Origin of the sequence: Winogradskyella immobilis (assembly GCF_021887715.1) — a bacterium.
Classification (GTDB): Bacteria; Bacteroidota; Bacteroidia; order Flavobacteriales; family Flavobacteriaceae; genus Winogradskyella; species Winogradskyella immobilis.
Window position 1 is genome coordinate 1 of sequence record NZ_JAIQXX010000015.1, and the last position, 57,671, is coordinate 57,671.

48 protein-coding genes (1 of these 48 running past the window's edge) are annotated in these 57,671 nt (G+C 32.5%); 25 read left to right on the plus strand and 23 right to left on the minus strand.

Going from position 1 to position 57,671, the window contains the following annotated elements; genetic code table 11:
* Positions 1 to 240 precede the first annotated feature (240 nt).
* The gene (locus K8Z87_RS10710) at positions 241 to 666 is read right to left on the minus strand and encodes an alpha/beta hydrolase (RefSeq protein WP_227477557.1); all 426 of its coding nucleotides are present in this window, start codon (positions 664 to 666) and stop codon (positions 241 to 243) included.
* A gap of 39 nt (positions 667 to 705) precedes the next feature.
* Entirely contained in the window at positions 706 to 1,314 is a 609-nt protein-coding gene (locus K8Z87_RS10715; RefSeq protein WP_227477558.1) for a hypothetical protein, read from the minus strand.
* Positions 1,315 to 1,749: 435 nt separating this feature from the next.
* Between K8Z87_RS10715 and K8Z87_RS10720 the strand changes: the two genes are divergently transcribed.
* Positions 1,750 to 2,748, plus strand: coding sequence for a sensor histidine kinase (locus K8Z87_RS10720; protein ID WP_227477559.1), 999 nt, complete (start codon positions 1,750 to 1,752; stop codon positions 2,746 to 2,748).
* A 7-nt stretch (positions 2,749 to 2,755) separates the two neighbouring features.
* Entirely contained in the window at positions 2,756 to 3,451 is a 696-nt protein-coding gene (locus K8Z87_RS10725; RefSeq protein WP_227477560.1) for a LytR/AlgR family response regulator transcription factor, read from the plus strand.
* Between the two features lie 18 nt (positions 3,452 to 3,469).
* Here K8Z87_RS10725 and K8Z87_RS10730 read toward each other — a convergent pair whose 3' ends face one another.
* From K8Z87_RS10730 to K8Z87_RS10740, 3 genes are all read right to left on the minus strand, one after another.
* Entirely contained in the window at positions 3,470 to 4,198 is a 729-nt protein-coding gene (locus K8Z87_RS10730; protein ID WP_227477561.1) for a hypothetical protein, read from the minus strand.
* Positions 4,199 to 4,334: 136 nt separating this feature from the next.
* Positions 4,335 to 4,811 (minus strand): DM13 domain-containing protein, encoded by a 477-nt coding sequence (locus tag K8Z87_RS10735; protein ID WP_227477562.1) that lies wholly within the window; start codon positions 4,809 to 4,811, stop codon positions 4,335 to 4,337.
* Between the two features lie 119 nt (positions 4,812 to 4,930).
* Positions 4,931 to 6,043 (minus strand): alanine racemase, encoded by a 1,113-nt coding sequence (locus K8Z87_RS10740; protein ID WP_227477563.1) that lies wholly within the window; start codon positions 6,041 to 6,043, stop codon positions 4,931 to 4,933.
* Between the two features lie 141 nt (positions 6,044 to 6,184).
* Between K8Z87_RS10740 and K8Z87_RS10745 the strand changes: the two genes are divergently transcribed.
* From K8Z87_RS10745 to K8Z87_RS10765, 5 genes are all read left to right on the plus strand, one after another.
* Positions 6,185 to 7,105 carry a M23 family metallopeptidase gene (locus K8Z87_RS10745; protein WP_227477564.1) on the plus strand — a complete coding sequence of 307 codons (921 nt, stop codon included), beginning with the start codon at positions 6,185 to 6,187 and terminating at the stop codon, positions 7,103 to 7,105.
* Between the two features lie 129 nt (positions 7,106 to 7,234).
* Positions 7,235 to 9,427: an acylase gene (locus K8Z87_RS10750; protein ID WP_227477565.1), complete on the plus strand. Its 2,193-nt coding sequence runs from the start codon at positions 7,235 to 7,237 to the stop codon at positions 9,425 to 9,427.
* A 103-nt stretch (positions 9,428 to 9,530) separates the two neighbouring features.
* Complete coding sequence (locus K8Z87_RS10755; protein WP_227477566.1) at positions 9,531 to 12,929, plus strand: amidohydrolase family protein; 3,399 nt, start codon at positions 9,531 to 9,533, stop codon at positions 12,927 to 12,929.
* A 12-nt stretch (positions 12,930 to 12,941) separates the two neighbouring features.
* Positions 12,942 to 13,844, plus strand: a complete 903-nt coding sequence (locus K8Z87_RS10760) for a LamG domain-containing protein (RefSeq protein WP_227477567.1) — start codon at positions 12,942 to 12,944, stop codon at positions 13,842 to 13,844.
* 2 nt (positions 13,845 to 13,846) lie between these two features.
* Entirely contained in the window at positions 13,847 to 14,425 is a 579-nt protein-coding gene (locus tag K8Z87_RS10765) for a hypothetical protein (RefSeq protein WP_227477568.1), read from the plus strand.
* A 78-nt stretch (positions 14,426 to 14,503) separates the two neighbouring features.
* Here K8Z87_RS10765 and K8Z87_RS10770 read toward each other — a convergent pair whose 3' ends face one another.
* The 3 genes from K8Z87_RS10770 to K8Z87_RS10780 form a co-directional block, all read right to left on the minus strand.
* The gene (locus K8Z87_RS10770) at positions 14,504 to 15,082 is read right to left on the minus strand and encodes a DUF4251 domain-containing protein (protein ID WP_227477569.1); all 579 of its coding nucleotides are present in this window, start codon (positions 15,080 to 15,082) and stop codon (positions 14,504 to 14,506) included.
* Between the two features lie 94 nt (positions 15,083 to 15,176).
* The gene (locus K8Z87_RS10775; RefSeq protein ID WP_227477570.1) at positions 15,177 to 16,568 is read right to left on the minus strand and encodes a DUF3179 domain-containing protein; all 1,392 of its coding nucleotides are present in this window, start codon (positions 16,566 to 16,568) and stop codon (positions 15,177 to 15,179) included.
* A 62-nt stretch (positions 16,569 to 16,630) separates the two neighbouring features.
* A complete protein-coding gene (locus K8Z87_RS10780) occupies positions 16,631 to 17,266 on the minus strand; it encodes a peroxiredoxin-like family protein (RefSeq protein WP_227477571.1) in 636 nt (211 codons plus the stop codon).
* A 122-nt stretch (positions 17,267 to 17,388) separates the two neighbouring features.
* On the opposite strand from K8Z87_RS10780, the gene K8Z87_RS10785 reads away from it, so the two are divergent.
* Genes K8Z87_RS10785 through K8Z87_RS10795 form a run of 3 tightly spaced genes read left to right on the plus strand, consistent with a single transcriptional unit; the run spans position 17,389 to position 20,171 of the window.
* Positions 17,389 to 18,204 (plus strand): DUF1853 family protein, encoded by an 816-nt coding sequence (locus tag K8Z87_RS10785; protein ID WP_227477572.1) that lies wholly within the window; start codon positions 17,389 to 17,391, stop codon positions 18,202 to 18,204.
* Positions 18,205 to 18,234: 30 nt separating this feature from the next.
* The gene (locus K8Z87_RS10790) at positions 18,235 to 19,599 is read left to right on the plus strand and encodes a glycoside hydrolase family 113 (RefSeq protein ID WP_227477573.1); all 1,365 of its coding nucleotides are present in this window, start codon (positions 18,235 to 18,237) and stop codon (positions 19,597 to 19,599) included.
* Positions 19,596 to 20,171 (plus strand): pseudouridine synthase, encoded by a 576-nt coding sequence (locus K8Z87_RS10795; RefSeq protein WP_227477574.1) that lies wholly within the window; start codon positions 19,596 to 19,598, stop codon positions 20,169 to 20,171. Before K8Z87_RS10790 ends, K8Z87_RS10795 begins: the two co-directional genes overlap by 4 nt.
* Here the strand turns inward: K8Z87_RS10795 and K8Z87_RS10800 are convergent.
* Both K8Z87_RS10800 and K8Z87_RS10805 read right to left on the minus strand, forming a co-directional pair.
* Entirely contained in the window at positions 20,146 to 20,862 is a 717-nt protein-coding gene (locus K8Z87_RS10800) for a hypothetical protein (protein ID WP_227477575.1), read from the minus strand. The two genes, K8Z87_RS10795 and K8Z87_RS10800, sit on opposite strands and share 26 nt — an antisense overlap.
* Positions 20,863 to 20,962: 100 nt before the next feature.
* Positions 20,963 to 22,477 carry a DEAD/DEAH box helicase gene (locus tag K8Z87_RS10805; protein WP_227477576.1) on the minus strand — a complete coding sequence of 505 codons (1,515 nt, stop codon included), beginning with the start codon at positions 22,475 to 22,477 and terminating at the stop codon, positions 20,963 to 20,965.
* A 157-nt stretch (positions 22,478 to 22,634) separates the two neighbouring features.
* Between K8Z87_RS10805 and K8Z87_RS10810 the strand changes: the two genes are divergently transcribed.
* The 4 genes from K8Z87_RS10810 to K8Z87_RS10825 all read left to right on the plus strand — a co-directional run bounded on the left by K8Z87_RS10810 (position 22,635) and on the right by K8Z87_RS10825 (position 26,666).
* Positions 22,635 to 23,204 (plus strand): ExbD/TolR family protein, encoded by a 570-nt coding sequence (locus K8Z87_RS10810; protein WP_227477577.1) that lies wholly within the window; start codon positions 22,635 to 22,637, stop codon positions 23,202 to 23,204.
* Positions 23,205 to 23,607: 403 nt separating this feature from the next.
* Positions 23,608 to 24,915, plus strand: a complete 1,308-nt coding sequence (locus K8Z87_RS10815; RefSeq protein WP_227477578.1) for a dipeptidase — start codon at positions 23,608 to 23,610, stop codon at positions 24,913 to 24,915.
* A gap of 202 nt (positions 24,916 to 25,117) precedes the next feature.
* Entirely contained in the window at positions 25,118 to 25,612 is a 495-nt protein-coding gene (locus K8Z87_RS10820; protein ID WP_227477579.1) for a hypothetical protein, read from the plus strand.
* Positions 25,613 to 25,649: 37 nt separating this feature from the next.
* Positions 25,650 to 26,666, plus strand: a complete 1,017-nt coding sequence (locus K8Z87_RS10825; protein ID WP_227477580.1) for a helix-turn-helix domain-containing protein — start codon at positions 25,650 to 25,652, stop codon at positions 26,664 to 26,666.
* 34 nt (positions 26,667 to 26,700) lie between these two features.
* On the opposite strand, the gene K8Z87_RS10830 is transcribed toward K8Z87_RS10825, so the two are convergent.
* Together K8Z87_RS10830 and K8Z87_RS10835 are read right to left on the minus strand one after the other, a co-directional pair.
* Positions 26,701 to 28,329, minus strand: a complete 1,629-nt coding sequence (locus K8Z87_RS10830) for a M28 family metallopeptidase (protein ID WP_227477581.1) — start codon at positions 28,327 to 28,329, stop codon at positions 26,701 to 26,703.
* A 4-nt stretch (positions 28,330 to 28,333) separates the two neighbouring features.
* A complete protein-coding gene (locus tag K8Z87_RS10835; RefSeq protein ID WP_227477582.1) occupies positions 28,334 to 31,558 on the minus strand; it encodes a WD40/YVTN/BNR-like repeat-containing protein in 3,225 nt (1,074 codons plus the stop codon).
* Between the two features lie 185 nt (positions 31,559 to 31,743).
* On the opposite strand from K8Z87_RS10835, the gene K8Z87_RS10840 reads away from it, so the two are divergent.
* Genes K8Z87_RS10840 through K8Z87_RS10850 form a run of 3 tightly spaced genes read left to right on the plus strand, consistent with a single transcriptional unit; the run spans position 31,744 to position 34,929 of the window.
* Positions 31,744 to 32,448: an aspartate/glutamate racemase family protein gene (locus K8Z87_RS10840; RefSeq protein ID WP_227477583.1), complete on the plus strand. Its 705-nt coding sequence runs from the start codon at positions 31,744 to 31,746 to the stop codon at positions 32,446 to 32,448.
* Between the two features lie 3 nt (positions 32,449 to 32,451).
* Positions 32,452 to 33,339: a BPSS1187 family protein gene (locus K8Z87_RS10845; RefSeq protein ID WP_227477584.1), complete on the plus strand. Its 888-nt coding sequence runs from the start codon at positions 32,452 to 32,454 to the stop codon at positions 33,337 to 33,339.
* A gap of 27 nt (positions 33,340 to 33,366) precedes the next feature.
* Complete coding sequence (locus K8Z87_RS10850; RefSeq protein ID WP_227477585.1) at positions 33,367 to 34,929, plus strand: sulfatase; 1,563 nt, start codon at positions 33,367 to 33,369, stop codon at positions 34,927 to 34,929.
* Here K8Z87_RS10850 and K8Z87_RS10855 read toward each other — a convergent pair.
* A complete protein-coding gene (locus K8Z87_RS10855; RefSeq protein WP_227477586.1) occupies positions 34,924 to 35,802 on the minus strand; it encodes a formylglycine-generating enzyme family protein in 879 nt (292 codons plus the stop codon). The genes K8Z87_RS10850 and K8Z87_RS10855 overlap by 6 nt on opposite strands.
* Before the next feature lie 12 nt (positions 35,803 to 35,814).
* On the minus strand, positions 35,815 to 37,815 hold the full coding sequence (locus tag K8Z87_RS10860; RefSeq protein ID WP_227477587.1) for an alpha-ketoacid dehydrogenase subunit alpha/beta: 2,001 nt from the start codon (positions 37,813 to 37,815) through the stop codon (positions 35,815 to 35,817).
* 149 nt (positions 37,816 to 37,964) lie between these two features.
* Between K8Z87_RS10860 and K8Z87_RS10865 the strand changes: the two genes are divergently transcribed.
* The 5 genes from K8Z87_RS10865 (at position 37,965) to K8Z87_RS10885 (ending at position 42,004) form a co-directional block, all read left to right on the plus strand.
* Positions 37,965 to 38,912, plus strand: coding sequence for an isopenicillin N synthase family dioxygenase (locus K8Z87_RS10865; RefSeq protein ID WP_227477588.1), 948 nt, complete (start codon positions 37,965 to 37,967; stop codon positions 38,910 to 38,912).
* Positions 38,913 to 38,995: 83 nt separating this feature from the next.
* The gene (locus K8Z87_RS10870) at positions 38,996 to 39,328 is read left to right on the plus strand and encodes a translation initiation factor (RefSeq protein ID WP_227477589.1); all 333 of its coding nucleotides are present in this window, start codon (positions 38,996 to 38,998) and stop codon (positions 39,326 to 39,328) included.
* 5 nt (positions 39,329 to 39,333) lie between these two features.
* Positions 39,334 to 40,272, plus strand: a complete 939-nt coding sequence (locus K8Z87_RS10875) for a DUF1835 domain-containing protein (protein WP_227477590.1) — start codon at positions 39,334 to 39,336, stop codon at positions 40,270 to 40,272.
* Entirely contained in the window at positions 40,262 to 41,131 is an 870-nt protein-coding gene (locus K8Z87_RS10880) for a nucleoside phosphorylase (protein ID WP_227477591.1), read from the plus strand. The genes K8Z87_RS10875 and K8Z87_RS10880 overlap by 11 nt, the downstream gene beginning before the upstream one ends.
* Positions 41,132 to 41,149: 18 nt before the next feature.
* A complete protein-coding gene (locus K8Z87_RS10885) occupies positions 41,150 to 42,004 on the plus strand; it encodes a substrate-binding domain-containing protein (protein WP_227477592.1) in 855 nt (284 codons plus the stop codon).
* Here K8Z87_RS10885 and K8Z87_RS10890 read toward each other — a convergent pair.
* The 6 genes from K8Z87_RS10890 to K8Z87_RS10915 all read right to left on the minus strand — a co-directional run bounded on the left by K8Z87_RS10890 (position 41,994) and on the right by K8Z87_RS10915 (position 48,645).
* Positions 41,994 to 42,668: a uracil-DNA glycosylase gene (locus tag K8Z87_RS10890; protein ID WP_227477612.1), complete on the minus strand. Its 675-nt coding sequence runs from the start codon at positions 42,666 to 42,668 to the stop codon at positions 41,994 to 41,996. The two genes, K8Z87_RS10885 and K8Z87_RS10890, sit on opposite strands and share 11 nt — an antisense overlap.
* A 6-nt stretch (positions 42,669 to 42,674) precedes the next feature.
* On the minus strand, positions 42,675 to 44,531 hold the full coding sequence (locus K8Z87_RS10895; RefSeq protein ID WP_227477593.1) for a S9 family peptidase: 1,857 nt from the start codon (positions 44,529 to 44,531) through the stop codon (positions 42,675 to 42,677).
* A 7-nt stretch (positions 44,532 to 44,538) separates the two neighbouring features.
* Positions 44,539 to 45,240 (minus strand): PA3715 family protein, encoded by a 702-nt coding sequence (locus tag K8Z87_RS10900; RefSeq protein ID WP_227477594.1) that lies wholly within the window; start codon positions 45,238 to 45,240, stop codon positions 44,539 to 44,541.
* The gene (locus K8Z87_RS10905; protein ID WP_227477595.1) at positions 45,237 to 46,676 is read right to left on the minus strand and encodes a sodium:solute symporter family protein; all 1,440 of its coding nucleotides are present in this window, start codon (positions 46,674 to 46,676) and stop codon (positions 45,237 to 45,239) included. Before K8Z87_RS10905 ends, K8Z87_RS10900 begins: the two co-directional genes overlap by 4 nt.
* Positions 46,677 to 46,770: 94 nt before the next feature.
* Positions 46,771 to 47,430, minus strand: coding sequence for a hypothetical protein (locus tag K8Z87_RS10910; protein WP_227477596.1), 660 nt, complete (start codon positions 47,428 to 47,430; stop codon positions 46,771 to 46,773).
* Positions 47,431 to 48,645 carry a dipeptidase gene (locus K8Z87_RS10915; protein ID WP_227477597.1) on the minus strand — a complete coding sequence of 405 codons (1,215 nt, stop codon included), beginning with the start codon at positions 48,643 to 48,645 and terminating at the stop codon, positions 47,431 to 47,433. It abuts the gene before it with no gap.
* A 226-nt stretch (positions 48,646 to 48,871) separates the two neighbouring features.
* Here K8Z87_RS10915 and K8Z87_RS10920 point away from each other — a divergent pair, with 226 nt between their 5' ends.
* Entirely contained in the window at positions 48,872 to 51,037 is a 2,166-nt protein-coding gene (locus K8Z87_RS10920) for an endonuclease MutS2 (RefSeq protein ID WP_227477598.1), read from the plus strand.
* Positions 51,038 to 51,330: 293 nt separating this feature from the next.
* Here K8Z87_RS10920 and K8Z87_RS10925 read toward each other — a convergent pair whose 3' ends face one another.
* A complete protein-coding gene (locus K8Z87_RS10925) occupies positions 51,331 to 52,950 on the minus strand; it encodes a hypothetical protein (RefSeq protein ID WP_227477599.1) in 1,620 nt (539 codons plus the stop codon).
* Between the two features lie 383 nt (positions 52,951 to 53,333).
* Here K8Z87_RS10925 and K8Z87_RS10930 point away from each other — a divergent pair, with 383 nt between their 5' ends.
* Both K8Z87_RS10930 and K8Z87_RS10935 read left to right on the plus strand, forming a co-directional pair.
* Positions 53,334 to 55,229, plus strand: a complete 1,896-nt coding sequence (locus K8Z87_RS10930) for a tetratricopeptide repeat protein (protein ID WP_227477600.1) — start codon at positions 53,334 to 53,336, stop codon at positions 55,227 to 55,229.
* Positions 55,230 to 55,253: 24 nt separating this feature from the next.
* Entirely contained in the window at positions 55,254 to 55,673 is a 420-nt protein-coding gene (locus K8Z87_RS10935; protein WP_227477601.1) for a thiol-disulfide oxidoreductase DCC family protein, read from the plus strand.
* Between the two features lie 331 nt (positions 55,674 to 56,004).
* Here the strand turns inward: K8Z87_RS10935 and K8Z87_RS10940 are convergent, their stop codons facing one another.
* Both K8Z87_RS10940 and K8Z87_RS10945 read right to left on the minus strand, forming a co-directional pair.
* The gene (locus K8Z87_RS10940; RefSeq protein ID WP_227477602.1) at positions 56,005 to 57,165 is read right to left on the minus strand and encodes a flavohemoglobin expression-modulating QEGLA motif protein; all 1,161 of its coding nucleotides are present in this window, start codon (positions 57,163 to 57,165) and stop codon (positions 56,005 to 56,007) included.
* Positions 57,165 to 57,671: the 3' portion of an N-formylglutamate amidohydrolase gene (locus tag K8Z87_RS10945; protein ID WP_227477603.1), read on the minus strand. The gene runs 324 nt beyond the window's last position; 507 of the gene's 831 nt are visible here — the last part of the coding sequence; the start codon falls outside the window, past its right edge — the gene reads right to left on this strand; its stop codon occupies positions 57,165 to 57,167. The genes K8Z87_RS10940 and K8Z87_RS10945 overlap by 1 nt, the downstream gene beginning before the upstream one ends.

Here is a 57,671-nt window from a genome sequence, read left to right on the forward strand (position 1 = left end):
CAAACTATTTTTTTGCCTTCTAAACGGCTGAAAAAAATCTTTTGAACGTCGAAATAATAATCAAAAAAGAGTCAACCTATTTCAGTATAATACAACTATAGAACTCACCAAGTTTTAATTATATATCTTTTGTCTTGAAACAAAAGAAACAAAAATTCAAGACTGCATATAATTTTGGAAACAATTACGGCTCATTACGCTACATTTTACGAATGAAATTCAAGTGATTGCTGGCTTGCCCTAATTGATATCTTGCCTGAGCTTCTGGGTTGGTAAAGGCTGTATGGAATAATCTCTAAACCTACTTGCATGTGCTCCTAATGTTGCTAAATCTCCTTTTAGATCTTTTTCCCAAGAAATGCCCACTAGGATTGCATCTTTCGCTAGAAAGTCGGCAGAACCAGATAAAATTTCAACATGCCATAAAGCATCCGTATAATAAATCACTGGATAATTGACATAAACATTTTCTGAATATCCTTCTGGCAGTTTAATATAAAGCTCATATTGCCTATCATTCTTTATATCCTTTATCGGAACTACCTGTATCTTGGATAATTCCAAATTAACGATTGTTTCTGTTTTGTTGTTTGCTCTATTTTCTTGAGCATAGACAACACTAAGCGATATAACACATATAAATATGAATAGCTTCGTTATTTTCATGATTTGTTTCTTTTTGATCTTGTATTTGTTTGATATAGATTATGGTTTCGGCCTAAGTTTTTCAATAAAACTAGTATCTACCCACATGGTATTGTTTTCGCCATTACTGAGCGTACTTCTAAAGAAGAAGTATTTTCCATCTGGTGTTACACTGCCATAAACATCTGAGAATTCTGTATTTATGGTATCACCTAAATTAATTGCATTGCCCCATGAACCATCTTTCTGACGAAAACTAATATAGATATCATTATCACCGCCTTCAGGTCTACTGTCAAATATAAGATAGGATTCATCTGGAGCTATGAATGGATGGAACTGCAATGTTGTTCCCATATCAAAATTCAATGTTTTTGGTTTTTCGTGTATGCCGTCTATTAATCGTGAATAACCAATATTTACTAGTGACTTATCATTAAATTGTGACACATCATCAAAATAGTAAGTTCCATCAAATGAAGCCGTAAGGCGCATAATGGGAATAGAGTCAAAAGGTGCTCCAATAGATCTTAGCTCTGACCAACCAGAAGGGGTTCGCTCTCTATATTCGTTTCCTTTATACAGAATGGTACCGTCAGGGGAAATCTCGCCTCTGGGCACCACAAATGTCTCGGTCCATAGATTATCTTTATATTGAATAGCAACCAAGGCTGAATCTTTTAACCCTTCATCAAATCTGCGGAAGTAGATTTCTTCTACGTCAGGCGAAAAGGCGGTTGCTGTAGAAACAACACGGGGATCAAAAACTTCAGGAATTGAACCCGGTGGTTTTTGTGCAAAAAAGGGACTCTCTAAGTCTGGAAAATCAAGAGCGCTTACTTCTTGTTTTTTAGTATTGCATGCATGTACCATTACTATAAGTAAGAGCATGAAAATGGAATTTAGTTTTTTCATAATTTTTAATTATCCATAACATGAATGTTGAATAAATGTATAGTATATTCAACGTGTAAATTCATTAATAGGATAAACACAAGAATTAAATGATAACATCATTTCATCATTGATTAAAGGCTTTTGTAAAGAAATTGTGCTGTTAGCATACATAGATGTTATATTTGATAGGTTTTAATACGTATGTTTATGATTAAAAAGTCGCTTCGAAATACTATAAGTATTAATATAGGCGCCTTTGTATTGGTGTATATTCTTGAACTATTGAGTGGATGGACGTTCAAACATCGATATGATACTGTTTTCTCTTATTACTTATGGGGACTTAGTTTTACTATTCCTATTATGGTTGTTATCTGGATAAATCATTTTATTTTAATTCCATATCTTCTTGATAAGAAAAGGTACTTTTTTTATGTATTTCTACTCATTGGGAGTTTGTTTTTTGGAGCGTATTTAAAAAACTATGCGAACGTCAATTGGCCTGATATTGCTAAAATGTTTTCTTATCTCATTTATAGCACAGGAACTGGAATGGCTGCTTTTTTTCTAAGACGAAATATGATTACTCAAAGAGAAAACGCTGAGAAAGAAAAATTACAAAAAGAGATGGAATTGAACTATTTAAAAGAACAAGTGAATCCGCATTTTTTATTTAATTCCTTAAACAGTATTTATTCCCTTTCTAGACAACAATCACAGGAAACCCCAGATCTTGTGATGCAGCTTTCAGAATTAATGAGATACCAATTAGAGAGTTCTAAAAAAGAGACAGTTTTATTAAAAGAAGAACTTGAGTTTATAGAAAATTACGTATTACTTGAAGAAAAAAGACTAAGCAAACGCTGTACTGTTGAATTTTTAATTGAAGGAGATTTTTCAGGATTAAGAATCTCACCAATGTTATTAATTCCATTTGTTGAAAATGCTATTAAGCACGGAGCACAAAGTACCAATGAGCAAAGTAGAATTGATATTTCTGCTACAATAAAAAAAGCAATACTCAATTTTGATGTAGTAAATTCTAAACCATCGATGGTTGTTGATACGATAAGAAAAGGATTAGGGCTTGAAAATGTAAAAAGACGTTTGAAGTTATTATACCCTAATTCTCATAAATTAGAAATTAATGATACAGAAAACGTATATTATGTAAATTTATCTGTTGATTTAAACGTACAACAATAAACAGTTAATGATTAAAATTGGTATCATAGACGATGAAATGCTGGCGCGTAAAGTGCTAGAAGAGTATTGTTCTAAAATTGATAACTTCGAATTAGTATTAAGCACTGGTAATCCGCTTGAGTTTGTAAACTTCATCCAACAAAACGAAGTAGATCTTATTTTTCTTGATATAGAAATGCCCGAACTTAATGGTATGGAAATTTTGCGTTCTATGATAAGACCGCCTAAAGTGATTTTAACTACAGCGTATTCTGAATATGCACTAGAAAGTTATGACTATGGTGTGGTAGATTATTTGGTAAAACCCATAAAAATTGAACGTTTTCTAAAAGCAATACATAAGGTTTCAGCTTCAAAAGTAATAGAGCCTAAAAAGAATATAGGAAATGAAGAACTTCAAATAAAGCATGATGGAATGCTTGTGAATATTTCATTTAAATCAATTTTGTACATTCAGAGTTTTGGTAATTATTTAAAAATCTTTACCGACTCAAGAATGTACTTGATCTCTGAAACACTTATTAATATTACTACATTATTACCGGATAATTTTCAACGTACACATAAATCATACATTGCCAATTTGAATAGAGTGACCAAAGCCACTAGAACAGATTTGTTAATTGATAATAATACCATTCCTGTGAGTTCTATGTATAAGGTTATTGTATTTGAAAAATTAGAAGGTTTATCAAAAATATAAAAGAGCTCTTATAAAAATCTACTTGATATCACAATCAAACCAAAGACTAAATGCGGTGAGTTGTGGTCTTTGATTTTGGTTGCCGCCTTGTCCACGGTTTGGTCGTCCTCCTTGACCTCCTCCTTGCCTAGCACCACTTCTACCTTGACCTCCACCTTGTCGTGCACCATTTCTATTTTGATTGTTTATTCCATTCCTATTTGTTGGCGCAGTATTAGATACAATACCAATAGATAGCTTGTTAAGTTTTTCTCCATTTGGCGCAATTTTACTTACAGGAATTTTAAGGGTGTACAATAGTTTATCATTAGTGCCATTAGAAGATTCTTTATAATTATAATCTAATGAAATATCTAAACTATTAGGGCTTAATTGAAATTCTACTTTGTCATTATAATAAGTAAACAACGCCTTATTTGGCATTAAGCTTAACATTTGATTAATAGGTAAGTCTTGATTTTGTCTACCACCTTGAGGTCTTTGTCCTCTTTGATTAGGTTGCTCTGGAGGAATAACATAGGTTACAGCTATTTTCTTTTTTTTCTTTCCTTTTAAGTCAAAATAGACAGAAAAACCCCTTCGTATCATAGATAACATACTGTTTCTATCCGAAGTACTAAGGTTTACATAGACATAATCTCCTTCTACTCTTGCGCTATATTCTAGATTATCTTCTAAAAGACTGTTATTAGAAAAAGCATTAAGTGTAGAAAAAGTGATTAGAAACAACAAAAATTTCAATTTCATAACATTTGTGTATTAGTATAATATAGTTTAGACTAAGAAAACCATTAATGGTTTAATACAAACTAAACTTTATAATAGAATATAGACATATTGTTAATATATGTCTAAATATAATTATCTAAAAAAAATGCGTAGATTATTGAAAAGATGCAGAACTAAAATCGACATCAAATTCATAACACCAAATGCTAATACTATTAAACTCATTAAAACTAGCACCATCTGGTAAAAACAGATTTAAAGTAGCGCTTTCAAAAACTTGTCCGTTAATAGGTTCACTCATGTTAACTCCATTTACAAAGTCATTATCTATACCTGCATACACACTAATATTTGGACCAGCTCCATTATAAAAGAAATTAGAAATTTCTATTTCACAATCAGAAACAATAGTAACCAAGCCACTAATACCATATAAATTACTTATTCTAAGAGGTCTTGTAACACCAACTAATGGGCTACTAGAATCACAATCTCTAGGCAGTGGTGCAGGATTTGCTTGTAATGGATTAAAAACAACTCCATCTTCAGTTTCCGTAACTTGGTCATCGCTGTCACTACAGCCAACAATTACAAATGATAAGACAAATAAGTATTTCAGTAAATTTTTCATAATAGCGCTTTTTTTGCTTTTAGTCGTTTTGCTTTGCTGTTTATTACAGAAACGACGATACTTTAACTAAAAAAAGTTGAGCCTACCTTACTTGAATGAAGCATCTTATATAAATACAACTAAAACATTAATCGTCTTTTTCGTGCTGTAATTTCCCAGTAATCAACTAGTTTTTCATTTGATATTACTGAAACATTATCATGTAGGTTTATTGTTGGACAAATATGATATGGAACTCCATAAAAGACATCACCAATATTTATTTCTTTCCAATTTTTAACTGATAAAACTCCATGTTCTTCACTTTGCGAAATTAATTGGTAATCTTTTAAATTTAAAAATTTAATGCGTTGATGAATTGGGTTTTCTGAAGCTACAGACTTATGACCTAAATCAATAGTTATAATTCCGTTAGTTGGTTTAGATATTACACGCGTTATTAATAGCGCAGCATATTTAAAATTTTGTTCTTTTAATTTTTTAGCATATCCCCAATCCCAAAGCACACAGGTACCAGGACTTGTAATTCTATTTTCTTCTTTTATATGTGTGGTAAATGAAGGTGTGCCACCACATATTAATTTAATATCTGGATGTGTTTCTTTTAATTTATGAAATAAAGTTTTCACGGGATTAAACTCGTTTTCAATATGATGTTTTCGATCCTCAAAATCGATATTACGCAAATGCCCATCATACACATGAAACCCTTTAAACACAAGTGAATGATAATTAGGGAATGCTTTAATTAATAATTCTAATTCCTTGCCAAGTTTAATTCCTGAACGATTCATTCCACTATTGATATCAATAAAAAAATCTATTTTTAAATGATTAGTAGCAGCATAATTATTCAATTGTTTAATAGTATAAGGGTTGTCTATTATTGTTGCAAATTTCACATTCTGAAAATGTTTCAAAAGTTCACAAAAACGCTGAAATTTTGGACCAACTAACTGGTGTGCTAATAAGATGTATTCCGCTCCTGCTCCAGCAGCGATTTCAGCTTCGGCGATTGTAGAGGTTTTAAAATTTTTAATACCGAGTGTTACCATAAGTTCTATTACTTTAGGCATTTTATTGGTCTTAACATGCGGCATAAGTCTTGATAAGCCTCTACGTGTCATAGAAGTCATATGTTGAAGATTATGTAATAAACGCTCTTTATACAGAACTATTGATGGAGAATCTATCTTATTAATGTCTTCAATCTTATACCATGCTTTTGTCATCAGAATACAGTTTTATTTTTACAAGTTATTAAAAACAATTAGACAAGACTAAATCGTTTTTTTAAATAAAATTTTAACAAAACATAAAATAAAAGCATTTCTATATCGTTTAAATTTGCCGATCATCTATCAAAATGAAAAATGAAATCTGTTTTTAGCTTTATATTCCTACTTATTGCTTCTAGCATCTTATTAAGCCAAAATACCTCTAATGACTCCTTAGTCCTTAAAATACCTGTTGATTTAGAAAAAGGAAATTATGTTAATAAAATCATTATTCCTTTCATAAAAGGTTCAACAGATAAACAAGTAGATATTAAATCTGAATATTGGAACAATACTATAATCAATCCATATAAAAGTATTGAAACCAAATTTCCGTTGAAAATTACGTTTAATGATACTACTTTTATATCACCTGTAAAAAAAGAAAAAGTAATTACATCTCGCTTTGGCTGGAGACGTGGGAGACCACACACAGGGATTGATATAGATTTAATTACGGGAGATAGCGTTGTTGCTGTTTTAGATGGTATTGTTAGAATTGCTAAGTATGATTCTGGATTAGGTCGATGTGTAATTATTAGACACTTTAATGGTTTAGAGACTATATATGGGCATTTATCCAAATATGTTGTAAAAGCTAACGATACCATAAAAAGAGGCCAATTAATTGGTAAAGGAGGAAATACAGGGAATTCAAGAGGAAGCCATTTACATTTAATTACCAGTTATCAAGGTAATTATATTCATCCAGAGTATTTATTTGATTTTTCTGATGCTAATAAAATTAGAGCCAAAGAGCTTTGGGTAACTCGCAAATGGACACGTGCAGGTTTACATAGCGCACATAGAAAAAGTAAACTAAGCCTATTAACTTCTCGAGAGCAAGCTATTGCAAGCACAAAAAAACAGACAAAAATATATTTGGTGAAGTCTGGTGACACCTTATCTCGCATAGCACGTCGTAATAATACGTCTATAGCATCGATCTGTAAAACCAATTATATAAGACGGTCATCAGTACTTAAGGTTGGTCAAAAGTTAGTTTTAGAATTTTAAAAATTCATTTCTTTAATCTTTATCTGTTGTTTTAACATTTGTTTCCCAAAGTCAATAAAATTTAGGCTTCACATTTTTTTGATTTCATGGTAAAGACCATTAATTTCACAGTTCTAAAATTACACACTCATGAAACGTATTCTTCCTTTTTTAATCATTTTATTACTAACGGCGTGTAAGTCTGACACCAACACAAATCCAGATTTAGAACGCTGGCAAGCACATGCAGATAACACAACAATCATACGAGATAAATTTGGTGTACCACATATATACGGAAAAACAGACGCAGATGCTGTATTTGGTTTATTATATGCACAATGTGAAGATGATTTTAATCGTGTAGAACAAAATTACATATGGGCTACAGGACGTTTAGCAGAAGTTGAAGGTGAAGAGGCTATTTATAGTGATTTACGTGCTAAGCTATTTATGACTAAAGAAGAAGCTATAGCTAATTATGAAAAAAGCCCAGAATGGTTAAAAGAACTGTGTAATGCTTTTGCAGATGGCATCAATTACTACCTACATTCTAATCCTGATGTAAAACCACGATTATTAACAAAGTTTGAACCTTGGATGCCAATGTATTTTTCGGAAGGTTCTATAGGTGGAGATATTGAGCGCGTACGTACGGCTAAAATTAAAGCCTTTTACGAAGGCAATATGGATATTGAAGAAAGTAAAGCTGTAGCTCTGCAAGAACAACGTCGTTTAGAAGAAGAACCTGCGGGTTCTAATGGTATTTCTATCTCAGGAAAACTAACTGCGTCTGGTAAGCCAATATTATTAATTAATCCACATACGTCTTTTTTCTTTAGAGGCGAAGTCCATGCGGTTAGTGAAGAAGGTCTTAATGCATATGGTGCTGTAACTTGGGGTCAATTTTTTATCTATCAAGGATTTAATGAAAAAACAGGTTGGATGCATACATCTACATATACCGATGTTATTGACGAGTTTGAAGAAGATATGATAAAAGTTGATGGAAAATTAATGTATCGTTATGGTGAAGAATTACGACCTGTTGAAACCTCTGAAGTGACTTTAAAATATAAAGAAGGTGAAGCAATAAAAGAAAAGACTTTTCCAATTCATAGAACACATCATGGCCCTGTAACACATAGTAATGATGGTCGTTGGGTAGCTACTGCAATGATGTGGGAGCCAGTAAAAGCATTAGAGCAATCCTATACCCGATCTAAACAAAGTGGTTATGATGGATTTAGAAAAATGATGGATATTAAAACCAATTCGTCTAATAATACAGTCTATGCAGATGCAGAAGGAAATATAGCATACTTCCATGGTAATTTTATTCCAAAACGAGATGCGTCGTTCAATTATAAAGAACCTGTGGACGGAAGCAACCCCAAAACAGATTGGCAAGGATTACACGACGTTAGCGAGCATATTACGCTTTTAAATCCTGAAAACGGTTGGCTTCAAAATTGTAATTCTACACCATTTACTGCAGCTGCAGAATATAGTCCTAAGCGCGAAGATTACCCAAATTATATGTCTTTAGATCGTGAAAACTTTAGAGGTGTACATGCAATAGATTTATTGAGGCAAAAAAGAGATAATGGTTACACATTAGATGATGTTATAGAACTTGCTCACGATCCGTATTTACCTGCTTTTAAAGAGTTAATACCAGGTTTAGTTAAAGCATATGATAATTCTGTCTCTAAGAATCCTAAATTAAAAGATCCGATAGATATGCTTAGACATTGGGATTATAAAACATCTAAACGTTCTCAAGGAATGACTTTAGCACATTATTACGGTACAATATATAATAGAAATGGAAAACGTCCTAGACCAATGTCAGGTATGGAAACCATGTCTTATTTCGGGAATGAATCACCAGAATCTGAACGTCTCGAAATTTTCGAATCAGCAATCGATTACTTAAATTCTACTTTTGGAAAATGGAATTTACCTTGGGGAGATGTTAACCGATACCAACGTTTAAATGGAGATATTCGTCAAGAGTTTGATGATAATGCACCGAGTATTCCTGTAGGCTTAGCTTCTGGACGTTGGGGAGCATTAGCTGCTTATGGCGTAAGCTATGTTGCCAAAGACGCTAAAAAAATATATGGTACGCGTGGTAACAGTTTTGTAGCTGTAGTAGAATTTGGAGATAAAGTAAAGGCAAAGACTATGCTTGCTGGAGGCCAAAGTAGTGATCCTAACTCACCGCATTTTGAAGATCAAGCTCAACGTTATGCAGATATGAAGTTTAAAGATGTACCTTATTATAAAGAAGATGTTTTAAAAGTTGCTGAAAAAACATATCATCCTGGAGAAAACTAAGACATTAGAATTATATGAAAACTTTGTTAATACAAAACTTTATATAAGATATATAGAATACCTTTAAACTTTCAAGTTTAACTAACTTATAATACCAACTATTATGATTAGAATTCCTAAGCTAATAAAGCCTTTAGGGTTTTTGACCTTTTTATGCTTTTTAACATTCAGTGTTACAAGTAACGCTCAAGAAAAAGATTCCTTATCCAATCAAACAAAATTTAAAGATTTACCATTAAAAAGTGGTCGTATTGTTAAATTCAATACTAATGAAGGCACATGGTTATCTCTAGATATTTCTCCAGACGGAAAAACTATTGTTTTTGATATGTTAGGTGATTTATACACTATTCCTGTTTCAGGAGGAACAGCCACACGCATTACAGATGGTATGGCGTTAGATACCAATCCGAGATATAGTCCAGATGGTAAGAGTATTGTTTTTACTTCAGATCGAAGTGGAAATGATAATGCTTGGACTATGAATTTAGAATCTAAAGAAACGCATCAAGTTACTAAGGATAAAAAAGGGGAAGTACAATCTGCAGAATGGTCACCGGATGGTAATTATATTGTTGTAGCAAAAGGAAAACGTACACTACGCCTTCACCTCTATCATAAAGATGGTGGCGGTGGTGCTAGATTAATCACGCAACCTGGAGGATTAAAAACTATTGAGCCAGCATTTAGTTATGATGGCAAACTCATTTACTATTCTAGACGAAATGGTGCTTGGAATTATAATGCTCAATTACCACAATATCAAATTAGCACATACGATTTAGATACAGGAGATATAGGAACAGTAACTTCTAGATATGGTTCTGCGTTTACTCCAACATTATCTAGTGATGGAAAATGGTTGGTTTATGGTTCTCGTTATGAGGAGAATACAGGATTAGTTATTAGAGATCTGTCAAATGGTGACGAACGTTGGTTGGCATATCCTGTTCAACGTGATGAGCAAGAATCTGTTGCTCCTTTAGGTGTTTTACCTGCAATGACTTTTACACCAGATAACCAATCTGTATTAGCGTCATATGGTGGTAAAATTTATAGAATTCCTGTTACTGGTGGAAATGCTACTGAAATTCCTTTTAATGTTAATGTAGAATTGGCTATAGGTCCAGCATTAGAATTTAAATATCCAATCTCTGATAATAAAGACTTAATCGCTAATCAAATTAGAGACGCTAAGCCATCACCAGATGGAAAAGAATTAGTATTCAATGCATTAAATAAAATATATGTAATGAAACTCCCTGATGGAAAACCAAAGCGTTTAACATCTATGGATATTATAGAAACACAACCTCGTTGGTCACCAGATGGAAAATCTATCGTATATACTACATGGTCAGAAACTGATGGCGGACATATTTATAAAGTTGAAAATTCTAATAGAGCAACACCTATTAAATTAACTACTGAATCTGCATTATATGGCACACCAGTTTGGGATGCAGTATCAAATAGAATTGTAGCAACTAAAGGAAGCGCACAAAATTTCAGAAATGCTTATTTACGTGGTGCATTTTCAGGTGCTGAAGATTTGGTATGGATTCCTTCTTCAGGTGGAAACACAACATTTATTGCAAAAACTAATGGTAGAAGAAACCCTCATTTTGTAGATAATGGGGATCGTATTTATTTAAGTAGTCGTCGTGGATTAAGTTCTATACGATGGGATGGTACAGATGAAAAGCAAATTGTTAGTATTTCTGGTATTGTTACTTTTGGTAGTGCAAATGATGATCATGATCATTCTTATTTAGAGGATAAAGTTGAAGACCCAGAAGAAAATGCTCAAGGTGCTCGTCCAGTAGAAATCTATATGGCACCGAAAGGTAATAGAGCTATGGCATTAATTAATAATGATGTTTATGTAGTAACTATTCCTAAAATAGGAAAAACACCTAATATTTCTGTAGCAAATCCTAAATCATCACAATTCCCATCGTGGAAATTAACACAATATGGAGGTGAATTTCCTGCATGGTCTAAAGATGCTAAAAAAGTGCATTGGTCAATAGGTAATGCGCATTTTATATACGATTTAGAAGCAGCAAAACTTGAAGAAGAGCGTTTAGAAGCAGAGAAAAAAGCGAGAAAAGAAGAATTGTCTAAATTAACTGATGATGAGCGCAAAGCTGAAGAGAAAAAAGATAAAGAAAAAGCAAAGGATTACGAACCGTATAAGGCAGAAGAGTTAAAATTAAAGGTTGAGATTACTAGAGACATTCCTAAGGGTACAGCATTAATTAAGGGAGCTCGTATTATTACTATGAATAACGATGAAGTTATTGAAAATGGAGATATTCTCATCGTAGATAATAGAATTAAAGAAGTTGGACCTTCTGGTAGCTTAACTGTTCCTAATAATGCTGAAATTATAGACGCATCAGGTAAAACAATTATGCCTGGTATGGTTGATACACATTCACATTTGCGTGTCTATGCAGGAATACATAAAAAACAAGTTTGGTCTTATGCTGCTAATTTAGCTTATGGAGTCACTGCAACAAGAGATCCGCAAACTGGGACTACAGATGTATTAACTTATTTTGATTTGGTTAAAACAGGTGAAATGTTAGGACCTAGAGCTTACTCTACAGGACCAGGATTAGGATCTTGGGCATATCATCTCAAAAGTTTAGATCATACCAGAGATGCATTAAAAAAGTATAGTGAGTATTATAACACCAATACTATTAAAATGTATAATGTTGGTAATCGTCAACACCGTCAATGGGTTATAGAAGCATCTAAGGAACAAAAGTTAATGCCAACTACAGAAGGTAGTTTAGATTTTAAACGCAACATGACAGAGTTTTTAGATGGCTATCCAGGACACGAACATTCTTATCCTATTACTCCATTGTATAAAGATATTTTAGAAGCTGCCGTACAATCTAAAATTGCTTATACTCCTACTCTATTAGTATCGTATGGTGGTCCTTGGGCTGAGAATTATTTCTATTCTAGAGAAAACCCTTATCACGATAAAAAGTTGCAGTACTTTACACCATATACAGATTTGGCAGGTAAATCTCGTCGTCGTCCAGGTTGGTTTATGGATGAAGAACATGTGTTTACAAAACATGCCGAATTTGTAGACGATTTAATAAATGCTGGTGGTCTTGCAGGAGTTGGTAGCCATGGGCAATTACAAGGTTTAGGATACCACTGGGAATTATGGGCTACAGCATCTGGAACATCAACAGTTAATGCTTTAAAGGCGGCTACCATTTTAGGAGCTCAATCTATAGGATTAGACGGAGATATTGGCTCTATTGAGGTTGGTAAACTTGCAGATATAGTAATTTTAGACAAGAATCCATTAGATAATATTAGACATACAAACACTGTTTTTCAAGTGATGAAGAATGGACGTTTATACGATGGAAATACTTTAGATGAAGTGTATCCTAGACAAAAGAAAGCTTCAGGTTTTTGGTGGCAAGAAAAGAAACCAGAAGGATTACCAGGTATTAAAAATTAAAAAAGATAACTAATGAAACATTATATTTTATGTGTGCTGGTGTTAAGTTTAGCATTCACATCTTGTAAAGAAAAGACAAAAGAAATCGAAACTACAGTTGAAGATAAACAACTAAGTGCCATAGATTCAAGTTTAAAATCTGCACTAACGCTTTATGCTTCTTTTGATAATGGAGTCAATGCTGATTTTGCTTTAGGTGATTCTAAATTATATACGGTATCCAATAGAAAAGCATTAGATTCTGCTGTTGTTGGCCTTCATAAAGAAGGCGTAAGTTTAGTTGAAGGAAAAGGACGTTATGGTAATGGACTTCAATACGCAGATAAAACCAAAGGTTATATCTATTACCCAAGCTTAAATAATATAGCTTATTCTAAAACAGATTGGAGCAGTTCAATCTCATTTTGGTTAAGTTTAGACCCAAATACAGATTTAAAGCCTGGTTTTTGCGATCCGATACAAATTACAGATTCTGGTTATAATGATGCTGGTATTTGGGTAGATTTCACAAAAGATAACCCTAGAGACTTTAGGTTAGGTGTTATTGAAGATCGAGTAGCATGGAATCCTAATCCTGAAGGATCAGATAATGAAAATGAAAATTTTTATAAAATGTTATACGCTGTTAAAAGTCCACCTTTTGCTAAAGATAAATGGACACATGTAGTTATTAACCTATCAGGATTGAACAGTGAACATGGAAAAGCAGAATTATATATGAATGGTGAACTTAAAGGTTCACGTGAAAATATTTCTAACCCGTTTACATGGGAAATTGAAAAGTCTAATATCTTCTTAGGATTAAGTTATATAGGACTAATGGATGATTTATCTATATACAATAAAGCGTTATCTGCAGACGAAATTACCGCATTATATAGTTTAGAAAATGGCGTACAAACCTTATTAAATTAATTATGAAAGTATATATATTAACAATTATAGTTTGTTTTTCTTTTTGCACAACAGTTAATGCTCAAAAAGAGGCGTCATTACTGAACAGTCCTAATGATTGGAGAGCTGAAACTCTTAATTTACCTTTAAGCTTTGCACCAGAATTAGATTACGAAGGTATTGAATATGTTAGGTTTGCTAAAGGCTGGGGAAATGCAGCTAGTGAAGAGTTTTGGACTTATAAATTTGCTTGGTATTTAGATGTAGATCCTAAGTTGACTACAGAACGTTTAAATAAAGAGTTAAAGCTTTATTTTGATGGGTTACTAAATGCTGTTGGTAAAGGAAAGGGATTGTCAAAAGAAACAATTATACCTGCTAAAGCGACTATTGCATATAATAAAGAAAGCGCTTCTTATTTAGGTAATGTAACCATCTTTGATGTGTTTTTTAAAGAAGCATTGCAGACATTAAATGTGAAAATTACATCGTCGTATTGTGATATTACAAAAAAACACATTGTATATTTTGAATTTTCACCACAACCTTACCAACATAAATTATGGGAAACAATGAATAATATTACCATTTTATGTAAATAAAGAAAAATATACTCTATAAATAAAAGCTCGTGTTTCTTTTAAGAAACTCGAGCTTTTATTTATGATATGCAATTATGGTTACGATTTTATTTTCTCCTCTAAAGGCCTAATCTTGCCTTCATATCTAATTGCTTGACGATTATTACTATTTACATTTAATGTTGCTCTTCCACTAGCAGTAATAACAAAATGGTATCGAAGTTGATCTTCTTTATCTTTACTTGTAAACTTAATTTCTACTCTATGTTTAGCGTCATTGTATTCGACTTTATATTTCTCTATAGTGCCTTCAAATTCAAGCCCTCTACTGGTTCTACTATTGGCTGTAACTCTAAATACACGCCCAAAATATGGCAAAAAGACCTTAGCATCTTTTACATTTAACTTTACGAAATTAGAATTTCCACTTAAGTCTACCCTATTTCCTGTAAAGGGTGTGCTTCCACTAGAAAGATTTAAACGTGTAATATCACCGCTAAGAGGAAATGCCCAATTGGCTTCAAATTCAAATTTATTAGATTCTACAAGCTGTTTAGTTTTATTGTAATTAGCTTTTAAAGTCTCCTTTTTTAATGCTTTTTTTTCTGCTCTTGTTTGTGATACTACTAAATTTAAACTGAACATTATCCCTACTAAAACTAAAATATATTTTTTCATAACTCAACGATATTATTTTAAAGATAATTAAACATTTTTGTACTTCTTAATTATTTAGCATTTTTAACGTTCTACTATATTAGTTGTCAACTATTTATTTAATAAGTATTGTGTTAGGATATGCGGCTTTCCACCCAAACCAAAAGGCATTAAAAGAATGTAATCGTTTTAAAATTTTGCCTTTACTATTTTCTAAGTGATTTTCATGAATGTTCCATTTTACCCCATTATTGTCTGTAGCAATAGTAGATCCATCATAATCTACAATGTCAATATTTTCAGTAAAGAAAACACGATTTGCACCAGACTTATCAGTAAGTACAACAAACTTTCGTCCCTCAATTTCACTTTTATAGATCGGATGCTTTTTTAAATATTTTGTTGAAATTGCTATAGAATTATCAGATATTTCTGGTAAACGAATAGCTAATATGGATTGTTTATATTTTACTGAACGATCTGGTGATGGTACATTAAACATTAAATCGTCGGTTGAAAAATAATTTTTGTAAGCTACACCTTCGCCATAATCCCTAGAAAAACCTGTATTTAAATCTAACACTGTTGTTTCTGGATGTCTTGCTTTCCATTCACCCCAAGTGGTTGTTACAACGCTCAAATATTCAAGCTGAATGTCTTTACCTACTAGTGGTCCAACAACTGGTTTTCCCCAAATTGTATTCCATAGGGATTGTGTCTTTTTATCATACATCAATTTATTAGATCTGTATAAAAAACCACTTGTGCCTAATTGATATTGCGTGCCATTAAGTTCTGTTTTGTATAGTATAACTGTGCCGCATAATGTGCAATAAACACCTGCAACAGGAATACCTCCAACAGTATCCGTAAACATTTCGTGCCATGCCAATATGCGTTTGGGGTAAGCTCTAAAATCACCATTAACTTCAATTCCAAAAACAACATTATCATCGTCTAAATAATCAGCATCTTTAGCAGAAATCATTGTTGGGTTTCGTAACGGCGGTATTCCATCTTGCCTAACTCCTCCCCATCTTATTTCATCTAATCTAATAGTTCGTTTGTCTTGCCTATCGGAAAAATATCTTGGGAAATGTCTATCTATTCTACTATGTATTTGCGCTTTAAATTTATGATAGTAAGGTGCTAATTTTTCGTCTTTAGACCAAATCCACTCATACCAACGGTTAAAATCTAAACCATAGTTTTTACCTGTTTTTTTGTGCAATAGGTCAAGTAATTTAAAATCACTTTTAGTAGAACGCGAAAAATAAAGCAACTCCAAAACCATAATTTCAAATTCTGGTTTCCAGTTGCTTTCTATATATTTAATAGCTTTTAGTGACTCAGATTCATTATCTGATGTCATTACTTTTAAAAAATTTGCGTACTCTATAACTTCATTTTTACCTGAATTGTCTGACTGCTGTGAAAATAGCATAACAGTCCAAAAAGTAATAATTATAAAGCACACAAGTTTTATTCTGGATATGCTATATTTCATAACGTTTTTTTATTCAGTCGTTTTTGTAAAAATGAGCTAACAATAAAAACACTAAAAGTATGCTAAAGTGCCGTTAAAACTTCAGAAGGATCAGCACGCAACTTATAATCTTCTTGTAAATAATCGTAAGAAATTGTACCGTCTTGTTCTATAATATATGTGGCCGCTATAGGCAACTCTTGATTTGTATTGTTTTGATTGGTATCTAAATCAATTCCAAATTTTTTATATAAATTCTGAAGCGTTTCTGGCAATTGAAATACTAAACCCAAATCTTTTGCTGTTTTATTATTAGTGTCTGAAAGCACTTCAAATGATAATTCATTTTTCTCTGCGGTAGACAATGAATTATCTGGGGTTTCTGGACTAATAGCGATTAACTTTGCCCCTTTAGCTTCTATTTCTGGTAAAGCATTTTGAAATGCTTTTAATTCTAAATTGCAATATGGACACCAACCACCTCTATAGAATGTAAGGACTACTCTATTGTCTTTTAGTACTTCGCTTAAATTTACCGTTTTGCCTGTTGCGTTTGGCAAACTAATTTCTGGAATTTTCGCTCCTTTCTTTGTTGCTTTATCTAAAATTGAAGATTGTACTAATTCGTCAATGGCTGATTGCATAGTTTCTTGTGCTATTCCTGGATGACGCAGTTTGCTGCCTTCTGCTAAATCTTTTAATTGTTGTGTAAGTGTCATTTTATATGTAAAAGTTAAAACAATTAGGTCTTGAAAATGCACAAAAGCTTACAATACTAACTCTAGAGATGATTTGTTTCGTAATCATTTTACATTTTAATCATTACGTTTGTATTTAATACATGAATAATCAAATAGAATTACAATATCACGGGTTTATTAACACTCCTTCGCTTTGGGCGAATAATGATATATATGGTTTAAATCAATTTAAATTTGAGAACTATTATAGAAAAATAAATAATCTAAAACAGTTTAATGCCAATAGATTAGGTAAACGTGTCGAGCAGTTTGTGGTTTTTCACCTTAATCTTTTAGAAGATATAAATATTATAGACAAGAATATTCAAATCAAAAAGGATAAGCGAACTATCGGAGAACTAGATTTACTACTTTTAAATAAAAACCAAGCCACTCATATAGAAATTATTTATAAATTCTATTTATATGATACTTCTATAGATTCAAGGAATCAATTAGACAAATGGATTGGTCCAAATAAAAAGGACACTTTAATTTATAAACTCAAAAAATTAAAAGAGAAACAACTTCCATTAATTAATCATCCTAACAGTAAACGATTATTAGAAAACTACTTTGTTTCAGCTAAAAATATTGAACAACATGTATGCTTTAAGGCACAATTATTCATTCCTTATAAAACAAATCAAATTGATATATCACCACTGAATACTTCCTGTATTAAAGGGTTTTATATTCCTTATAGTCAATTAGATCGATTAAAGAATTGCATGTTTTATATTCCTAAGAAATTAGATTGGTTAATAGAGCCGCATCTTAAAGTTGATTGGATGAGTTTTGATGCATCAAAAATTGAAATGAATATGTATATAGGACAATTGCGTTCTCCGCTATGTTGGTTAAGGTCTAAAAACAATACATTGCAAAAATGTTTTGTTACATTTTGGGAAAATTGACACTAATAGTTAAAATATGTTATAAGATCAATGATTAAAAAATACATATCCCCATTTATTAAAAGCTATATTTTAGCTTGGTTAATTGCATTTCTATTAGTAATAAGCAGTGTGTTTTTAAGCTCAATATCATTTACTGAAGCTTTTAAAAATTTTGTTGAATTATTATCTTATTCGCAATTTATAATAGGTGTTCATATATTAAGTGTTGTTTTATTTATACTGTTTTTAATTATTCTGTATTTCAAAGGAGTTTTTAAAACAAAAGGAGTCAAAACTATGGGTAAGCAAATTTTTGTAAAGGTTATGCTACCTATTCTACTTATACTTTTAATTTATAATGCTACAGTATATGTAAACACCAATGAAAACTATAAATTTAAATGGGATTATACGGTTGAAAACAAATCGGGCAATTCTAAAGATTTGTATGTAAAAGACGGGAAGCATCGTGGAATGAGTGTGTTTGGTTGGGGACGTAATTCTAACAAAGGAATAGATACACTTGTAAAAAACAATGTAGAATGGGTTGCTGTAGTTCCTTTTACGTATCAAAAAAACGAAACTACCATAGCTATGACAACTCCTGATGTTATAGGTCAATGGTCTAGAAGAGATTCTATATTTATTAATAGTATAAAAACAATTCATAGTAAAAAAATGCATGTTATGCTTAAACCCCATTTATGGATGAGTGAAGGTTGGCGTTCAAATATTACTTTAAATTCAGATAGTGAATGGGATACTTGGTTTGCTTCCTATAGGTCAAATATGCTTCATTATGCACAAATGGGAGAAAAATATAATGTAGAGTTATTATGTATTGGTACAGAACTAAAAACATCTCTAAAAAAGCAACCAAAGAAATGGTTACAATTAATTAAAGAGATAAAAACCATTTACCACGGAAAATTAACTTACGCATCTAATTGGGATGGAGAATACAAAAATGTTGAATTTTGGAATCAAATGGATTACATAGGAATACAGGCCTATTTTCCACTAACGGAAAATGAAAATCCAAATTTAGAGACTATTATTTCAGGGTGGAATAAACATATTAAAACGTTAGAAAGTTTATCAATAACATATGATAAGCCTATTTTATTTACAGAGGTTGGATATAGAAGTGATGCATCTAGCACTATTAAACCCTGGGAATGGTCTGAGTTTACGAGTGTGTTAACTAAAAAAAAGTCTGATGAAACTCAATTATTGGCCTTTGAAGCTATGTTTAAAACATTATGGGATAAAGAATGGTTTAAAGGCGCTTATATTTGGGAATGGGATAATCGTACGCAACCAGATTCTAAATATATGAGTCTAAATTTTTCACCACGTTATAAACCTGCTCAAAATGTAATAGCAAAATGGTATGGTAAATCTATAAAATGAAGCATCAACATTATGGTATATACAAACCTTATGGGTATTTAAGTCAATTTGTTAATCATCAAAGTAAAAGAAAAAACAAAAAGCTTTTGGGCGAATTAATTGATGGTTCAAATGATTTAATGGCAATTGGACGCTTAGATGAAAAATCTGAAGGGTTACTTTTACTAACTACCGATGGTAAGTTTAGTGCCCATATTCGAAGTGCACAAATAGAAAAAGAATACCATGTTATGGTTGATGGCATACCGACTGATAATGATATAGAAAAACTAAAAAAAGGTGTTGAAATCTCAATAAATGGAAAGCTCTATCAAACTAAACCATGCAAAGTGAAACGCTTGTTAGATACATCACATATTATTAAACGTTTTGTAAGAGACGATAAGCATGGTAATACTTCATGGTTATCTATTACATTAACAGAAGGTAAATTTAGACAAGTACGTAAAATGACGTCTAAAATGGGGTTTCCTACATTACGTTTAGTTAGGGTAAGAGTAGGTAATTATAAATTGGATGACTTAAAACCTGGAGAATATAAAGGTATTAATTCTCAGCTGTCTTACGAGTAATAGTTACTTTTTCGTTTATAAAAACTATAGTTGCTTTAACACCTGTTAATAAATTCCATTCTTTAGAAGATACTGTGCTTCCTTTATCATCAAAAACAATAAACTCAGCAGTATTTGGTCCATGAGTACCTTGGTTAAGGGCTTTTATATCTATTTGGTTTCTGCCGTCTTTTAAATCAATCCTTAAGCGTCTGTAAGAACCTGTAAGTAAAACATTTTCATAAATAAGTTCATCATTTACCGTAACACTTACACGATCACCATCAGGCACCTCATGATCTCTCGCAACTATATTTACAAATTTAGAATCTATTTTATGCTCACCAAGAAATTGATCGCTCATTACACGTCTAATACCTAACCTCTGAGCTTGTTTATTCCAACGTTCTTCAAAGATTTCTCCAGCACTTCGCAACCCATCATTATATGTCATGGAAAATGGACGCTCAGATTCTTTAATAACGTATTTTTTTTTCTCCTTAACTTCTCCAGCGTTTTTTGCTTTGTCTTTATTATCTGCTTTAGGATTTTTCTTAGGTGCTACTTTTATACGATTTGGTGTAGAGTCTTTTTCTTTTTTAGATTTTACAGCAGGAATACGAATTGATTTTTTTTCCTTATCAGGACCTTGAGCATTAAGAGTAAATCCAAATGCTAATGCACAAAAAAGAAATAAAATTCGTTTTAACATACGAGTTAATTTAAATATTTGGTATTGTACTAAAAATGTAACAAAAACTATACCTCATTCAAATTAAACGTATAAAAATTAAAATCCTTTCAAAAAAAAGTTAAAACTTTCCGTTAAAACTTATTCTTAAGCGTCTATTATACTCTTCAAAAAGCCAATCTTTATAATTCTGAGTACTATTCATAATACAATAACAATACTGTTTTATTCGATACGCAATTTCATCTTGTAGTTCTTTTATATGCGCTCTGGCTTCAAAAACGTCTTCAGAATTCTCAACACATAACACCGAATGTTGCTCTATAGAACGTTCTATAACAGTAAATGATTTCTTTCCTGAATTAAGAACATCTTTATATTCTGCTTTTACATCAAAATCTATAGATTTTGATCGTTTAAAACGTTTTTTTAAAGCATCTGGCATTACGTAAACAAAATCACGTTCTAGAGTTTCGTCATCGATTATATTTTCTAAATAATAATCTGGATACCTAAAAATATGTTGCCAATCTACAGGTTGGTCCCATGGTCCAAAACGAGAAATATTATTGCCTAAATCAATAACCTGAAATGTATTTCTATTATTAAAAATACGAGATCCACGTCCTATCATTTGAAAATATAAAGTTAAAGAACGGGTTGCTCTGTTGAGAATTATAGTTTCTACCGAAGGTTCATCAAACCCAGTAGTTAATATACTTACAGATGTTAGTATGGCTCCGGGAGTGGTTTTAAACCATTTTAAGGTGTCTTTACGTTCTTCTTTATTAGCAGTATTGTCAAGATGTTTAACTGCATATCCTGCTCGTCTAAATGTATGATAAACCTCTCTAGACGTATGAATACCATTATTGAAAATTAAAGTTTTCTTTCCTTTAGAAGCATCTTCATAGGCAGTTAACAACTTAGATTGCATTAGACTGTTTGTATATAATGCCTCTGATGATTTTACAGTGTAATCTCCATTAATACCAATCTTTAGTGTTGTTAATCCTACATCATAACTAGAAAGTTCTGCTTTAGCCAAAAACCCGTTTTTAATTAAAGTAGAAATATCATCACCAACAATTAAATGCTTATAATTATCCTTCATTGGTAGTTTTATATTACTACTTAGAGGTGTAGCAGTAACGCCTAGGATAAAACAAGTTTCAAAAAATTTAAATAATTTTCGGAATGAATTATAATGCGCTTCATCAATAATCACTAAACCTATATTATTTAACTCAAAGTCATTTTCTGTTAGCCTGTTATTTAAAGTCTCAACCATAGCCACAAAACATTGGTATTCGTCTTGATCTGGTAAATCTTTTACCTTACTATTAATAACTTTGTTGTTAACATCAAAACCAGAGAGCACATTAGAAGTTTGTTTACACAATTCTATTCTATGTGTTAAAATAACAACCTTTTTATTATGGTCTTGAATATAACGTCTAACGATTTCAGAAAAAATAACGGTTTTTCCACCACCAGTAGGCAATTGATATAACAAGTTGTAATCGTCAGCACTTTCACTCATTACGTCAAAAATTCGATTAAGATCGTTAATCTGATAATCGTATAATCGTTTTTTATTGGCGGAATCCTTTATTATAGAAGTGTCTGAAGACATGTATTTTTATAAATAATTAGAGTTATAATAGACCTCTAAGAAGGCTAATTTCGCAAAAATAGCACATAATAACGGTTTCACTAGCCTCTTGTTAACAACATTTAAAAACTGGTATTGTTTTTGTGATTCTCTTAACATTATTTTAAAAACATCAATTATGAAAACATTCAGACGTAACTCCCCAAGTGTAAATGCAGGCTCTATGGCAGACATTGCTTTTCTATTATTAATCTTCTTTTTAGTAACCACTACAATTTCAGCTGATAAAGGTATTTTAAGGCAATTACCTGAACCTTGTCCTGTTAACGAAAACTGTATTAAACCTGTTAGTGAGCGAAATATTTTAAGGATAATGATGAACGCCAATAATGACATTTTAGTTAATGAAGATCGTATTGAATTATTGCAGTTAAAAGATGTCATTAAAAAATTCATAGATAATAATGGAGATGCGTCTTGCAAATATTGTTCTGGTGAAGGTTTGTTTACAGCATCAGATCGACCAACAAAAGCTGTTATTTCATTATCACATCATGCAGAAACAACTTATGGAGATTATGTTAAGGTTCAAGATGAATTAACTAAAGCGTATTACGAATTGCGTGAAAGATATGCCAAGGATAAGTTTAACAAGTCTCCTTCAGAATTAACAGATGATGAAATAAGAATATTACGTAAAGTCTATCCTTTTAACCTTTCTGAAGCAAACATAAGAGGAAACAACTAGTGTTAACCAGCGTTAATACGGCGTTAAAGTCTGTTAAACCATACTATTTTTCGTAACACTTATGTTTTTCTGTCGTCTCTATAGTATAAATCAATTAAAAATCGAACAATCATGAGAACTTTAAACAACAATCAATTAACGAACAAATTAGAAACGACAAAAGGATTTGCTTGGAACAGCAAAAGACGATGCCGATAAGTATCATAATTTTAAAACAAAGAACTATGAAAGCTTTATCAAAAATCGTCAACACATCTAACAGTTTAGATGATGACCTAGAAACAATTAAAGTATGCTAAGAGACTTTAAATTTTTAAGTTAATAAAAGCCAATACGTAAAACCGTATTGGTTTTTTGTTTATCAAAGGGTTTCTATCTATTTTTATTGCAAATAAAACTGACAATGAAACTCAATACACTTTTACTTCCAGTAGTAATTATTATGTTAACTACAAGTTGCAAACCCGAAGGCCCAAAAACTGAAGAAGAAATTATAGCTATAGCTAAAGATATTCATAAACGTGTTATTACATTAGATACACACTGCGATATTAATGTAGCTAATTTTACAGATTCTATTAATTACACACAACGATTAGAAAACCAAGTCAATCTACCTAAAATGAATGATGGCGGATTAGACGTCGCATGGTTTATTGTATATACAGGACAAGACTCATTAAATGTTGAAGGCTATGCTAATGCTTATGATAATGCCATTTCAAAATTTAATGCTATCCATAAGTTAGTAGAATACATTGCACCAAATGAGATAGAATTGGCAACAAGTTCTGACGATGTAAGACGTATTAATGATGCGGGTAAAAAAATAGCAATGATTGGTATTGAAAATGGTTATCCTGTTGGATTAGACATTAACAATGTTAAAAAATTCTATGATATGGGCGGACGCTATATGTCATTAGCTCATAATGGTCATAGTCAACTAAGTGATAGCAATACTGGTGAAGGAGATGATGTATGGTTACATAATGGGTTAAGTGACTTCGGAAAATTAGTAGTCGCAGAAATGAACCGTGTTGGTATGATGATCGATGTTTCTCATCCTTCTAAAGAAGCTATTAAACAAATGGTAGAATTATCTAAAGCTCCGATTATTGCTTCACATTCATCAGCTAGAGCTTTATGTAATCATAGTAGAAACTTAGATGATGAACAATTAAGTTGGATTAAAGAAAATGGTGGCGTCGTGCAAACTGTTGCGTTTAGAACGTATTTAAATACTGAAAAATCTGAAGCAAGAAATAAGGCTGCAAATGCAATTAGAAATCAAATTGCAGACTCAATGGGTGTTACTTATTATGGACGCCGCGAATTTAGATCTTTAGATAAACAGATTAGAGATTCTATTATTGAAAACGGATATTTATCCAAAATTGAAGATATCGCAGAAGCAAAAGTTGCAACTATGACTGATTTTCCTGCCGATGTTAATGTACAAGATTTTGTAAATCATATTGATTATTTAGTAGAAAAAATGGGTGTTGACCATGTAGGCATTAGTAGTGATTTTGATGGCGGTGGCGGTATTGAAGGCTGGGATGATGCCTCAGAAACCTTAAACGTGACTATAGAATTAGTGCGTCGAGGATATTCTGAAGCAGAAATTGAGCAGCTTTGGTCTGGGAATTTATTACGTGTTTTAGATGAAGTACAGGCTGTGGCTAAACAATTGCAAACGCAATCCTAAGATTCTAATTTATTAAATCATACTAAGCAACAATTATAAAAACAATTGTTGCTTTTTTTTGGTTTAAAACGAATAATGATCAATAAACACATATAATACAACTCATTTACACCCTTTATCAACCCTTTTTCAACCTTAAAACAGTTCTTCTTTTAATAAGCACATGATACATTTGTCTCATAACTTTTAAAAATCAAAAATCATGAAACGAACAGTTCAATTATTTATTCTTTTAATCACTTTAAATACTAGCTTATCTTTTTCCCAAACGAACACTAAAGAAAAGATTATAGATCTTAAAGGAAACTCCACAGAGGAAATTATAACCATTAATGTAGGTGAAAATGTAAAATCATTAGATTTAAATATTAAATGTGAAATTGAGAAAGGGCTTATTTTTATAAAACTTTTAGATCCAAATAGAAAGAAAAAAGATCATTTGTTAGTTATATATCACAATTCTAAACAAAAAAACATCGTTTTTGAATTAGCTAACTCAAAGCTAAAAATATCTGATAATAAGAGACTTGAAATCGATAAAGGTAATTTTTATGATTATATTCCTATAAGTAAAACAAAATTTGCAAATGGAGAAATCAATAAGAAATTTAACTTGCCTACTGAGGGTGATTGGATTATTAAAGTAAAATCAGAAAAAGGAAAAGGAAAAGTTTCTGTGAAAAGCAAAACTAATTAATAGTCTAGATAGCTTTAATCAATTGTTTATATTAAATATGTTTAAAAACATTTATTTATATACTGTATTTGTGTTTTGCTTTAGCTTTTATAGCTCTGCACAATTAGATAAAAATAAAGGCTCTATTATTCAAGGAGAGATTGAATTAGATACCACTATATGGGAATCTAAAGCATACCTCTCCTATATTCCAACATTTGATTATATGTCGGCCATATCCTATGATATGATTGTTTCTGCGACTGAAATAGATAGTTCAGGGCATTTTAGTTTTAATATTAGCTTTTTACCAGAAAGCAATCAGCTATATAGAATACATATTCCTAAGAAGAACACATCTCCAATATCTTTAATTATTGGTGGTAAGGATGAGAATCACATGTTTCTTATTGCAAGCAAAACGTCTAGTATTACAATTAACAATAAAGTTTCAACCTCTTTATTTAATTATATTTCTTTTGTTGATGATGCTACTAACACAGATTTACAACACGTTATACGCATTACTAAAAGTGAAGACGACATCGATTTTAATGCTACGTTGATGCAACGTCAATTAATTAAGGATACTATGATTGCTGAATTAAAAAGTATTGCTGAACAAAATCAAAATCCATTAGTATCACTTTATGCCCTTTATGAAAGTAATTTAGATATTAATAATAAAAATGATAATCAGTTTATAGGTGAATTTTACAAAAAATGGAATTCAGAAGATAGTCCTTATTTCAATACATTTAGAAATACCTACCCTATAAAACAAACAAATAATTATTATTTTATTCTTATAGGCCTTGGACTTGTCTTATTAATTGCAGGCTATGCTTACCAGTTATTCCATAGAAAGAAAAAAGGTTCAATTCATAAAAAACAATTGCAATCGCTTAGTATTCAAGAACGAAAAATACTAGGTTTAATTCAACAAGGTTTATCTAATAAACAAATTTCTGAAGAATGCCACATTGAGTTAAGTACTGTAAAGTCTCATGTTAATAATATCTATTCTAAGCTCAATATTAAATCTCGAAAAGAAGCAATTACAATATCAGTTTAATAAAAAAGCCAGCTAACTGCTGGCTTTTAAGTTCTTATTTATCTCTTGCTGCTTTAAACTCACTGGTGTCATACCATTTCGGGAAGTAATCTTCGTTAGACAATCTTAGACCAACATTATAAAACAACTGTGCATCTAATTGAATACCATCTAATTTTGTAGTTTCAGGATCATACTCATCCAAAGGTTGATGATATCTATTTATTCGATATGTATCGTTTAATTGTTTTATTTCTTCAATGCTATAATCAAACCCTTCGTAAGAACCACTGGCGTATAATGCAGGAATTCCAATCTTAGCAAAGTTAAAATGATCCGACCTATAGAAGTAACCTTTCTCTGCTTCAGGGTCAGGAATGATATAACGACCCTGAGCTTCAGCTTCCGTTTTAGCGTATTCGTCCATTTCAGAATGTCCGAAACCTGTAATGGTTAAATCTTTCATTTTTCCTGGACTAGATAGCGCATCCATATTAATATTAGCAACCGTTTTTTTAGGATCGTATATCGGGTGTTCTGAATAATAACCAGATCCCAATAAACCTTGCTCTTCTGCCGTAACCGCTATGAATACAATAGAACGCTTTGGCTGTTCACCATTTTTAAAGGCTTCTGCAATCCCTAATAAACACGCTGTCCCTGATGCATTATCAACTGCTCCGTTATAGATAGAATCGTTTTGTACGGGTTTTCCAACACCTAAATGATCCCAGTGCCCAGAATAGATAATGTATTCATCTTTACGCTCAGTCCCTGGTAATAATGCCACTACATTTTTAGAAACATCTCTCTTAATTGTATTTGTAATACTTACAGACACTTTCAATCCTAGAGAAAAAGGTTTGAAATTTTTATTACGAGCTAAACCTACATAATCTTTGTTTTCAATAACTGTATTAGAAGCTTCAAACAGTTTTGCAGCACTTTCATTAGAAATCCAACCTTGTACATCTGCAACTGGCGCATCACTTTCTAAATTGAGTTTAGATCCACTCCAACTCGACTCCACTACATTCCAGCCATAAGAAGCGGCTTCTGTTTCGTGAATGATTATCACTCCTGCTGCACCTTGTCTACCTGCTTCTTCATATTTATAAGTCCAACGTCCATAATACGTCATCTCATTGCCTTTAAATAATGTAGAATCGTTAGATTTAAATCCTGGGTCATTAACCAGAACCACAGCCGTTTTTCCTTCCCAGTCGATACCTTCATAATCGTTCCAACCATATTCTGGGGCTACAATGCCATAACCTGCAAATACCAATTCGGAATCTTCAAGACTCACTTGTTCTTCTCTCTTTAATGTGAGTGCGACAAAATCTTTTCCATAATTTAAATCGATAGTCTCAGAAGCTCCAGTAATAGACATCGTTTCAGAAGGTGTTCCGGTAATTTCTACTAACGGGACGTCTTGAAAAAAGCTATCGCCATTACCGGGCTGTAAGCCTAACTTCGAAAATTCTTTTTTAAGATACTCTGTCGTTTTCACTTCCCCTTCAGTAAATGGTTTTCGACCTAAAAAATCATCAGAAGACAATGCTTCTATATGTTTTTGTATCGTTGCTTCACTAACTTCTATAGCTGTATCTTCTACATTCTCATCACATCCTAAAAGGCAAAATCCTAGCAGAGCAATTGCATATACTTTTATATCTTTCATTGTATTAATTTTTTATTAACCCTTGCCCTTCAATCCACGGTGCACCTGCTGCTTTTAAACTGCGCTCAATAGCTGGTAAGGTGTTTACAATATCTTGAAGTTTAGCTTTTACGCCTTGTAATTGTTTTTTAGCACGATTAAAGGATGCTTTTTGATTTCCTGTTGGCCCATAAGTATTGGATAACCCATTAAATACCATACGGTTTCCGTCATTTGGTGTTGGATCAGACCGCTCCCCTATTTCACCCTTAACAGGATGTCCACGTAATTCCTTTTGAACAGCTAATAAACTTAAACGCACATCATTAATTTGTTTTAATAGCGCATCGTTTGGTGCAGTCGTTTTATTCGCAGCACGCTTCATTGCAGCAATACGCTGAATGCTATTAGCCATCATTGAATTAGTAGCCGTTAAATCTTGCTGGAAACTAAATGCATCTTTTCTAAACTGATTAAATTCATCATAAGATTTACGAGGTAAAGCACCATCATACATAGGCTTAACATTAAACTCTTTAGGCCCTTGCAATGTTGATGTTACGCCATCTACACGTTTTACTAAAGTTACGCTATACGTTCCTGGTGTTGCCATAATAAAACCGCCACCAATACCATCACCGCGTCCGTTTAAACGTTCGCCATTTTTATTAGGGTGATTTAAACCCCAACTTACACGGTTAAACCCTTTTCGGTTTGTACCTCTAACCGTGTTAACCACATTACCAGAAGCATCTTTTACAATTAACAAAATATGTGGCCCATCTTGATTATTTTCAGTTTCAAGGGCATCCCAACCTGGGAAATCAGTATTGGTTTTTTCACGTGTTTTACGCTCTCCCTTTAACGATTTAACACTGCTAGCCATAAAATAAGTAAACGTTGCTCCAAACGCTGGATTAGGCGCTATATATTCAGCATCACCTTGACTACCAACACGAGTCGAAGGGCGATACCATAAAGCATCTTTAATGTCAAATAGAGTGGCTTCTGCTTTTAACATAGAAGCATCAAAATTTCTCAAAGGCGAAATGTCATCTAAAATAAAGAAGCCTCTACCAAATGATGCACCTACCAAATCGTTTTCTCTTCGCTGAATGGTAATATCTCTAAATGCAATGGTTGGTACTCCGCCTGTTAATTTCACCCAATTAGTTCCGCTATTATATGTAAAATAAATACCATATTCTGTAGCTGCAAACATCAAATCTTTATTGATATGATCTTGTACTAAACGCCAAACTAATAAACGTTCTGGTAAATCACCATTGATAAGTTTCCAGCTTTTCCCTTTATCTGTACTTTTAATAACATACGGTTTATAATCCCCATATTTATGATTATCAACAGCAGCATATACCACATTAGCATCAAATAAATCGGCACGAACATCATTTACAAAAGGAACATCTCCTAACCCTTTTATAGTTGCTAGATTAAATTTTCTCCAAGTTTGCCCACCATTTTCAGTGACCTGTATTTGTCCATCATCTGTTCCTGCATAGACTAAACCTTCTTGTTTAGGGGATTCTGCTAAAGAAGTAATGGTATTATAATTAGACATTGCGCCGATGTCCCAAGCATTATCCCAACTCTGTTGTTTACCAAACATTGGCAAAGTAATACGATCTTGATTCAACGTTAAATCCTTAGATATAGGTGTCCAATCATCACCACGGTTTTCAGATCTCCACACACGTTGTGAAGCAAAATATAAGCGCTTTGGATTATGAGGACTTACCAAAATAGGTGCATCCCAATTAAAACGCTCAAAAGGCTCTCCTTCTCTAGCTTGTGGCTGAATAAATACCGTTTCTTTGGTTGTTTGATCAATACGCCATAATGCTCCTTGTTGGAATTCGCCGTATGTAATGTCTGGGTTTCCAGGTTCTACAGCAGATTGATGACCATCTGCACCAAGTGTTTTCCACCAATCAGAACTCGCAATACCGTCTGAACTTGTTGTTCTCGATGGCCCACCGTGAGAACCATTATCTTGTGTCCCCGCATAAATTTTATAGAATGGCTCAGAATCATCAACTCCTAATTTAAAGTATTGCGTGATCGGTAAATTTCTAATGAATTTCCAACTCTTTGTCAAATCAAAACTTTCGTATAAACCACCATCTGTTCCAAATAACACATAATTAGGGTCTGAAGATTTAAATGCCATGGCATGACTGTCAACGTGTTTATTACGCTCATTCATTGTATAAAATGTTTTTCCGTGGTCATCAGAAATTAATACGCGATTATTCATTAAGAATAACTTTCCTTCGTGATGTGGTGACGCATATAGTTCTTGGTAATAATGTGGTCCTGTACCACCAGAAACTGCATCCGATTGCTTCGTCCACGATTCTCCACGGTTAGAAGACATAAAAACACCACCTGTTTTACGATCTAATTCAATAGCTGCATAAATCACATCAGGATTAAATGGCGACATTGCCAATCCTATTTTACCTTTATTAGATCCAGGTATTCCTTTTTTAAGTTCTATCCATGTTTCTCCGCCATCGTTACTTTTATGTATTCCAGTTCCTGGGCCACCTCCTAAATAAGCAGCTACAGTACGTTGACGTTGCCAAGTTGCAGCGTATAATACATCTGGGTTACGAGGATCTATCAATAAATCGGTAGCACCAACCCATTCGGCATCACCAAGCGTTCTATTCCAAGTTTTACCACCGTCGACTGTTTTATAAACACCGCGTTCTCCTCCACTCGTCCATAACGGTCCTTGAGAAACTGCCCAAACAATATCTGAATTTTCTGGGTGCACAATAATCTTAGATAAATGCTCAGAATTCTTCAATCCCATATTTTTCCATGAAGCACCATCATCGTGACTTACATAAATACCATCACCAAAAGCAACGTGACGTCCACCAACATTTTCTCCTGTTCCTACCCAAATAGTATGTGTGTTATTAGGATCGATGGTAATACAACCTATGGAATACGATTTTTGATTATCGAAAATAGGCTTCCAAGTCGTTCCTGAATTGACTGTCTTCCAGACACCACCAGAACCTACAGCGACATACCATACATTTTCGTTTTCAGGATGAATGGCAATGTCTGCAATTCTACCTGAAGTAAACGCTGGCCCGATATTACGTAGTTTAAGACCGCTAAAAGTACCTGCATCAACATTTTGAGCATAAGATGTTAGTGTCATTCCTAAGATACATAGCCATAGAAATGTCATTTTGAAGATTGATTTCATTGTAAAAATTATATTAATTGGTAATTGAAAAGTTAGAAGAAGCAAGGTAATGAATATAGTGTAAAACTTATGTTAAAAGAGATTAACAGTTAAGATTGCATATTAAGCAAGAGAAAGTTTAAAAATGGTATTTCTACTTCTATTAATTGCCTATATTTATTCTCAAAAAGTAGAGATTAATACATATGAAAACTTTAGGTTTAATTGGTGGTACATCTTGGCATTCTACCATTGAATATTACAAATACATCAATCAAGAGGTCAATGATTTCTTTGGTGACAATACCAATCCACCACTATTGCTTTACACATTAAATCAGTCAGCAATTCATAAATATCAAACCGAAAATAATTGGGAAGCCATTGCTGAACTTATACTAAAGGCTGCAAATAGTTTAATTGCTGCTGGTGCTGAACAATTAATGCTTTGTGCAAATACACCACACAAAGTCTACCCTATAGTATTGCAAGAAATTAATATCCCTATACTTCATATTGCAGATGCGACTGCTGAAGCGATTAATAATATGAATATTAATAAAGTTTGTTTTTTAGGCACTAAATATACGATGACAGAACCTTTTGTAAGCAATCGTATAGCAGATCATAATATAGATGTGCTTCTACCAGAAACAGAAAAACAAATCAATGAATTACACCGTATTATACAACAAGAACTAACTTACGGAAAAATAATAGAGAAATCTAAAACTTATGTATTAGATGTAATTCAATCTTTAGTTGAATTAGGTGCCGAAGGTGTTGTACTTGGTTGTACTGAATTTCCGTTAATGATTAATGCAAGTGATTTGAAAATTCCAATTTTCAATACAACATTAATCCATGCAAAAGCGGGAACAAATTTTATTTTGAGAAATTATAAAAAATAATAAATGAATAAAATAATATACATAGTATTAGTAGTAGTTGTTTTAAACAGTTCATCTTATCAAGCTTTTTCACAAAGTGATGAACTGATTGAATTAAAAATTAAACCTTCTATTACAGATGCTACAATAAAAAATACGGATGTAGCACATTTCATAATGTATGATAATTCTAATCCACAAGGAAAATTACTATTGTTTTTACCAGGAACTAACGGCATTCCTGAAAAAGGCCCAAAAGCTTTTTTTAAAACTGCTATTAAACAAGGATATCGGGTTATTAATTTATCATATATTAATAAACAGGCTGTTGCTCGTATTTGCAAAGGCGAAAATTTAGCTAATGATTCAGATTGTACTAAAAAATTTAGGGAACGTAGAATTTTTGGTAATGTTTCTATGCCATTAATCCCTGATGAACCACAAGATGCAATAGTTAATCGACTTGCTAAATTATTAATTCATCTTAATGAAACTGATAAAAAAAGCAATTGGGATATTTATCTTAATAATGATAAACCAAACTGGAATATGATTACTGTTGCTGGTCAATCTCAAGGTGGTGGCATGGCTGCTTTTATAGCAAAGCAAGAACTTGTAAACAGAATCATTACTTTTTCTGGAGGTTGGGATTATTCTGAAGTTAAAAAAATAGCAAAATGGTATTACAATAAAAGTATTACGCCTGCTGAAAAATGGTTTGGTTTTTATCACACATTAGAACCAAATGCTAAGCCTATAGCCGAGTCATATGAAGCGATGGGTATTCCAAATACGCAAACCTATTCTTTAAGTCTTAAAGTGCGTGAAGGAAGACGAGCACATGGAGAAGGAATTAGAAACACTATTTATATTGATAAATGGATTGAAGCTCTAGGAGATGGGAATTTATAATATTAAGCAAATTAAAACATCGAAATAATGATTAAAAAACATTGTATATATCTGTTATTGGTATTTCTGATTTTAAGTTGTGCAAAACAAAAAACTGAACCTAAGAAAAAACCTAATGTCTTATTTGTTTCTATTGATGATTTACGTCCTAGTTTAGGTGTATATGGAGATACAATAGTTCATAGTCCTAACATCGATCAATTAGCATCAGAAGGCATCACTTTTAGACAAACTTTTGCACAATCTGCGGTTTGCGCACCTTCAAGAGCAAGTTTAATGACAGGCTTAAGACCAGATTCTACACGTGTGTGGCATTTAGGTGATAAGTTTAGAGAGATTAACCCTAATACTGTAACCATGCCGCAGTATTTTTCAAAGCATGGCTACTATACAGTTAATTTGGGGAAAATATTCCATAATTATATGCCTGATTCCATTTCTTGGGATGAGCCTGATTTAAGACCGTCAAGATATCTAAAACCAGATTGGATTGGTCGTGATGGTGAAACCTTTTACATTAGTGAAGAGGTTGCTAAATCACAAGAAATAAAACGCGATTCTTTACTAAAATTACGTCCTATACGTTATGCAGACGGTTGGAATACAGGACCTGCTTGGGAAGCTGCCGATGTACATGACACTATGTATTACGACGGAGCTCAGAACAAACTTACAAAAAATGTATTGACGCGTTTGGCTAAAATGGATCAGCCTTTTTATATGGGTTTAGGTTTCTTTAGGCCACATTTACCATTTACTGCGCCTAAAAAATATTGGGATCTTTATGATAAAAACAAAATCCCTTTAGCTAGCAATCCTAAAATTCCTAAAGATGCACCTATTCATTCTATGAATTCGATGTATGAGTTAAGGCATTATGATGGTTTTAATCATATTGGTCATCCTACATCAGCATTTGTAATGCCAGAAGATACAGCACGCACTTTAAGGCAAGGATATTACGCAAGTGTAAGTTATGTAGATAAATTGCTTGGTGATCTTGTGAATCACATGAAAGATATTGGTATTTATGACAATACAATCATTATCGTTTGGGGAGATCATGGTTGGAAACTAGGTGATCATAACAGTTGGGGTAAAATGACTAATTACAATATTGATTTAAAAGTGCCTTTGATTATAAGATATCCTGATCAAATTAATAGAGGTACACAAACTCATGCATTTACAGAACTGGTTGATATATTTCCTTCATTATGCGAATTGGCAAATATTCCTGTGCCCGACTATATGCAAGGTACTAGTTTTGTTCCGCTTATTGAAAACCCTAAGCGCAAATGGAAAAAAGCTGCTTTTAGTCAGTTTCATAGGCGCCCAAGAGTATCTGCTGATGGAAAACGTTATATGGGATATTCTATCAATACTCAAGAGTATCATTATATTGAATGGTATGGTTGGGATCCTAAAAAAGGTGAACGTGGTGAATATAAAACAGCCGAACTTTATGATGCCATTAACGACCCTACTGAAACGGTAAATATTGTTCAGGATGAAAAATATAAAGTAGCTATAGAAACGCTTTCAAAACAACTAAATGAAGGTTGGCGTAATGCTAAACCTAGCTTATAATTCTGTTGGTATTGATTTTACACATCTAAACCCCGTATGACTTAAACCTGTATCTGGTGTTGAGCTCATGCGATTATAAGTCTGATAACCTGAGCAATAATCATCATTACATAAAAAAGAGCCACCTTTCATAACTCTTTCAGAAGTGTTATTGTAATTATCTTGACACCATTCCCAAACGTTTCCTGCCATATCATACAATCCATAGTTATTTGGAGGAAATGATTTTACAGGTGCCGAAGTCAAATACCCATCATTCATATTATTTATATGAGGAAACAAACCCTGCCAAAAATTGGCTTTAGGTTTTCCTTTGTTAATGTCTTCATTTCCCCAAGGATAAAGTGCATTATCAATACCACCGCGCGCAGCCCATTCCCACTCTTGTTCTGTAGGCAAACGTTTTCCAACCCATTTTGCATAAGCAGTAGCATCTTCCCAAGCAATATGTATTACAGGATGATTGTCTTTACCCTTTAAATTATCTTCAGGTCCGTTAGGGTGTTTCCAATTAGCACCTAAGGTAAACTTCCACCATATCGTTGGGTCATTCAAGGGCACTAAGGTTTTAGTTTGCTGAAAAACTAGCGACCCTGGTTGTAATAAACTATCTGCTGGTTTTGGGGTGCCTTTAGGTAAATCTTTAGAAAGTTCTTCCCAAATAATTGGTCGTTCAGCTATGGTTATATACCCTGTTGCTTCAACAAAACGAGAGAATTGCGCATTAGTAACTTCAGTTTCATCCATAAAAAATGCATTAATGGAAGATGGTTTATTCGGAATATAAATCATCCCTTCTGAAATAGTCTCTTTGGAATCAGAAACACATCCTAAATATAAAACGGATATGAATACTACTAATTTAACACGCATTGAATACTAAAATTAATACGCTAACAAATCCATTAAAGCATCTTCAAAGCGGCTTTTAGCTAAATATTGATCTTCTAATTGATTAATAAATGGAATAGGTGTTTCTAAACTAGCAACACGCTTTACAGGCGCGTCTAAATATTCAAAACAGTCTTCCATTAGCATTGCAGAAATATCTGATGCAATACCACCAAACATAGAATCTTCTTGTAAGATAATAGCTTTTCCAGTTTTTTTAACAGACGTAAGAATAGCATCTTTATCTAAAGGTTGAAGTGAACGTAAATCTATAAGATCTGCTTGTATACTTGGATTATTATCTAGAGTTTCTAAAGCCCAATGCACTGCGGCACCATAAGTAATAATAGAAATTGCATTTCCCTCTTTTAAAATCGAAGCTTTACCAAAAGGCAAAGTATAATAATCTGTTGGTACTTCTTGACGAATACTACGATATAAAGCTTTGTGTTCAAAAAAGAGCACAGGATTAGGATCTTCAATTGCAGTAGCCAATAAGCCTTTAGCGTCGTAAGGAAATGCAGGATATATCACTTTTAAACCAGGCGTTTTAGTAAACCATGCTTCGTTAGTTTGTGAGTGAAACGGACCTGCTGCAACTCCTGCGCCACATGGCATACGAACGACAACATCAGCATTCTGACTCCACCTATAATGTGATTTTGCTAAATAATTTACAATAGGATTAAATCCAGAACTCACAAAATCAGCAAATTGCATTTCTACAATGGCTTTCATTCCGGCAATAGACAAACCCATTCCTGCCTCAATGATGGCAGATTCGCAAATAGGTGTATTACGAACACGCTCTTTTCCAAAAGCTTCTACAAACCCTTCAGTAATTTTAAATACACCGCCATATTCTGCAATATCTTGCCCCATAATCACTAAATTATCATGGCGCTCCATCGCTTGTTTTAAGCCTTCAGAAATAGCATCTATTAAACGGATTTCTTTTGTTTTATTATTACCTTTAACTTCTTGATAGTTAAAGTTTTTATATACGTCACCTAATTCAATGGTTTTATCAGGAACAATAGTGCTTTCTGCATAAGCAGAGGTTAATCCATCTTCAATATCTGCTTTAATAGCATTTATATAATTAGTATTTGTAGCGTCATCTAAAATACCATTGTCAAAAAGGTAAGTTTTAAAATTATCGATAGGGTCTTTAGCTTCCCATGCCGACATTAAATCTTTTGGAACATACTTGGTGCCACTAGCCTCTTCATGACCACGACGTCTAAAGGTTTTAAACTCTAGCAATACAGGGCGCGGTTTCTTTCTTATGCTTTCTGCTAGTTTACTAACTTTATTGTAGACTTCAACACTATTATTACCATCTATAATATGAGATTCCATACCATAGCCTTTACCTCTATCTGCTAAATGCTTGCAGAAATATTGTTCTGACGTAGGTGTAGACAACCCATAGCCATTATTTTCAATACAAAAAATTACAGGCAATTGCCAAACAGAAGCCACATTTAAGGCTTCGTGGAAATCTCCTTCACTCGTACCGCCTTCTCCAGTGAATACAGCGGTTACTTTATTATTTTTCTTTAATAGATTCGCTAAAGCTATACCGTCAGCAACACCTAATTGTGGCCCTAAATGCGAGATCATTCCAACAATATTATACTCTTGAGTACCAAAATGAAATGAGCGATCTCTACCTTTAGTGAATCCACTAGCTTTACCTTGCCATTGCGCAAATAAACGAGACAAAGGAATCGCTCTCGTTGTAAACACGCCTAAATTACGATGCATCGGTAAAATATATTCATCATCATGCAAAGCCATAGTAACTCCTACTGAAATAGCTTCTTGTCCAATACCAGAAAACCACTTGGATATTTTTCCTTGACGTAAGAGAATAAGCATCTTCTCCTCTATCAACCTTGGTCTAAGCATATTGTAATACAATTGCAATAGAAGTTCATCGTTAAGATTTGCTCTGTTATACGTAATGCTTAACTCTTTTTTTGCCGCCATGAAACATAATTTCTTTAATATTTCAAATGTAAATAAATTTGGAACAAATATGCGGTATAAGCCTTCTATTTTAAGTCGATTAATAGCACTTTAGTTTGTGTCTATTTTTGTTACATTTGTATAATAACGCATATTTTAAATTATATATCATGGAAAGAATTCCTAGTGTAGATCTTAAAGATTTTTTATCTGATGACCCAGATAGAAAGCAAAAATTTATAAATGATATAGGCAAAGCCTATGAAGACATTGGTTTTGTTGCTCTTAAAGGCCATTTTTTAGACGATGAATTGGTAGATAATTTATACAGTGAAGTCAAAAATTTCTTCGATCTTCCGATTGATGTTAAAGAAAGTTATGAAATTCCTGGTATAGGTGGACAACGTGGTTATGTTTCTTTTGGTAAAGAGAGTGCTAAAGGAAAAAAAGAAGGTGATTTAAAAGAATTTTGGCATTTTGGGCAATATGTAGAAGATGATGAAGAACGAAAAAAAGAATATCCAGATAATATTGAAGTAAAAGAGCTGAAACACTTTAATGCTATAGGGAAACAAACCTATAAAATGCTTGAAAAAACAGCTAAATATGTTTTAAGAGCGTTAGCGTTACATCTCAATATTGAAGAAACCTATTTCGATAATTACATCCATAACGGTAATTCTATATTAAGACCTATACATTATCCTCCAATAATACAAGAGCCTAAAAATGCCGTTAGAGCTGCTGCTCACGGCGACATAAACCTTATTACCTTATTAATGGGCGCTCAAGGACGCGGATTACAAGTACAAAACCACGATGGAGAATGGCTTGATGCCATTGCTGAACCCGATGAATTAATGATTAACGTTGGCGATATGTTATCTCGCCACACCAATAATAAATTAAAGTCTACGATTCATCGCGTGGTAAATCCACCAAGAGAATTATGGGGAACATCTCGGTATTCCATTCCGTTCTTTATGCACCCTATAAGTGAAATGAAACTTAATGTATTAGACAACTGTATCGATGAGAATCATCCAAAGCAGTATGAAGACATTACTGCTGGGGAGTTTTTAAATCAACGTTTAATTGAATTAGGATTGAAAAAATAGTGTACAGTATGCAGTCTCAGTAAACAAATAGATTGTTTATCTGTCTTCTGAAAACTGCTACTGAAAACTGTAAGCTAGAAACAATGGATTTACAAGATCAATTAAAAAATTTATTTCCAGATCATACACCTGAAGAATCAACTGAAACATCAGAATCTAATTCTAAAAAGCTTTGGTTGCAAGACGATCCTATTATCTGTAAGTACGAAAAACGAAAAGGGAAGCCTATTACTATTTTAGAAGGCTATACTGGTGCTACTGAAGATTTTAAGGCATTAGCCAAAACACTAAAAACAAAGCTTAGTGTTGGTGGTAGCTTTAAAGACGATAAGATTATTATTCAAGGAGATTATAGAAATCAGATCATGGAAATGTTAAAAGTTATGGGATTTAATGTAAAGCGAGTTGGAGGTTAATTACTATGACTAAAAGGATTTTGCATATTACAAATGGTGATGCTTTAACAGATTATTTAAGAGAATTAAACTATACACACGATATTTTAACGTGGCGAGAAATGTTGTGTGAAGGTCCAACAATTCCTGCCATTAATGAAGAGTTTTTCTCTATCCGACGTCAATTTTTAACAAATCAATACAATATTAAAACCGATCGGTATAATTTAGATAAAGATTTAAAAATCTTAGAACAAGCCGATCAATACACTGAGATTATTTTATGGTTTGAATATGATTTGTTCTGCCATATAAACATGATTGGTGTTATTAACCTATTACATCAAAAAGAAATCAACAAACCATTATATTTAGTGTGTAGCGGTCGTGTTAAAGGTGAAAAAAGTTTGAAAGGTTTGGGAGAACTTAATCCAGATCAACTCGATCAGCATTATAAAAACAAGGTGCAAATAACAGAAAAAGATAAAGCCTTAGCTATTGCCCTATGGAGAACTTACTGTGGCAAAGATCACAATATATTAAAACCATATATTACTAAAAATTCATCTTTTAAGTATTTAAGCAATTGCTTAAAAGCCCACTTAAAACGTTTCCCTAATCAAAAAACAGGACTTAGTATTATAGAAGAAAACATCTTAAAGATTATAAAAGATCAAGACATAAAATCTAAACATCATTTGTTAGGATATTGCTTAAGCCATCAAGGGTTTTATGGTTTTGGAGATACACAGTTTAAAAGAATTATAGATAAACTTAACCCGTTTTTCACTATTGAAAATACAAGTTTAAAACTTAATAGAAAAGGACATGAAGCGCTTTTAGGACATCATAATTTTGCTTTAGAAGTTAATAATGATATGGCTTTTGGTGGGCTTTCTCGTTTAGATTATCAATTTAGTGATGCCGAAAACAAACTTATAAAAACAGTTTTCAATGCCAATTAAAGATTCAGAATTAATACTAAACTCCGATGGCAGTATTTATCATTTAAATTTAAGGCCAAAAGATATCGCAGACACCATTATTACTGTTGGTGATCCAGATCGTGTAGATAGTGTTACTAAATATTTTGATTCTATACGTTTTAGGACTAAAAAACGCGAATTCCATACACAAACAGGTACATATAAAAATAAACCCATTACTGTTATTTCCACAGGTATTGGAACCGATAATATAGACATTGTTTTTAATGAACTTGATGCCTTAGTGAACATTGATTTAAAAACACGTACAATTAAACCTCAATTAAAATCACTAGATATTATTAGAATCGGTACTTCAGGCTCTATACAAAAAGCTGTTCCTATTGATTCTTTTTTAATTAGTGAGTATGCGGTAGGTTTTGATAGTTTATTACATTTTTATAATAGCGGAGCAATTCAACAAAAGGATATTGCACAAGCAATTATAGAACAAACGGAATGGTATACAGATAAGTCTAGTCCGTATGTTGTAGCTTGCGATGCACAATTGTATTCAAAATTAAGCTCAGATAAAACTTATAAAGGATTTACAGCTACAAATGCCGGGTTTTATGGTCCTCAAGGTCGTGTTCTTCGCTTATCTGTTCAAGATAATAAGCTAAACGATAAATTGACACGTTTCAATTATAATGGAATTTCCATCACTAATTTAGAGATGGAAACAGCTGGCATTTATGGTTTATCAAAATTACTAGGTCATCGTGCTTTATCTATGAATGCTATTATTGCCAATAGAGCTACAGGTCAATTTAGTACTCGACCTCTTGATGTTGTAGATCATTTAATACGCTATACATTAAATAAATTAGTAGAATAACCCAAATTTAAAATAAATATGCAACAAATTAATATTGGTGGTGTACCAGAACATTTTAACTTAGCTTGGTATCTAGGTCTTAAAAATGGTGAATATAAAGCTGAAGGCATCAATCTACGCTGGAAAGATTATTTTGGTGGCACCGGAGCCATGTGCAAAGGTTTACGAAACGGTGATATTGATTTAGCAGTTATATTAACCGAAGGTATTGTAAAAGATATTATTGAAGGTAATCCGTCTACAATTATACAAACGTATGTCGCTTCTCCTTTAATTTGGGGCATCCATGTCGCTAATGCTTCAACATTTCAAACTATAGAAGATATAAAAGGTACCCGAGCAGCTATAAGCCGTTATGGTTCTGGCTCGCATCTTATGGCATATGTAAATGCTAAAAACAATAACTGGAATTTAAAAAAAGATCTCAATTTTGAAGTTATTAAAAATCTAGATGGTGCTGTTAAAGGCTTAACAGATAATAAAGCGGATTATTTTATGTGGGAAAAATTTACTACTAAACCTCTAGTAGATAATGGTACATTTAGGCGTATAGGCAATTGTCCTTCTCCATGGCCTTGTTTTGTTATTGCTGTACGCAATGACTTTTTAGAGACACACAAAGATGAAGTAAAAACAATTTTAGATATCGTTAATGATACTACTATAGACTTTAAAAACATTCCTAGTATAGATAAAACAATTTCTAATCGTTATGATCAAGAATTAGAAGATGTACAAGAATGGTTATCATTGACCGAGTGGTCTCAAGAACTTATTGATGAACAAACGCTTCAAAATGTTCAAGATCAATTATTTGATTTAAATATCATTTCAGAAAAATGGGATTACAGTGCTTTAGCCACTAAGTTATAGACCAATTTATCTCTTTTTCTTCCAATTGTTTTAAAATAACATTCGTTTTACTAAAGTGATTGTTTCCAAACCAATATCCTCTATTGGCACTTAAAGGTGATGGATGTCCAGAGGTTAAAACATAATGTTTTTCCGTATTTATAAGCTTTACCTTCTTTTTTGCAAAACCTCCCCAAAGTAAAAACACAACATTTTGTTTTTCACGGCTAATAAGTTGTATCACAGCATCAGTAAATTGTTCCCATCCCTTTTTTTGGTGGCTACCAGCTTGATGAGCTCTAACTGTTAGTGTTGCATTTAGTAATAAGATACCTTGATCTGCCCAAGGCTCTAAATTGCCATTCTTTGGATAAGGTATTTTTAAATCTTTTTCTATTCCTTTAAAAATATTGATGAGTGACGGTGGATGAGGAATACCATCATTAACTGAAAAACACAATCCATTAGCTTGATTTATTCCGTGGTATGGATCTTGACCAATAATAACTACTTTTGTGTCCGCAAAACTACACCTATCAAAGGCATTAAAAATGGTATTCTCCTTAGGAAAACATTGATGCGATTTATATTCTGATTTTACAAAATCGATTAGTTTTTCAAAATAAGGTTTTTTAAATTCTTCCTGAAGGCATCTTTTCCAACCGGGATGTATGTTTACGTTTATCATCAATTATTTCAACCACTTTGCAAACCAATTTTCTAATCGAGTATACATATCTACACGATTTTGAGGGTTTCTGAATCCATGAGGTTCGTTGGGATACGATTTGCTTTCAAACACTTTATTTTTATCTTTTAAGATCTTAACAGCCAGTTCGTATTGTCTGAATGGTGCACGCACATCAGCTTCTCCATGCATAATCAACAATGGTGTTTTTACTTGATCTACACGAGATAATGCATTACTCACTGCATAAATTTCTGGTTTTTCATCAGGTGAACCACTATGACCTGTTTTGGTAAATATTTTACCTATACGATCGGCATTTGTATACGCATCTCCAAAATCGTAAATCCCAGCCATAGGAACCGCAGCATCAAAGGCATCAGGTACTCTTGTTATTGCTGCCATAGAAGTAATACCTCCGTAACTATACCCATATATCCCTACTTTACCATTAGACCATGATTGTGCTCTAATAAAATCTGAAGCAGAGGCTGCATCTTTGGCTTGACCATTACCCCAATCGTTAATACTTAAATTCTGAAATGGGCGACCAAAACCAGAACCTCCACGATAGTTTACAGCGATAACCACATAACCTTGTTGCGCCATATATTGCTCGGTTAAGCTTAAACTTTTATAATAGGTGTTTGTTCCGCCACCGTGGACGTGTACTAAAGATGGATATGTTTTTGAAGGGTCAAAATTTGGTGGATAATACACAAAACCCTGTATATATAACCCATCCCAACTGCGATAACTTATTTCTTCTACTGGCTTTACGCCTTCCCATTCTGTTGCAAAATGCGACATACGCTTTGACGATCCGCCAACAGCAGACATATAATCTACATCATTACCTCGTGTAGAGGTGCTACGTACAAATGTAAAAGCAGTAGCATCTGCGTTAGCGCTATAATTACGAAATACGCCTCGCATATTGGTAACACGAGTAGCTACTCCTCCATTTGAAGGCACTCTCCATAATTCAACTTCTGAACGTTCTTGATATGGGAAGAATAACTCGCCTCCATCGCCAGACCAAGTTACAGTATGATTAAATAGTAAATCTGTGGCGTGAACTTGCATTTCCAATTTTCTATCCTTTCCTTTTACAGGGTCTATTAAATAGATATACTGTAAATCTTCATACCAATATTCTTTCTTATCATTAGCAAATAATGCAATTGTTTTTCCATCTGGTGACCATACTGGTGTAGACATTGCCATTAAATTTTTAGAGACTTGTCTTTCTTTACCAGACTCAATATCTACTACCCAAATATCGTCTTCCCAATAATTACTTTTAAAGGAATAGTAAGCAATTTGTTTGCTGTCTGGTGACCACGATGGAAAAAACCTAAAATCATCAAGTTCCATAGCATCAATTGTTACTCGTTTTGCTTCTGACGAACCATCTGATGGCACAACCCAAATATCTTGAAACCCTGAACGACCACTATAAAACGCAATATTTTTTCCATCTGGTGATACACGAGCAGAGCGCTCATCATACCTGTCATTGGTAATGCGTTTAGCTTCTGTTTCATCAACATTAATCGACCATAAATCGCCACCTCTAGAAAATACAATTTTACTACCATCTGCAAACCAAGACGGTGATCCACCAGCTGCCCAAAATCGTGGTTGTTCATCACTATCAATTTTCTTTAAAAATATACCTGATTGTGTTGCTGTACGTGCTACAATAGCAATCATACTTCCATCTGGGGATAATACAGCTTGTCTAGCACCATAATTTTTAGTGAATATATTCTCCCAAGTTAAGGGCATTTTGTTTTGTGCAGTTACTGTAGCTACAAAAATGAGCATACATGAAATTAATTTAATGAATTTTAGCATAGCGTTTTTATTGTTGATAAATTCCTGTTTTAAATTCTAACACTTGAATTTTATTTGATTTATCCGTTATTCTTTGATTTTCTTCGTTAGATTTCATTTTTATAATTGAATCAACTATTCTTAAATTATAGAAACCAATTTCAGATTTTTTATCAGTATAAATAGTCTTTTTGTGTGTTTCAAAAACCTCATTATCCAAACCGTTTGTTTCACCGGTAATTCTATAGATAGAGAAATCTTTTAAAACCGGTATCAATTCGTCATTTTTTCTATAAAATAGCGAAAGCTCAATTGATTCATAAGGATTAATTCTACTACTACCATAATAAGTATTTAAAATTCCTATGGTCTCATATCTATCAGATATTTTATAAGGTTGGTATTTGATTTCTATTTTATAAAGTTTTACAGCATCACTAACCCATAATTTCTTTTCATAAAATCTTGATACAATAGCACCTGATTTTTTATCAACAATCAAGATATATCCATTCAAAAATTGATATTCTTCTCCTTTCTCTTCTATTTCAGGTATAATAAAAACAATTTCTGATTCTGAAATAGGCTTAGTAGTAATAAGATCGACTCGACAACTATCTTTATTAATTGATAAATCAACTAACAATTTATCCAATATGTTAATTGAATTTTCTTGTGAAAATGAAATTAAACTAACAAAAGAAAATAATAAATAGGCAATTTCTTTCATTTAGTTTTTAAATTTTTCTTTTCAAAATAGGGTTTCCAAGCGCTTTCTGGTGGTGCTTTGGTAGCTAAACTAAATAATATATAACACAATACACTTACTATAAATCCTGGTAAAACAGGATAAACTAATGGATCTCCAAAAGCTTTCCATAATCCAGTAGTTACAACTCCTCCAACCATTGATGCTATTGCTCCTTGTTTAGTAGCTCGTTTCCATAAAACGCCACCAACAACTGGCGTAAAGAAACCAGCAGCCATAATTGCTGTAAATAATATGACTATAAATTGAATAAGCTCTCCTTCAGCAAAACCACTAATAATAGAGATTAAGGGTACAATACCAACAATTAAAATACCGATACGTGCCACTTGTAATCGTTTTTTTTGTGATGCTTTTTTGTTAATCATATTTTGGTAAATATCTTCAGACAACGCTGAGCCCGCAACTAATAATAAAGAATCTACAGTAGACATCATCGCTGATGTAATTGCTGCTAACATAATAGTACCTACAAATGTTGGCAATACAGCTTTAGCAATAATTGGCATTGCTAAATCTCCAGTAGGTAAATTAGGAAATAAAACCATTGCTGCTAAGGCTAGAATAAATACTAAAAGATTAATTCCTGTAACAACAACGACAGCTAATAAAATACCACGTCTTATGGTTTTCATATTTTTCATAGCATACAGGCGAATGACTTTTTCTGGTGTGGCTACAGAGCCTAAAAAAAATGCTAAACTTAATGTGATTAATAGTACTGTTGGAAAACCATCCCAACTAAACGTCAATGGTTTTATAAATTCTACTTTTTGTATTAAATCGGATAAGCCTTCAAAATGAATTAAAGCTAATGGTACCGAAACTACTGTACCAACCACCATAATAATCATCTGTAAAAAATCTGTATACACTACAGCTAACATACCACCAACTAAAGTATATATTAATAAAATGATGGTGAAAATTATCATACCTGTTAATGGTTCAATACCAAAGACAACGTTAGCTACTAATCCGCCGGCAACAATTTGTGCCTGAATGTATACTACCGTTGCAATAAGTATAATAACACCTCCGACTCCTCTTGCTGATTTACTTTGATAACGTCGTTGTAAAAATGCAGGCAAGGTTAATTCTTTAACTGCTGTAAATCGTGGCGCTAATACGGCAACCATAAACCAATAGGCTAAAGGTATGGTTATTAGAACCCAGCCAAAAGACCAACCTACGGAATAAATGACTCCTATGGTACCTATAAAAGTTCCTGCACTAGTATGTGTTGCCGCCATTGTGGCACCACCTATGCCCCAACCTAATTTACTACCTGCAATCCAATAATCTTCTTCAGATTTGGTCCATTTCATACTGAGGTAACCAATAAGGAATACCAATAAAAAATAACCTATAAAAATAATATATTGAAGATCTATCATTACCTACTTATGTTTTCGTTCTACCCAATACATCCATAAAACATATCCTATTACAATAGCTCCAAGTACAGCAAATAAGCCCCAAAAAATAAATCTATCCATAGATTAAACGTTTTCTATTCCTCCAAATTAAAATTCCTATCACAACAAAAATGAGTGCTACAAGTCCATCAATTATACTTAAGAATGTGAATCCTTTTTCTTTTGTTGATAATCGTTCTAAGCGTAACACTGATGGTAATGCTGGTATTTCTAAACGTAGTATTTTCAATTCATTCTCCATACTCTCATTTAAGTCTACATTAGGAAACAATACATTTAAATAATCATTACTATTCGTTTTTATTTCAGCTATAAAAAAATCGTTTTCAGAAGTTGCCGCAGATAAATCTGTGAAAAATAGCGGTATTTGAATATTATTATTCTTTACATCTACTTTGTAATTAAGGTTTATACTCTTTATCTGTTCTTTAGATGTAATTCTTATTTGATGTAATCCTTTATCTGGAATGATTTGAAAATCTAAATTTTTATCTTCGGAAATAACTTCTATAATCTCTATTGCTATTTTTTGAAACTTTAAAGCCTTAAGCGTAATATTATGAATAGAATCTGGCAGCTTAAAGTTTAATGTCTCAGTTACACTAATAACCTCAGTAGACATATCTACTTTAGCAGAAGCACTAGTCAATTGACTTTGAGCTATAATACTACTCGTTAGAAAAAAGAGGAAATAAAATAGAGCACTTCTCATTTATACCCAAACGTCTTTTAAAAGTCTCAATGTGTTTTTCCCCATTATTTTCGCAATTTGTTCATCGGTATAATCGTGCTTAACTAGCCAACGTACAATATTATAAGAACCTTCTGTTGGGTTTTCTAAACCATCAACAAACTCTACAGGTTCGTATTCCATACCTGGTTTTCCAATACTCTTAGATGCCTTTAAAGATAATGCTGCTGTATAAGCTCTATGCAAACCTACGTGGTCGCCATACAATGTGTCTGGACCTAATGTAACATGATCGATACCGACTAGGTCTTTTACATACTCAAAATGTTCCATTACAGCATCTAAATTATGTATCCTATTGTTTGGTGTTAATGTAGTATGTGGTGCTGCTTCAATACCTATCACTCCACCTTTATCCGCACAGGCTTTAAAAACATCATCTGGCGCCATACGATTAGTATTCCAAAGTGCTTTTGCTCCAATATGACTTACTATAATTGGTTTTTTACTATGTGCAATCGTATCTAAAGCGGTTTGATCTCCACAATGAGACACATCAATCAATAAGCCTACTTTATTCATTCGTTCAACAGCACGTTTACCAAATTGAGTTAATCCGCCATCTCTAATTTCTTTTAAACCAGAACCTAATGCGTTAGATTCGCTATATGTGATTCCTATAGACCGTAAACCAAAGCCATATAATAAATCTAAACGATCGAGCTCGTTCTCAATCATCATAGAGCCTTCCATAACAGCTACCCAAGCTACTTTTCCTTCTTTATGTGCTCTATAAATATCATCTACTGTTTTACAGTGAATTACAAAATCTTGATGCGCAATATCACAAAGTCGCATACCTAAATCGTGAGTGACTTCGCTCCACTTCCAACCACCTTTAGAATGAATTTGACACACGCCATTCATTAAGTTATCGAATACACAATCCCAATGACCTGCTGCCAAGCCTTCAAACCCTGTAAACATTCTGCCTTCTTTTATATACGCTGGTGTCTGCATAATATCTTTAGGAAAAGTACCTAAATGTTCATGAACGCTAATAATTATCTCTTCTTTTAAAATTTTAGCAACTCGTTGTTCTTGCGCTTCATTTAAAGGCACTTTAGTAGAAGACACTCTGTTTACTTGTTTTGCTTGTTCAAAATGTTTGTAATCGATATCTTTTTCTAGGTACTGAAATGACTTATACCCCTTGTAATTTTTATTAGAACCCATTGTGTTAGTTTAGAAATTCAGCTTCTAAATTAGCAAATTATGTAATACAAAAAATGCATTTTAAGTTAAAGTCTAATTAGTTTAAATTTGCGTGAATTAAAATTGATTTAAAATAAAATATATAACGATATCATTAATTTGCTTTAGCCACTTTTGGGTAGCAAAAAATAGCTTGCTATTACCTTGATAGATTTAACAGTAGATTCTCGCCTGTGCGAGAATAGTTATGATAAATATTCATAAAAAAACATTACAAGATTTAGAATTCTCTACAGTTTTAGAACAAGTTAGTGCGTATTGCATTACTAATCTTGGTAAAACTGCAACCTTATCTATTTTACCTTATTCTGAAATTGAAACCCTTAAAATTGAACTTCAATATACTAACGAGTATTTATCATCTTTTGATAATGAAAACCGTATTCCTAATCATGGGTTTGATGCCATTACAAAAGAACTTCAACTCTTAAACATTGAGAATACGTATATAGAAGTTAGTGGGCTTCAAAAAATTGTAAGTTTATCTTTAACTGTAAATGCATTACTAAAATTTTTAGAGAAGTTTAAAATTTACTACAACAATCTTAATGAATTGGCTCAACCTATAGAACTTAACACTTCTATTATCGCTGAAGTAGATAAAGTTGTCGATCGATTTGGCGACATAAAAGATAATGCATCTCCCCAATTATTAGAACTGCGTAAATCTATAAACAATTTAAAAGGAAAGATTAATAGCAGTTTTAGTTCTGCTTTAAACCGATATCATGCTTTAGAGTATTTAGATGATATTAGAGAGTCTGTTGTTGAAAATAAGCGTGTATTAGCTGTAAAATCTATGTATCGCCGTAAAGTTAAAGGTGCTATTATGGGGAGCAGTAAAACAGGCAGTATTGTTTATATAGAACCCGAAACGACATTACAGCATTCAAGAGAATTAAATAATTTAGAATACGAGGAAAAGGAAGAAGTCATTAAAATTTTAAAAGAACTGACAGATTATATACGTTTGTTTATTCCTTTACTTCTGCAATATCAAGAGTTTTTAACTAAGCTTGATGTTATTTCGGCAAAAGCAAAATACGCAAATAGCATGCATGCTATTTTGCCTGAGATTTCTTCAGATCGTAAAATGGAATTACGAGATGCCTATCACCCACTTCTCTATTTAAACAATCTTGAAAGCGGAGAAACGACATTTCCGCAAACCATTCGTTTAGGAGAAAACAATAGAATTATTGTTATTTCTGGACCTAATGCAGGCGGAAAAAGTATTACATTAAAAACAGTAGGTTTACTTCAAATTATGATTCAGAGTGGTTTGCTAATTCCTGTTCATGAGCGTAGTACGGTTTGTGTCTTCAATCGTATATTAAGTGATATTGGTGACAATCAATCTATAGAAAATCATTTAAGCACTTATAGTTACCGATTAAAACAGATGAATTACTTCTTAAAGAAGTGTAATAAACAGACTTTGTTTTTAATTGACGAATTTGGTACTGGTAGTGATCCTGAACTTGGTGGTGCATTAGCAGAAACCTTTTTAGAAGTGTTTTATGAACGAGAAGCCTTTGGTATTATTACTACGCATTATTCTAACTTAAAGTTATTAGCCAATGAGCTTCCGCATATGCAAAATGCAAATATGCTATTTAACGAACGCAGTTTAGAGCCTATGTACAAGCTTGTTTTAGGGCAAGCTGGTAGCTCATTTACTTTTGAAGTTGCACAGAAAAATGGTATTCCGTATCGGCTGATTAACAAATCGAAAAAGAAGATTGAGCGTGGTAAAGTACGGTTTGATGCCACAATTGCTAAACTTCAAAAAGAACGTAGCAAATTAGAACGTACCGAACGTTCTTTAAAAGAAAATGAAAAGAAAAAACTTACTGAAGCAGAACGCTTAGAAGATATTAATTCTAAAGTGCAAAAAAAATTAGAAAACTATCAAGAGTTGTATGATAGTAATCAGCGTTTAATTTATTTAGGGCAAAAAGTTAATGATCTGGCTGAAAAGTTTCAGAACAATAACAAAAAGCGAGAGTTAATGGCTGAGTTATTTCGTTTGGTACAAATAGAAAACTCTAAACGTAAAAAAGTATCTTTAAAACAACGTAAATCAGAAAAAGCCAAAGAACGCCAAGTTAAACAGGAAGCTGAGAAAAAAGTCGATGTTATTCGAAAAAAGAAAAAAGCAGCGAAACAAAAAGCTAAACCTGTAGAGAAACCTAAACCAGTTTTAAAAGTTGGAGATCGTGTACGCATGCATGATGGCAGAGCTGTTGGCAGTATAGATTCTATAGAAAAAGGAAAGGCTATTGTAAATTATGGCATTTTTACGACTAATGTCAATGTAGATTTACTAGAATTGGTTGATGCTAAAAAATAAGAATGTACTGCCTGTTAGTGTTTTCAATAGCCAGCTATTAACACTATTTCCATTTGTATGGCGTAAGTTTTATTTAGCATCTTCATACTATTATGTTTGTTATTATTTTTAAAATCATTAATTCCATCGTTGCATGCCAGAACACAGCTTCTAATACATTAGCCGCTTCCTATGAGGTGATGATTTGAATCTCTTTAGGATATTAGAAGACTTAAATTGATAATTAATAGTATATAAAAAGCGACAGTCAAGACTAAGACTATCGCTTTTAGAAAATTGTTAACAATAATTATTTAGTTACAATTCGCTTCAACATCTTGAACTTCGGTAAGTGTATCTACTATATTATCTAAAAACATATTACCTCGTATATTAATTTCAACAAAATCTGATCCAATACTAGTAATTACCCCAGAGAAATTAGTAACTCTAAGTTGGGTAGCTATTTCCTGACCAGATAGAGACCCACTGCCATTATTATTTTGTTCTCCTTTAAGTCTTAAGCGTTTCACATAAGGAATTCTTACATTCGAATACGTTTGATACGCATCATAAATTAAAGATGCACTTCCTGCAGGAACAGTAACCGTTCTATTAGAGAAAAACGTGTTTGTTTCACTATTAGATTGCTCAAGACCAACAGTACTAGTAGAACTTGCTTCCACAGAAACTTCTAACCCCGCCGAGACTTCTCCTGTAACAGAACCGCCGTTACCAAAAAAACTAGCTTCCGCAGTAGCACTGACTGAAACATCAACACTAGTAGTAACACGACCACTTAATCCTATAGTTTCAGATTGAGATGTTGTATAGGTTGTTGTTACTTCTCGCTGTATCCCTACTTCTTGTTCTAAAGACCCCGAACCACAGTTTCGTAAGGTACTATTAAATCCAAAAGATGTATCGACAGATGGAAAGATAGGCTCTAAGTGTTCTGTGTCTAATACTTGTGTTTCCCATTCTACATCTAAAGCAATGATTCTAAAATATTCAATGGGACCTGTACCATTAGTTCTCCAGTTTGATCCAGCGCGTCTCATTGGGTTATCGTCCATATCACTTATAGTGAATAAACCATTAGCTGCTCTTTTTATTTTGAATTTATATATTGGATTTAAACTTCTATCACTAATTCCAGTAGGATAAGATATGAAGCCAGACTGTCTAAAGGTTTTATCAAATAAATCTGTAGCTAAATAACGGTTTGTAATAGCAGACCAAATAGTAAAGGTGTTTTCTTCATCAGGAAATTTATAAATAAAGTATTGTTCACTAGTAGTTCCTGGATTAAATGAAGATTGCTTTATGTTTAAAAGTGTATTTGCTGTTGAACCGCTCCCAGGTTTATTTACTATGGCACTACCATAAGATCCATCAGAATTTACAATTTGTAAATAATGACGCATTCCTTCTTTAAAATTAAGATCTTCTGTTACAAAATCTAAGGGCGTAGCATTTATATCTACTTGGTTTCCATTTTCTTCAAACGATACTACTGTAAACGATTCGGTACTAATAACTGAGTTTGTATCATCGAGAATTTCAATATTTAAATCTACACCATTTCGTAATTCTTCTTCTGCAGCTTCTGTTAAATCTTCTACAGCTATTGATAACTGAGCTATATTTGTATACTCATTAATATCAATTTGTTGATCGTAATCCCCTTGAGAAGCAGAGGTTGTTACATTTACTTTTGTAGGATTGTATCCTTTTTTCTTTAAATCTCTAGCATTTATTAGAACACCTAAATCTCCCAAATAATTATCGAGATCTTCAGCTGAGATTCCATTTATTTGTTGTATTTCTCCATCACCAGGTCCTGGATCACTATCGTCATTGCTACATCTTAAAAAAGGTATTAATAAAATGCACATTATAACATACTGTGAAGTTTTAATTGTAGTTTTCATAATAATAAAATTTTGTGGTTTTAATTTTTGTAGCGATCTTATATTGGTAAGTCTGCAGCCTTATCCAAAATAAGACACCACAAAATTGTTTTTGCCTTTATTAGACATGCCAAAATTAGCTATGAATACGCTTGAAATCTAATTTTTTATATGGACAAAGTATGGACAGAATCTTCAATAGCCTTATGGACACCCCATAATTTCAATAATAACAAATTAATTTAAGTGGCTGATTAATAGATTTTTAAATTGCGTTTTCAATCTAAAATCTTAAAGATTCTATAGACATAGCATGGACAAAGCCATTTGTATAGTTGCATAAGTCTCGAAATACTACTAATTAATTAATTATATTAGCATAAACCTAATAATCATACATTGCTATGAAAAAAACAGTTTTCTTTTTTTTTATTTTAGTACTCATTGCTAATATAAATTCTGCTCAAAACACCAAACTTATTGATAGTTTAAAACATGAACTTTCTAAGAGAAAACTAAATGACTCCATAAAAATTTTTATACTAACTAAGCTTCATGAAGAACTTATGTTTTCTAAACCTGAAGAAGCAAGACAATATGCCCTACAAGAGTTAGATATTTCTAAAAAAATAGATTACAAAGAAGGACTCGCTAGAGGAAACTTCCATCTTGGTAATTATTATAGTAATAGAAGTGAAAATGATTCTGCTCTATACTATTATAATATAGCTAAAAATTATTATCTAGAAACAAAAAGTACTAGAGGTTTAATATTTGTAAACCACTCTTTATCTACAATAGAACATATTAATGGTAATTTCGATAAAGCTATTTCAACAACCAAGGAAAATATAAAACTCATTAATATTAGTGAAAACGAAGTAAACTACAAGAAAAGATTTATTGGTGCTCAATATGTTTTATTATCAAATATTTATATAGAAAAAGGTAATTATAATATAGCTTTAAAACATTCGTTGGAAGCTATTTCCTTATTTAGTGAGATAAATGATTTACCCCGTAAAGCAGATGCTTTAAAACAAATTGGGGATATAGAATATGTTTTAGGAAATTACGAATCTTCTATTAACTACTATAATAAATCTATAAAAATTTATCAAGATTTTGATGATAAAATATATTTAGCATCAGCGCATAATTCCATAGGTCTGTCATACCAAAAGTTAAATCAATATGAAAATGCTTTAGAGAGTCAAAAAAATGCTATTTCCCTAGCTAAAGAAGTTAATGACAAATCTTCAATATCTTCTGCATTATACAATTTAGGAGAACTATATATAGAAAAAAAAGCATTTTCAAAGGCTAAAGAAGTATTAATAGAGTCTAAAACAATTTCTGAAGCAGAAAACCTTAAAATTAATATTGTAAATGCTCATGAAAGTTTAGCTAAAGTTTATTATCATGAAAATAGTCCTAATCAGGCTTTAAACTTATTAGATAAAGCTATTACAATAGCAAAAGCAATTGAAGCTATTCCACACTTAAAAAGGCTATATAAATACCGTTCAAAAGTTTTAGAAAATCAAAATAAAAACAAAGAAGCTATCTTTTATTTAAAAGCATCACAAAAGCTTGAAGACAGCCTCTTTTCCATAAAAAAATCTCAACAAATAGAAGAGCTAAAAACCATTTATGAAACTGAAAAAAAAGAAGCTGAGATTGCATTACAAGAAGAAGAAATAAAAACTTTAAATACTCAAGCAAAAAACGATAAGCTTACAAAAACACTATATGGAATAGGCATGTTTTCCTTTATCACCATTGCTGGTCTTCTGTATTTTGGCTTTAAACAACGTATTAAAAAGAATAAAATAAAAAACGAAAAGCAAGAGGCCATATACAAACAAGAAATTGCCTTTAAAAAGAAGGAACTTGCATCTCAAACCCTACACTTAGTCCAAAAAAACACCTTCATACAGGAACTTAAGGAAAATCTAGAAAGAATTAAGAAGTCCCCAGAACTATTTAAGGTAGAGTTCAGGCGATTGGTTTTACTACTTAAAAAACAAAGTGCTGAAGATAAGGATTGGGAAGTTTTTAAATCGTATTTCTCACAAGTGCATAATGACTTTGATCAAAAAATAAAATCGATAACTACTGATATTTCAGAAAAAGAAATACGATTGGCATCTTTTCTTCGAATGAATTTATCGACCAAAGAAATAGCTTCAATGCTTAATGTATTGCCAGATAGTGTTCTTAAATCAAAGTACCGCTTAAAACAAAAGTTACAACTAACTAAAGCGCAGGATTTAACTCAATTTTTAAATTCATTATAAAGCTTTAAGCTTACCTTTGCTATTATGATTGATAAAATACCCAAAGGCAAGCAAGTAATATTATTTGATGGGGTTTGCAACCTTTGTAATAGTAGTGTGCTTTTTGTTATTAAACGCGATAAAAAAAATCGTTTTTTATTTGCACCGTTACAATCTGAAATTGGTAAATCCATTATTAAAGCATATAATATAGATACAAAAGCTGTAGATTCTATTTTGCTTTACTCAAAGGCTAATGGAATTAAAATAAAATCTTCAGCAGCATTACATATTGCTAAACATTTAGGATTTCCTCAGAATTTATTGGCTATCTTCTTTATAATTCCTACTCCAATTCGTAATTGGGTTTATAATTATATTGCTAAAAACCGTTACAAATGGTATGGTAAAAAAGATGCTTGTATGATTCCCACTCCAGAATTGAAAGCTAAGTTTTTGGATTAATGTTAAATAATACGTTTTACTCACTAAAACATATATTTTACTCGTTACTATATAGCATTCACTCATTATCGTTTTTATAAGTATACTACTTGTAGTATCTTGGGTATTAAGTTTATGTTGATGGTTTTAAACTTGAGTTCTAAACCTCAAAGCAAGATTATGTTAGTTTGAGCCTGGCTTCTGTTAGTTAGGAACGACTCAAATTCTTATAAAGTGCAATAGTCTATCACTTTATAAGTGTCAGTGATAATGATAGACAGAGAAATTTGGCTTTGAGGTTTTTACTCGATTATCAAAATTCAAATACCTGATGAGCTAAATGAGAAGTGCTCTATTTCAAACTCTTTAAAATAAATTCGAGATTAGTATCTTTATTATCATTACTCATGTACGAATCTGTATAATGCATAGGTGGAATTGCCAAGCCTAAATCTTGTAATTTTTCAATAGCAGGCAGATATTCCATTGTTACTTTACCTGTTAATAGAGCACCTAAATCTTTACCTTTATTTGCATGTTGGTATACATTTCGTAATCCTGATAAATATAAATGGTCTTTTGTAAAACCGCCACCTCGATGAATACGTAAAGTAATACCAAAAGCCTTATCTCTGTCGAGCTTATATTGATTATGCAATAAATCGAACGTGTCAGAGAAACAATGTCCTTTGCTTAAACTGTCTGCAGCAATAACTCTAAAAGCTAATTCGTGTAGGCGTTGCATGGTTAATGATCCACTCATAAACTCAGAATACACAGCCAAGCCTTCTTGTGTTTCAACATTATTAGGCAAACCATTTGAAAATATTTTTAAAGGTTGAGACAAACCATTAAATGTAGTTACCAGATGCACTCCTATTTCGTGATTAGCTAAAACAACCAATTGATTTTTACTAAATGTATGATTCTTTTTTAATACCAAGGTTTGTGTATTATTAAGCACCATAGCAGCCGCAGCAATATTTTTACTAATCTTAATATTGTAATTAAAATTGTAACGTTTAGAAAAATCCTCGAAATACGCTTTGGCTTCATCTACTGAATACAATGGCACTAAATCTTCATTAAACTCAGAATCTTCAAATCGTAAGATAAATTTAGCATTTTCAATATCTTTTTCTGTTGGAGTTCCAAAACTCTTTAAACTGTTATAATAAAACTTTCTACCTTGACCTATGGTTTGTATACATTCTATAAGCCCAGAATATTCATAAATAACATCTTCGTATAGTTGACGTATATCGTCGTCTTCAATACGTTCTAAACGTTGCGAAAAAAATAAACGATGCAATTTATAACCATTAAATTTTAGCTTAGGGTATTTAAACTGTGGTTCGTAATTACATTTTGAAGAAAAAAATTGTTTCTTTTCAGCTGCACTATTTAATGGGTTGATGTAGTTGAGTAATTCTATATTATATACCAATCGGTTTAAGTTAGCATCAATATCAAATAACCCTTTATATTCTTTTGTTGTTTTTATTGTAGACATTAGCTATTAAATGTTTTATAAAATGTGTCTGCGTGTTGCGGTAAAAGTATTTGTAATTGCGATTCTACTGCTGCTACAACTTCTGGATAAATAACGTATTCGTATTCTTCGCAATACACTTTAGCGATCTCTGTCGCTAAAACCAGAGTATCATTAAAATTATTAGTGATATATTTTAGAAAATAGCCATTGCCTTTAAATGTATTGTTAATCCTAGCCGTAGGTTTTATATTGTGAGGAAGCTGTATCGATGCTAAAGCCGTTCGCCAAGTTTCGACAATTTTACCAAAACGTTGGTTGTCTATATTTGAAGTTCCTAAATTCCAAGTCGGCACTTCCCTATCCCAACGCTGCCAATTGTAACTATGCATATCGTAAACGATGCATGTATTAAACTTTTCTTCTAACTTAGAAATTAATGCATAAACTACTTTGTAAAAATTAGAATGTTTTTGAAGACTCATTGTTTTCTCAGAATCTGATAATCGATTTTTCCACAATTCTTT

Excerpts from the sequence above, each read along its gene's own strand:
- K8Z87_RS10925 (WP_227477599.1), bottom strand. The coding sequence starts at position 52,950 with ATGAAAACTACAATTAAAACTTCACAGTATGTTATAATGTGCATTTTA.
- K8Z87_RS10720 (WP_227477559.1), top strand. The coding sequence starts at position 1,750 with ATGATTAAAAAGTCGCTTCGAAATACTATAAGTATTAATATAGGCGCC.
- K8Z87_RS10940 (WP_227477602.1), bottom strand. The coding sequence starts at position 57,165 with ATGTCTACAATAAAAACAACAAAAGAATATAAAGGGTTATTTGATATT.
- K8Z87_RS10710 (WP_227477557.1), bottom strand. The coding sequence starts at position 666 with ATGAAAATAACGAAGCTATTCATATTTATATGTGTTATATCGCTTAGT.
- K8Z87_RS10930 (WP_227477600.1), top strand. The coding sequence starts at position 53,334 with ATGAAAAAAACAGTTTTCTTTTTTTTTATTTTAGTACTCATTGCTAAT.
- K8Z87_RS10790 (WP_227477573.1), top strand. The coding sequence starts at position 18,235 with ATGATTAAAAAATACATATCCCCATTTATTAAAAGCTATATTTTAGCT.
- K8Z87_RS10935 (WP_227477601.1), top strand. The coding sequence starts at position 55,254 with ATGATTGATAAAATACCCAAAGGCAAGCAAGTAATATTATTTGATGGG.
- K8Z87_RS10775 (WP_227477570.1), bottom strand. The coding sequence starts at position 16,568 with ATGAAATATAGCATATCCAGAATAAAACTTGTGTGCTTTATAATTATT.
- K8Z87_RS10880 (WP_227477591.1), top strand. The coding sequence starts at position 40,262 with ATGCCAATTAAAGATTCAGAATTAATACTAAACTCCGATGGCAGTATT.
- K8Z87_RS10855 (WP_227477586.1), bottom strand. The coding sequence starts at position 35,802 with ATGCGTGTTAAATTAGTAGTATTCATATCCGTTTTATATTTAGGATGT.
- K8Z87_RS10905 (WP_227477595.1), bottom strand. The coding sequence starts at position 46,676 with ATGATAGATCTTCAATATATTATTTTTATAGGTTATTTTTTATTGGTA.
- K8Z87_RS10920 (WP_227477598.1), top strand. The coding sequence starts at position 48,872 with ATGATAAATATTCATAAAAAAACATTACAAGATTTAGAATTCTCTACA.
- K8Z87_RS10735 (WP_227477562.1), bottom strand. The coding sequence starts at position 4,811 with ATGAAAAATTTACTGAAATACTTATTTGTCTTATCATTTGTAATTGTT.
- K8Z87_RS10730 (WP_227477561.1), bottom strand. The coding sequence starts at position 4,198 with ATGAAATTGAAATTTTTGTTGTTTCTAATCACTTTTTCTACACTTAAT.
- K8Z87_RS10755 (WP_227477566.1), top strand. The coding sequence starts at position 9,531 with ATGATTAGAATTCCTAAGCTAATAAAGCCTTTAGGGTTTTTGACCTTT.
- K8Z87_RS10745 (WP_227477564.1), top strand. The coding sequence starts at position 6,185 with ATGAAATCTGTTTTTAGCTTTATATTCCTACTTATTGCTTCTAGCATC.
- K8Z87_RS10770 (WP_227477569.1), bottom strand. The coding sequence starts at position 15,082 with ATGAAAAAATATATTTTAGTTTTAGTAGGGATAATGTTCAGTTTAAAT.
- K8Z87_RS10785 (WP_227477572.1), top strand. The coding sequence starts at position 17,389 with ATGAATAATCAAATAGAATTACAATATCACGGGTTTATTAACACTCCT.
- K8Z87_RS10850 (WP_227477585.1), top strand. The coding sequence starts at position 33,367 with ATGATTAAAAAACATTGTATATATCTGTTATTGGTATTTCTGATTTTA.
- K8Z87_RS10725 (WP_227477560.1), top strand. The coding sequence starts at position 2,756 with ATGATTAAAATTGGTATCATAGACGATGAAATGCTGGCGCGTAAAGTG.
- K8Z87_RS10765 (WP_227477568.1), top strand. The coding sequence starts at position 13,847 with ATGAAAGTATATATATTAACAATTATAGTTTGTTTTTCTTTTTGCACA.
- K8Z87_RS10835 (WP_227477582.1), bottom strand. The coding sequence starts at position 31,558 with ATGAAATCAATCTTCAAAATGACATTTCTATGGCTATGTATCTTAGGA.
- K8Z87_RS10885 (WP_227477592.1), top strand. The coding sequence starts at position 41,150 with ATGCAACAAATTAATATTGGTGGTGTACCAGAACATTTTAACTTAGCT.
- K8Z87_RS10760 (WP_227477567.1), top strand. The coding sequence starts at position 12,942 with ATGAAACATTATATTTTATGTGTGCTGGTGTTAAGTTTAGCATTCACA.
- K8Z87_RS10825 (WP_227477580.1), top strand. The coding sequence starts at position 25,650 with ATGTTTAAAAACATTTATTTATATACTGTATTTGTGTTTTGCTTTAGC.
- K8Z87_RS10875 (WP_227477590.1), top strand. The coding sequence starts at position 39,334 with ATGACTAAAAGGATTTTGCATATTACAAATGGTGATGCTTTAACAGAT.
- K8Z87_RS10780 (WP_227477571.1), bottom strand. The coding sequence starts at position 17,266 with ATGACACTTACACAACAATTAAAAGATTTAGCAGAAGGCAGCAAACTG.
- K8Z87_RS10750 (WP_227477565.1), top strand. The coding sequence starts at position 7,235 with ATGAAACGTATTCTTCCTTTTTTAATCATTTTATTACTAACGGCGTGT.
- K8Z87_RS10820 (WP_227477579.1), top strand. The coding sequence starts at position 25,118 with ATGAAACGAACAGTTCAATTATTTATTCTTTTAATCACTTTAAATACT.
- K8Z87_RS10795 (WP_227477574.1), top strand. The coding sequence starts at position 19,596 with ATGAAGCATCAACATTATGGTATATACAAACCTTATGGGTATTTAAGT.
- K8Z87_RS10805 (WP_227477576.1), bottom strand. The coding sequence starts at position 22,477 with ATGTCTTCAGACACTTCTATAATAAAGGATTCCGCCAATAAAAAACGA.
- K8Z87_RS10740 (WP_227477563.1), bottom strand. The coding sequence starts at position 6,043 with ATGACAAAAGCATGGTATAAGATTGAAGACATTAATAAGATAGATTCT.
- K8Z87_RS10840 (WP_227477583.1), top strand. The coding sequence starts at position 31,744 with ATGAAAACTTTAGGTTTAATTGGTGGTACATCTTGGCATTCTACCATT.
- K8Z87_RS10830 (WP_227477581.1), bottom strand. The coding sequence starts at position 28,329 with ATGAAAGATATAAAAGTATATGCAATTGCTCTGCTAGGATTTTGCCTT.
- K8Z87_RS10895 (WP_227477593.1), bottom strand. The coding sequence starts at position 44,531 with ATGCTAAAATTCATTAAATTAATTTCATGTATGCTCATTTTTGTAGCT.
- K8Z87_RS10845 (WP_227477584.1), top strand. The coding sequence starts at position 32,452 with ATGAATAAAATAATATACATAGTATTAGTAGTAGTTGTTTTAAACAGT.
- K8Z87_RS10800 (WP_227477575.1), bottom strand. The coding sequence starts at position 20,862 with ATGTTAAAACGAATTTTATTTCTTTTTTGTGCATTAGCATTTGGATTT.
- K8Z87_RS10810 (WP_227477577.1), top strand. The coding sequence starts at position 22,635 with ATGAAAACATTCAGACGTAACTCCCCAAGTGTAAATGCAGGCTCTATG.
- K8Z87_RS10910 (WP_227477596.1), bottom strand. The coding sequence starts at position 47,430 with ATGAGAAGTGCTCTATTTTATTTCCTCTTTTTTCTAACGAGTAGTATT.
- K8Z87_RS10870 (WP_227477589.1), top strand. The coding sequence starts at position 38,996 with ATGGATTTACAAGATCAATTAAAAAATTTATTTCCAGATCATACACCT.
- K8Z87_RS10900 (WP_227477594.1), bottom strand. The coding sequence starts at position 45,240 with ATGAAAGAAATTGCCTATTTATTATTTTCTTTTGTTAGTTTAATTTCA.
- K8Z87_RS10915 (WP_227477597.1), bottom strand. The coding sequence starts at position 48,645 with ATGGGTTCTAATAAAAATTACAAGGGGTATAAGTCATTTCAGTACCTA.
- K8Z87_RS10865 (WP_227477588.1), top strand. The coding sequence starts at position 37,965 with ATGGAAAGAATTCCTAGTGTAGATCTTAAAGATTTTTTATCTGATGAC.
- K8Z87_RS10815 (WP_227477578.1), top strand. The coding sequence starts at position 23,608 with ATGAAACTCAATACACTTTTACTTCCAGTAGTAATTATTATGTTAACT.
- K8Z87_RS10860 (WP_227477587.1), bottom strand. The coding sequence starts at position 37,815 with ATGGCGGCAAAAAAAGAGTTAAGCATTACGTATAACAGAGCAAATCTT.